At 71.0% G+C, this 57671-nt stretch carries 48 protein-coding genes, 2 tRNA genes and 1 pseudogene (1 of these 51 running past the window's edge); 22 read left to right on the forward strand and 29 right to left on the reverse strand.

From position 1 onward, the window contains the following. Window positions 1–610: 610 nt before the first annotated feature. Window positions 611–868 carry a sigma 54-interacting transcriptional regulator gene (locus IPJ78_16835; GenBank protein MBK7908211.1) on the reverse strand — a complete coding sequence of 86 codons (258 nt, stop codon included), beginning with the start codon at window positions 866–868 and terminating at the stop codon, window positions 611–613. Window positions 869–968: 100 nt separating this feature from the next. Continuing rightward, a pseudogene (locus IPJ78_16840) lies at window positions 969–1190 on the reverse strand (sigma 54-interacting transcriptional regulator). An 825-nt stretch (window positions 1191–2015) separates the two neighbouring features. On the opposite strand from IPJ78_16840, the gene IPJ78_16845 reads away from it, so the two are divergent. The 5 genes from IPJ78_16845 (at window position 2016) to IPJ78_16865 (ending at window position 7660) form a co-directional block, all read left to right on the forward strand. Continuing rightward, the gene (locus IPJ78_16845) at window positions 2016–2693 is read left to right on the forward strand and encodes a hypothetical protein (protein ID MBK7908212.1); all 678 of its coding nucleotides are present in this window, start codon (window positions 2016–2018) and stop codon (window positions 2691–2693) included. A gap of 234 nt (window positions 2694–2927) precedes the next feature. Beyond that, complete coding sequence (locus IPJ78_16850) at window positions 2928–3749, forward strand: hypothetical protein (GenBank protein MBK7908213.1); 822 nt, start codon at window positions 2928–2930, stop codon at window positions 3747–3749. Window positions 3750–5112: 1363 nt separating this feature from the next. After that, complete coding sequence (locus IPJ78_16855) at window positions 5113–5520, forward strand: RHS repeat protein (GenBank protein MBK7908214.1); 408 nt, start codon at window positions 5113–5115, stop codon at window positions 5518–5520. A gap of 689 nt (window positions 5521–6209) precedes the next feature. Next, entirely contained in the window at window positions 6210–7142 is a 933-nt protein-coding gene (locus IPJ78_16860; GenBank protein MBK7908215.1) for an RHS repeat-associated core domain-containing protein, read from the forward strand. Between the two features lie 53 nt (window positions 7143–7195). Then, window positions 7196–7660, forward strand: coding sequence for a hypothetical protein (locus tag IPJ78_16865; GenBank protein MBK7908216.1), 465 nt, complete (start codon window positions 7196–7198; stop codon window positions 7658–7660). A 621-nt stretch (window positions 7661–8281) separates the two neighbouring features. Here the strand turns inward: IPJ78_16865 and IPJ78_16870 are convergent. Further along, window positions 8282–8482 carry a hypothetical protein gene (locus IPJ78_16870; GenBank protein ID MBK7908217.1) on the reverse strand — a complete coding sequence of 67 codons (201 nt, stop codon included), beginning with the start codon at window positions 8480–8482 and terminating at the stop codon, window positions 8282–8284. A 420-nt stretch (window positions 8483–8902) separates the two neighbouring features. On the opposite strand from IPJ78_16870, the gene IPJ78_16875 reads away from it, so the two are divergent. Continuing rightward, on the forward strand, window positions 8903–9445 hold the full coding sequence (locus tag IPJ78_16875) for a hypothetical protein (protein MBK7908218.1): 543 nt from the start codon (window positions 8903–8905) through the stop codon (window positions 9443–9445). 211 nt (window positions 9446–9656) lie between these two features. Beyond that, a tRNA-Lys gene (locus IPJ78_16880) sits at window positions 9657–9729 on the forward strand. A 23-nt stretch (window positions 9730–9752) separates the two neighbouring features. Here IPJ78_16880 and IPJ78_16885 read toward each other — a convergent pair. Beyond that, entirely contained in the window at window positions 9753–9896 is a 144-nt protein-coding gene (locus IPJ78_16885; GenBank protein ID MBK7908219.1) for a hypothetical protein, read from the reverse strand. A 161-nt stretch (window positions 9897–10057) separates the two neighbouring features. On the opposite strand from IPJ78_16885, the gene IPJ78_16890 reads away from it, so the two are divergent. The 5 genes from IPJ78_16890 (at window position 10058) to IPJ78_16910 (ending at window position 15225) form a co-directional block, all read left to right on the forward strand. Further along, entirely contained in the window at window positions 10058–10426 is a 369-nt protein-coding gene (locus IPJ78_16890) for a hypothetical protein (GenBank protein MBK7908220.1), read from the forward strand. Between the two features lie 121 nt (window positions 10427–10547). Then, window positions 10548–11414 carry a hypothetical protein gene (locus IPJ78_16895; GenBank protein MBK7908221.1) on the forward strand — a complete coding sequence of 289 codons (867 nt, stop codon included), beginning with the start codon at window positions 10548–10550 and terminating at the stop codon, window positions 11412–11414. Next, window positions 11414–12511 carry a hypothetical protein gene (locus IPJ78_16900; GenBank protein ID MBK7908222.1) on the forward strand — a complete coding sequence of 366 codons (1098 nt, stop codon included), beginning with the start codon at window positions 11414–11416 and terminating at the stop codon, window positions 12509–12511. The genes IPJ78_16895 and IPJ78_16900 overlap by 1 nt, the downstream gene beginning before the upstream one ends. A gap of 125 nt (window positions 12512–12636) precedes the next feature. After that, window positions 12637–13296 (forward strand): response regulator transcription factor, encoded by a 660-nt coding sequence (locus tag IPJ78_16905; protein ID MBK7908223.1) that lies wholly within the window; start codon window positions 12637–12639, stop codon window positions 13294–13296. An 87-nt stretch (window positions 13297–13383) separates the two neighbouring features. Continuing rightward, entirely contained in the window at window positions 13384–15225 is a 1842-nt protein-coding gene (locus IPJ78_16910) for a PAS domain S-box protein (protein MBK7908224.1), read from the forward strand. Here the strand turns inward: IPJ78_16910 and IPJ78_16915 are convergent. Continuing rightward, complete coding sequence (locus tag IPJ78_16915) at window positions 15203–15952, reverse strand: glycosyltransferase (GenBank protein ID MBK7908225.1); 750 nt, start codon at window positions 15950–15952, stop codon at window positions 15203–15205. The two genes, IPJ78_16910 and IPJ78_16915, sit on opposite strands and share 23 nt — an antisense overlap. Between IPJ78_16915 and IPJ78_16920 the strand changes: the two genes are divergently transcribed. Continuing rightward, window positions 15888–16949: a hypothetical protein gene (locus tag IPJ78_16920; protein MBK7908226.1), complete on the forward strand. Its 1062-nt coding sequence runs from the start codon at window positions 15888–15890 to the stop codon at window positions 16947–16949. The two genes, IPJ78_16915 and IPJ78_16920, sit on opposite strands and share 65 nt — an antisense overlap. Here IPJ78_16920 and IPJ78_16925 read toward each other — a convergent pair. Further along, a complete protein-coding gene (locus IPJ78_16925) occupies window positions 16936–17853 on the reverse strand; it encodes a serine hydrolase (protein MBK7908227.1) in 918 nt (305 codons plus the stop codon). The two genes, IPJ78_16920 and IPJ78_16925, sit on opposite strands and share 14 nt — an antisense overlap. Before the next feature lie 176 nt (window positions 17854–18029). On the opposite strand from IPJ78_16925, the gene IPJ78_16930 reads away from it, so the two are divergent. Then, the gene (locus IPJ78_16930) at window positions 18030–19385 is read left to right on the forward strand and encodes a transglycosylase SLT domain-containing protein (GenBank protein ID MBK7908228.1); all 1356 of its coding nucleotides are present in this window, start codon (window positions 18030–18032) and stop codon (window positions 19383–19385) included. Here the strand turns inward: IPJ78_16930 and moaC are convergent. Next, window positions 19378–19878 (reverse strand): cyclic pyranopterin monophosphate synthase MoaC, encoded by a 501-nt coding sequence (gene moaC, locus IPJ78_16935; protein MBK7908229.1) that lies wholly within the window; start codon window positions 19876–19878, stop codon window positions 19378–19380. The two genes, IPJ78_16930 and moaC, sit on opposite strands and share 8 nt — an antisense overlap. Further along, window positions 19875–20930, reverse strand: a complete 1056-nt coding sequence (locus IPJ78_16940; protein ID MBK7908230.1) for a hypothetical protein — start codon at window positions 20928–20930, stop codon at window positions 19875–19877. The genes moaC and IPJ78_16940 overlap by 4 nt, the downstream gene beginning before the upstream one ends. Window positions 20931–21002: 72 nt before the next feature. Between IPJ78_16940 and IPJ78_16945 the strand changes: the two genes are divergently transcribed. Then, window positions 21003–22130 (forward strand): P1 family peptidase, encoded by a 1128-nt coding sequence (locus IPJ78_16945; protein MBK7908231.1) that lies wholly within the window; start codon window positions 21003–21005, stop codon window positions 22128–22130. Window positions 22131–22133: 3 nt separating this feature from the next. Here the strand turns inward: IPJ78_16945 and IPJ78_16950 are convergent, their stop codons facing one another. The 8 genes from IPJ78_16950 to IPJ78_16985 form a co-directional block, all read right to left on the reverse strand. Beyond that, window positions 22134–22583, reverse strand: coding sequence for a pyridoxamine 5'-phosphate oxidase family protein (locus IPJ78_16950; protein MBK7908232.1), 450 nt, complete (start codon window positions 22581–22583; stop codon window positions 22134–22136). An 11-nt stretch (window positions 22584–22594) separates the two neighbouring features. Further along, complete coding sequence (purK, locus tag IPJ78_16955) at window positions 22595–23731, reverse strand: 5-(carboxyamino)imidazole ribonucleotide synthase (protein ID MBK7908233.1); 1137 nt, start codon at window positions 23729–23731, stop codon at window positions 22595–22597. Then, window positions 23728–24222, reverse strand: coding sequence for a 5-(carboxyamino)imidazole ribonucleotide mutase (gene purE / locus IPJ78_16960; GenBank protein ID MBK7908234.1), 495 nt, complete (start codon window positions 24220–24222; stop codon window positions 23728–23730). The genes purK and purE overlap by 4 nt, the downstream gene beginning before the upstream one ends. A gap of 9 nt (window positions 24223–24231) precedes the next feature. Then, window positions 24232–24747, reverse strand: coding sequence for a DUF1697 domain-containing protein (locus tag IPJ78_16965; GenBank protein ID MBK7908235.1), 516 nt, complete (start codon window positions 24745–24747; stop codon window positions 24232–24234). Between the two features lie 26 nt (window positions 24748–24773). Then, window positions 24774–25526 (reverse strand): SDR family oxidoreductase, encoded by a 753-nt coding sequence (locus IPJ78_16970; protein MBK7908236.1) that lies wholly within the window; start codon window positions 25524–25526, stop codon window positions 24774–24776. A 57-nt stretch (window positions 25527–25583) separates the two neighbouring features. Continuing rightward, a complete protein-coding gene (locus IPJ78_16975) occupies window positions 25584–26282 on the reverse strand; it encodes a c-type cytochrome (protein MBK7908237.1) in 699 nt (232 codons plus the stop codon). 76 nt (window positions 26283–26358) lie between these two features. Next, window positions 26359–28032: a beta-lactamase family protein gene (locus tag IPJ78_16980; GenBank protein ID MBK7908238.1), complete on the reverse strand. Its 1674-nt coding sequence runs from the start codon at window positions 28030–28032 to the stop codon at window positions 26359–26361. 124 nt (window positions 28033–28156) lie between these two features. Further along, a tRNA-Asn gene (locus IPJ78_16985) sits at window positions 28157–28229 on the reverse strand. A 133-nt stretch (window positions 28230–28362) separates the two neighbouring features. Between IPJ78_16985 and IPJ78_16990 the strand changes: the two genes are divergently transcribed. Continuing rightward, the gene (locus IPJ78_16990; protein MBK7908239.1) at window positions 28363–29595 is read left to right on the forward strand and encodes an ABC transporter permease; all 1233 of its coding nucleotides are present in this window, start codon (window positions 28363–28365) and stop codon (window positions 29593–29595) included. Between the two features lie 193 nt (window positions 29596–29788). Here IPJ78_16990 and IPJ78_16995 read toward each other — a convergent pair whose 3' ends face one another. From IPJ78_16995 to IPJ78_17005, 3 genes are read right to left on the reverse strand one after another with little or no spacing between them, the layout of a single operon-like run. Continuing rightward, window positions 29789–30223, reverse strand: coding sequence for a histone (locus IPJ78_16995; protein MBK7908240.1), 435 nt, complete (start codon window positions 30221–30223; stop codon window positions 29789–29791). A gap of 42 nt (window positions 30224–30265) precedes the next feature. Next, complete coding sequence (gene uvrA / locus IPJ78_17000; GenBank protein ID MBK7908241.1) at window positions 30266–33088, reverse strand: excinuclease ABC subunit UvrA; 2823 nt, start codon at window positions 33086–33088, stop codon at window positions 30266–30268. Between the two features lie 9 nt (window positions 33089–33097). Then, on the reverse strand, window positions 33098–34966 hold the full coding sequence (locus IPJ78_17005; GenBank protein MBK7908242.1) for a serine/threonine protein kinase: 1869 nt from the start codon (window positions 34964–34966) through the stop codon (window positions 33098–33100). Between the two features lie 62 nt (window positions 34967–35028). Between IPJ78_17005 and IPJ78_17010 the strand changes: the two genes are divergently transcribed. The 4 genes from IPJ78_17010 to IPJ78_17025 are packed head-to-tail and all read left to right on the forward strand — an operon-like array spanning window position 35029 to window position 39315. Continuing rightward, the gene (locus tag IPJ78_17010) at window positions 35029–36873 is read left to right on the forward strand and encodes an ABC transporter ATP-binding protein (protein MBK7908243.1); all 1845 of its coding nucleotides are present in this window, start codon (window positions 35029–35031) and stop codon (window positions 36871–36873) included. 43 nt (window positions 36874–36916) lie between these two features. Continuing rightward, complete coding sequence (locus tag IPJ78_17015; GenBank protein MBK7908244.1) at window positions 36917–38362, forward strand: FHA domain-containing protein; 1446 nt, start codon at window positions 36917–36919, stop codon at window positions 38360–38362. Window positions 38363–38366: 4 nt separating this feature from the next. Continuing rightward, window positions 38367–39122, forward strand: coding sequence for a Stp1/IreP family PP2C-type Ser/Thr phosphatase (locus IPJ78_17020; protein MBK7908245.1), 756 nt, complete (start codon window positions 38367–38369; stop codon window positions 39120–39122). Beyond that, on the forward strand, window positions 39115–39315 hold the full coding sequence (locus tag IPJ78_17025) for a hypothetical protein (GenBank protein ID MBK7908246.1): 201 nt from the start codon (window positions 39115–39117) through the stop codon (window positions 39313–39315). Before IPJ78_17020 ends, IPJ78_17025 begins: the two co-directional genes overlap by 8 nt. Before the next feature lie 316 nt (window positions 39316–39631). Here IPJ78_17025 and IPJ78_17030 read toward each other — a convergent pair whose 3' ends face one another. From IPJ78_17030 to IPJ78_17040, 3 genes are all read right to left on the reverse strand, one after another. Continuing rightward, window positions 39632–40873, reverse strand: coding sequence for an HD domain-containing protein (locus IPJ78_17030; GenBank protein MBK7908247.1), 1242 nt, complete (start codon window positions 40871–40873; stop codon window positions 39632–39634). A gap of 151 nt (window positions 40874–41024) precedes the next feature. After that, window positions 41025–42635, reverse strand: a complete 1611-nt coding sequence (gene pckA, locus IPJ78_17035; protein MBK7908248.1) for a phosphoenolpyruvate carboxykinase (ATP) — start codon at window positions 42633–42635, stop codon at window positions 41025–41027. Window positions 42636–42681: 46 nt separating this feature from the next. Continuing rightward, the gene (locus IPJ78_17040) at window positions 42682–44952 is read right to left on the reverse strand and encodes an NADP-dependent malic enzyme (protein MBK7908249.1); all 2271 of its coding nucleotides are present in this window, start codon (window positions 44950–44952) and stop codon (window positions 42682–42684) included. A gap of 121 nt (window positions 44953–45073) precedes the next feature. On the opposite strand from IPJ78_17040, the gene IPJ78_17045 reads away from it, so the two are divergent. Further along, a complete protein-coding gene (locus IPJ78_17045; protein MBK7908250.1) occupies window positions 45074–45466 on the forward strand; it encodes a hypothetical protein in 393 nt (130 codons plus the stop codon). Window positions 45467–45585: 119 nt separating this feature from the next. Then, the gene (locus tag IPJ78_17050) at window positions 45586–47862 is read left to right on the forward strand and encodes a TonB-dependent receptor (GenBank protein ID MBK7908251.1); all 2277 of its coding nucleotides are present in this window, start codon (window positions 45586–45588) and stop codon (window positions 47860–47862) included. On the opposite strand, the gene IPJ78_17055 is transcribed toward IPJ78_17050, so the two are convergent. The 7 genes from IPJ78_17055 to IPJ78_17085 all read right to left on the reverse strand — a co-directional run. Continuing rightward, window positions 47847–49484, reverse strand: coding sequence for a Mur ligase (locus IPJ78_17055; protein ID MBK7908252.1), 1638 nt, complete (start codon window positions 49482–49484; stop codon window positions 47847–47849). The two genes, IPJ78_17050 and IPJ78_17055, sit on opposite strands and share 16 nt — an antisense overlap. 29 nt (window positions 49485–49513) lie before the next feature. Continuing rightward, the gene (gene cphA, locus IPJ78_17060; GenBank protein ID MBK7908253.1) at window positions 49514–52300 is read right to left on the reverse strand and encodes a cyanophycin synthetase; all 2787 of its coding nucleotides are present in this window, start codon (window positions 52298–52300) and stop codon (window positions 49514–49516) included. A gap of 16 nt (window positions 52301–52316) precedes the next feature. Then, on the reverse strand, window positions 52317–53159 hold the full coding sequence (locus IPJ78_17065; protein MBK7908254.1) for a cyanophycinase: 843 nt from the start codon (window positions 53157–53159) through the stop codon (window positions 52317–52319). After that, entirely contained in the window at window positions 53156–54340 is a 1185-nt protein-coding gene (locus tag IPJ78_17070) for a beta-aspartyl-peptidase (protein MBK7908255.1), read from the reverse strand. Before IPJ78_17070 ends, IPJ78_17065 begins: the two co-directional genes overlap by 4 nt. Window positions 54341–54790: 450 nt before the next feature. After that, window positions 54791–55969, reverse strand: a complete 1179-nt coding sequence (locus IPJ78_17075; GenBank protein ID MBK7908256.1) for a deoxyribonuclease IV — start codon at window positions 55967–55969, stop codon at window positions 54791–54793. 46 nt (window positions 55970–56015) lie between these two features. Further along, entirely contained in the window at window positions 56016–57242 is a 1227-nt protein-coding gene (locus IPJ78_17080; GenBank protein MBK7908257.1) for a peptidoglycan DD-metalloendopeptidase family protein, read from the reverse strand. Between the two features lie 4 nt (window positions 57243–57246). After that, window positions 57247–57671, reverse strand: the 3' portion of a protein-coding gene (locus tag IPJ78_17085; protein MBK7908258.1) for an ABC transporter permease. It continues 424 nt past the right edge of the window; 425 of the gene's 849 nt are visible here — the last part of the coding sequence; its start codon lies off the right edge, out of view; its stop codon occupies window positions 57247–57249.

Consider the following 57671-nt stretch of genomic DNA (forward strand, 5'->3'; position numbering starts at 1 on the left):
AGAGTTCCGCGACCTCGGCGACGGCCACCGCGACGCGTTCTCTCCCCACGGCGACCACGAGCCCCTCGCCGTCCTCAGCGAGAGGGCAGATCCGGTGGCGCAACAGGAAGGAGCGCGAGATGCCGCTCGCGAAAGGAGAGGTACCGCGCTCGAGTGCATCAGACTGGCATTGGGCACACCTCGCTACAGGGCAACTGGCGTGCCAACTCGCGCCGACACGTGGTGGCATCGGGCGCACCATTAGAGCGGAGCCGAGCGCGATCGGATGCTGCCGTGCGGAGGCGAGGAGTTGAGACTCTCGTTCCGTGATGCGACCGGCGCTGGATCCGCGGTCCGACGGTAGCTTATGCTCCATGACCTGCCGGCGGCCCTGACGTGACGGGAAGACGGTTGCACACGGACATGCGCGAGTGCGACGGTCTTCCCCACGCTTCCACCGACGAGCGGATCCGGAACGACCTCACTCGGCGGGACACGGCGCCGCTTTACCCTTGAGCCGACGGGCCGAGGCGAGGTATGAGCTGACATGTGACGAGGAGCACCGGTGACGTACCTGCCTCGGTCACGATGATCGAAGGTCACGACGAGCTCGCGCAGGCTGGCCGGCCAATCACCGGAGCACCGCCGCCAGCAGTTCGTCCGAGATGCTGGGCGCGTGGCGCGCCCATACGCCGACAGGATCCGCTGATGGCATCGGCGAGCAGGGTCGGAAGGTCATCCCGGCGCGCGAAGCGGGAAGCGTGCGACCGGCTTCGATCCGCGCAAGCAGGTCGGGCAGGAAGAGCCCTTTCGCGGCTTGCTCGCTGGGGTTGACGTTCGTCGCCGCTACCACACGGACATCGACGGTGAACCAGCGCTCGCAACCCATCGGTCTGAATGGCCATACTCGCTCGCGCCGAGCAGCTGTTGCTGGACATCGAGATCGCACTTCCCGATCTCGTCGAGTGCGGTCGAGCCGCGATTCGCGCGCGGAAGTCCCCGATGCGTTCGTTCGTCGCCCCGGTGAATGCGCCGGGCATGCGGCCGAAGAGCCCGAGGCAGCGAAGTCCCGGCGCGTGGTCGAGGTCGACTCGGCGGAACGGGCCGCCCCGGCGTGTCGACAGGTCATGGATGGCGCGCGCGGCGAGCGTCTTGCCGGTGCCCGTCTCGCCCTCCAGGAGCACCGGGAGGTTGGGATTCCGCGCCAACATCTCGAGCTCCTTGAGAAGCTTCCGTCGCTGCTGTTCGACGGGAACGCCGAGAGTTGACGGACCGAGTCGGCCACCGGTGTCGGGATGCCGAGCGGGTAACGGGCGATCTCCGTCCGGAAGTGGACCGCAGGAACCGTTCGAGTTTCGTGGTGGTCATGGTGTTGGGGTTAGTGGGGCCGCGATTCTGTGCTCCGGACCGGAGTCTCCAGTCTCAGGGGAGGCTCTGACAACCACCGTGAGACTCGTCCCAGCCAGCGGCCCCGGCCCTAAGTCGTTGCCGGGCAACGATTCGCGTGCGCAGGTCAGGCTCTGGTCCCGGTTCTTGCATGGAGTCGCCGCGTTCACACGAGGCCCTGAACCCTCCTTACCGACTCCGTGAGGTCGTCCGAGATGCGAGCGATCGGAACTCTCCTGCACCGCGCACTGCCAGGTGTCGTCCTCATGCTGTTGGCGACTCGATTAGCAGCGCAGGGACCCGCGATCACGCTCATACCAGAACGGAGACGTCGTGCCGAACTGGACATCGTTCCGCGACTCCGATCAGCAGTCCTTCGTCGTTCGGGTCTGGCCAGGATCGCTCACGTCACTCACCGGGAGCATCACGAACGCGAACGGCGGCTCGAGCCTCAGTCTCGGAGACGGCGCGTCCGTGACCTGTCCGGACGGTGGAACGGGATACTTCGCGGAGCTCTCGCTGGCTCCCGACCTCAACACGATCACGTCTCGGCGACGAACTCCTATTCGAACTCGACTTCCAGAGCTTCTTCGTCACCTACGTGCCCGCGTTCCGCGCCGCGTGGTCGCGCCAGGCGACGGGGATTGGGGGTGCCGCCCTCCACCACCGTCGTCCTCCCGTTCACCGTCACCAACTCCGGTACGAGTGCGACGACGTTCGGGGTCACGGTCTCGTGCAGCGGGCCCTGTCCCGAGTGCAAGCGTGTGGCGGGGAACCTGACGAGCTTCGACCCGGCACCCTCGCTGCTGGCGCGTCCGGTGCACGACATCACGGTGACCGGTGGAGCGATGGCCGGGTCCGGCACGCTGAGTCTCGTCGCAGTGCCCACGGGACAGAGCGCCTATTCAGGACCGGCTCGACGCCGATCGCGGTCACGGCGGCCCGCCGCCGGCGCCAGTCGTGAGCCGGGGGCGGGAGCAGCGTCCGTCGCCCCCTCGACCAGCAGGACCGCGCACTTCACCCTGCGCAATCCGGATGAGTTCGCATCGCGCACGATCACGTTGACGGGCACCTGCGGCACCCTCACGAACTGCGCGGTGTCGCCGTCCACGGTCACCCTCGGCCCGACGCGCGACACTCTCGTCTCCGTCTCGTTCAGCGTGCCGGCGAGTCCGTCGACGCAGACCACGAAGGTGCTCCTGCGGGCCGCGGCATCGAGTCCCGCCGATTCCGCAGGACAGTTCGACCGTCGTGGTGGGGACCGTCCCGAGCGCCGTCGTCACCGTCAGCGTCGCCGACCAGAATCCGGGCACCTCCATCTCGCGTGACCAGTGCCTCTCCGTCGCGGCGGGCGCCGCCGCGGGCGTGGAGATGCGGTGCGCTTCGCGTGGCCCACGGGATTCCCGGCGTGCGCACGATGGGTGTGGATCGCGCCCGACGTTTGCTCTACCTGAGCGACCATGGCTATCCCTTCACGCGAGTAGCGGCGCGCGTCTCGGTGCGGAACCCCACGACGACTCCTGACAGCCTCTCGCGCCACGCTCACCGTCTCGAGCGCCGGAGTGACGAAGAACATCGCGTGGCCGTGGGCGGCCGAGTGCGCGACCGCCGCCGGGTGTCGCGTGACCATCCCGCTGACCACGTGGGCGTACGGGTCGCTTCCCACCAGGGCGTACGACTACACGCTTGAAGATCCGCGTCGGGAGCGGGTCGCCGCCGACAGGGACCGCCACGGGATCGTTCGCGGTCGTCGACAACCGTGCCTCCCGCGTTCGGGCAAGGCTGGTATCGAAGGGCACGAGCGCCTGGTCGCGATCGGCGACACCACGAAGATGCTGTGGATCCGGGGTGACGGAAGCACGCGAGTCTTCGTGAAGCAGTCCGCGACGCTCTGGACGGTCGTGGCGCAGGTCGCACGCCCGGAGCGGCTGGAGCGCTCCGGTGGATTCTGGTACCGGCGACTGCGGAACGGCGGGTCGGTCAAGTTCGACGCGCTCCTTCGGCACGTCGCGACGCGGAACCGTCAAGGCGATTCCACCCGTTTCGTCTACAACGCGACCTACGCGACGCAACTCGACTCGATCGTGCTGCCGCGGCCGGCGGGCGCGCGCCCATCCGAGCGTTCACCATTGCCTACAGCGGGACGCCTGCGCCTAGCCCGCAAGATCGTCGGCCCGAGTCAGGTAACGGGCGGCGCCGCGCGCGTCGATTCGCTGGAGTATGATGCGGACAGCCACCTGACGCGCATCATCGATCCGGACCTCACCAGCGTACGCTTCCTCTACTACGCTACTCGACGACGGGTCTCCTCGTCGGTCGTGTCAACCGGCTCAGCGACACGACGCTCTATACGTTCGACGGGTGGGCAGGCGTCGCGCAGGTGACCGTCAAGATGCGCACGGCCCCGGCCATCGTCTCGACCGTTTGTGCCGCGGAGTCGCGTTCGCTCGCGACCTGCTCCGGCGACGGAGGGGCGTACGGCCGGTTCCGATCGCTCGCGCCGTGACTCGCCTCGACGGGCCCCGTTCGGACGTGTCGGATGTCACGCGGTTCCATGTCGGGCGATTCGGTGCTCCCGACACCCTCGTTGATGCGCTCAGGGCGCGCGTGCGACTGCGGCGCGACACGACGAGCTTCCCGGCCCTGGTGACGCAGGTGACCGACGGCGCGGGCCTCGTGACCCGGACGGCTTCCACAACTCGCGCGGGCTACCGACGACGACACGGAGTCATGGCGCCGTACGGCGCGGCCGACTCCGCGATGACGACCTACATGGCACAGCACGTGGGACCTGACGACCAGACCCAGTCGCCGACCGGTGAGGTCGACTACGTGGGCATCGACTCCGCCACCGGCAACCGGCTCTGGCAGCGACGCGGCGCGCACGACTCGACGAAGGTAGAGCTTTGCCTACGACGCCAACGGGCGGCTCGACGGTCACGAGCACCGCGGCGGCACGGTCGCGACGCTGACCTACGAATCCACGCTCGGGAACCTCTGGAAGAGCACCAGCGCGCTCAGGTTCGTGACGGAGATGAAGCAGAACTCGATCGGGGCGGATACGTCGGTCTGGACGCCGATCGATACGGTACTGACCGGCGGGCTGCGAGTGCGTGAGCGAGTGGTCCACGACCTGATGGGCCGTGTCGTGCGCGCCGAGACGATCGCGCCGGCCGTCGGCTGGTCGCTACTGCCAGTGGCCAGTCTCAGTGGCACTGCCTCGCGCGCGCGTCCGTCGTCAGACCGAGTACGATGCTGAAGGGCCGTGCGCTCTCGGTCGCGCGCTTCACCATGCCGGACTCGTCCTCCGGTGCGACCGCAAAGACGTGGGTCGTCTACGACGCCGCCGGCCGGGTGACCGGGAAGCACGAATGGCACGTCGGGCGTCGACACGCTCACCTACGACCCGGCGGGAACGTCGTGAGCACGACGAGCCGCCGCAATCACCCGTGCGGACGGCGCATGACGCCCTGAACCGCGTGATCGCGCGCACCACGCCCGCGGTGACCTACGCGCGGACCTGGTGCAGCGAGTGCAAAATATGCCGGCGCTCAACTTCCCGGCGGAGTGGCCCTGGCAGAACGACACCGTCTACGATGCCGGATCACGGCACGCGGATCGCGCCTTACCTGAACCCGCCGGACCTCATCATTCCCGCCGAGGTCACGGTCTTCGGGTCCGACGCCGCTGGTCGGCTGGTACAGGCAGACAATCCCGACGTGCGGATCCGGCGTGGCTACTTCCCCAATGGCGCGCTCGGGCGGACACGACCTGGATCGCAACTATGACATCGGTGCGACGACGCCGTTCGAGGCGACCCGGCGGAGTGTCCTGTCCTACGCGTACGACCTCTCGGGACGCCGCACCTCGCGCACCGACCACCTGTCCGGCACGCAGCGTTACGCCTACGACGCGCTCGGCCAGCTCGCATCGACCACGGACCGGGCGGTGAGCGGGGCGACTCCGTCGTCGTCACGTTCTCGTTCGACGCACTCGGCCGCCTGCGGACCCAGAGCGTGCCCTCGGCGAGCGTCACGGCCTCGTGGACCTACGACATCGAGGGACGGCCGACCATCCGGGCCGAGGAAGGGTTCAGCGACACCATCCAGTATGATCCACGCGGCAAACGCATCAGCGTGCGTGGTCGCACCGTGATGCTCGACGCCGGCCAGGCCGGCATGCGCCTCGCGTATGACGCGCTGGGGCAGGTCGTCGCCAGTGCGAACGATGACTCGGAGCGTCCGCTGGTGACCGACGAGATCCGCATGGACGCGCAGGGGAACCAGCTGGTGCGCCACGCCAACCGGAACTCGATCACCTCGAACACGGAGTCGCGCGACTCTTCGGCCTACATCGGCCACCGGCTCGTCCGCCGAGTCGGGGAGTTCATGCCCGATGGGCGCGTCATGCCGGAGATCCTCGCGCCGGCGATCCCGGTGACGGACTCACTCGGCATCGAGTACGACAACTCCGGGAACGTCGTGTACCAGATCCTGATCCGCCGCGCGGGGATGCTCGACGAGTATCCGCTCCCCGGCGGCGGTTCGGACACGGCGCTGATCACCGGCCGCGCACTCACGGGGCACTCCGGGACCTACAACTTCTTCGACGCGACGGAGCGCCTGCGTTACGCGCAGCGCACGACGATGCCGGTGAACGCGGAGAACCGCACGATCCTCGACGAGTACTGGTACGACGCCCTCGGCCGCCGCGTGGTGGTGCGGACGCGCGTCGACTCCCTCGAGCACTGTTGGGAGACGGAGACGTTCGATACGCCGGTGCACTGCCAGCAGCAGTACCTCCGGACCACCTGGGACGGAGATCAGATCCTCTTCGAGGACCGGATGGTCGGTGGCTGGCAGCAGACTGACGGCAACGTCGGCGAGTCGATCCCAACGAGTGAGTGGTACGGGACGGTCCGTTACACGCAGACCGGGGCGATCGATGCTCCGGTGCTGCTCTGGCGGAAGGCGGGGAGCGAGAACTTCCGGGCCCGGGTGCTGCACCGGAACTGGCGCGGGAACATCGCGGGTGCCACTTTTGGGCCAGGGGCCGGTGCGGGGACGGCGGATGCCTCGACGGTCTGGCCCGCGGCGGTGACGGATGTGTGGCTGGCACCCGATTCGCGCCAGTCTCCGCCGGCCGCGAACAAGTGGCTCGGCTCGCTGGTGACGGACGGGAAGGACGCGACCGGAACGTTGTATCGCCGGAATCGGTATTATGATCCGGTCAGTGGGCGATTCACGCAGGAAGACCCGATCGGGGTCGCGGGCGGGATGAACCTGTATGGTTACGCCGCCGGCGATCCAATCAATGGCGCAGATCCATTCGGACTTGCAACGGACTCAACGAAGAAAGGAACCGCCGTTACTGACCCCAACCAAGCTGAGTCGACGCCTGCTTCGACGGTCGTGTCGATCGCGAGGCTTGGCAATGTGCCGGGTGGCACGAGCGGGTACTTCAACAACATGAAGGTGGAAGCGCTTGACGCGGGTGTTGATCTGTTCCTCGCAGCGAACGCCGCAGGCGACGTGATTGTGTCGGGAAGAGGGCGAGTGCGCATTCACATGAATGGTGTCCCGGATCCCATACTCACGCGCGCCGCTGCCAATCTGACAACGGGCGACTTCGAGCTGTCCGGACGCCTCAACTTCTTCCTGCCGCTGTCCGTCAACGTGAAAGGCAACTTCAAGCAACCACCCGCGCCGGTGCCAGCGCCGCCACCGGCGCAGGCGGGGCCGCCTAAGTGCATGCGGGCGATTGGCTGCCGCTACTAGCCATGCGTCGACATTCGCACGGTCGTGGAACGCGCATCTTCAGGGTCACTGGAATGGTCGGCGCAGCGTTCCTCACGCTGCTGGTCGTGTACGTGCAATGGGCCCGGGCGAGAGTGGAGCAGGCCTTGGGAGCACTTGGCCAGGGTACCCCGCACATTGACGGACGCGCGCTTCCGGCGTCCGCCGGCTCCATCGTGATCTACCAGCGCGACACGATCGCGTCGATTCGCCAGATTGCGGGGGTCAGATCCGAGGGGCCCGCACCGGATTCGATGATGCTGTTCTTCGCGACATTCCACAGTCTCCATGGCCGCGAGATCCTGCGGGCGGAGTCCACGCTCGTGGCGACCGCGTACCATGACGCCTTCTGGGCGGGGCGGACCGTCTTGCGGCTTCATCGCGACTCGACTGTGGCCGGTCGGGACGTTCCGGGGCGCTTGTTCATCGACAGTCCGAGGGTTGTCATTCCAGTCGTTGCAATACGGATGCTCGAATCGAAGCAACAGGCGCCTGAGTGACCCTCGAAGAGACCTTTCGTCGGAGCCGATCGTTGTGGGAGGACGGAGCGACGGAGACGGTGATGTCCCGCCTTTGGCAGCACGAGCCACCGACGGGAGACGTGAGGCGCGAACGCCCCCTCCGGTCGGTTCGCATGCCATGCTCGAGGCCCAGTCGGAGGGAAGCCGCGGTGTCGGCGGACTCGCGGTCGGGCAACGCCTCGACGCCCCGCTCGGTCAACAGGCTGAAGGCGAGCAGGTCGGGCACATCAATCACCCGCACTTGACCCCTCGCACGCGCGGACGGCCCCCGGACCACCCCGGGTTCATGATGATCCGACTCATCAACTCGACGGTGCCCCCCATCGGGCCCTGGGAGCACAGGAACTCGACTCGCAAAGGTCCGGTCGCGCGCCGCTTGCAGCATTGTACCAGCCGCCGCGTCTTCCGCGCGCCCGGATAGCAAAGGTCAGTCGGCCACTCGCCGACGAGGTCCGTGAGGACCACGCCCTCGCGCACCGGCGGAGGCAGTCTCCAAGCCCCACCGAGCACGGATGGTCGACAGTGTGGTGATGGCGCATCTCGCCCCTCCCAAGCTCTGAGTCGGTCGGCAGGCGACTGGCGGGGAGCGGTCCGAGGGCGTCAATTCTCACGCAGGAAGACCCGATCGGGATCGCGGGAGGACTCAATCTCTACGGATATGCCCTCGGAGATCCCGTCAACGACAGCGATCCGTTTGGCCTCACCGTCTGCTTCAAAGGCGCTGGGGCGGGTCGAAATCTGCGCCATCTGGAGCAAGCGATCGATGCCGATATCGATGCCGGTGAGGGCTGTGTAACTCAAAGGTCGCAGGTGCGCCCGCGTGGGCGCGATATCTCGCCCCTCGCGAGGATGTTCCTCTCTCTGGTGGAATCGGGCGAGGAGTACGCGGTGCAGGACGGCCGGACCCCCTTCCGGTGCTCGGCGAGCCCGTCGGCACGCAGCGGTCCGGGGTCGGGGTACTGCGAGCAGACGGTCTATGTGGACGCGAGCGACTTCGCGCGTGTGTGGAGAGCCGATGGCTTCGGGTGCAACTACTGGGGACGACGCATACGGATGAACCGCCAGCACGTGATCGTGCATGAACTCCTGGGGCACGGTCTTGGCGGCAGCGGCGTCGCGGCACTGTCAGTCGAGAACACGTTCAGGAAGTCGCAGGGCGGAGCACCTCGCTGCGCCGACGGCGCTCATCGGTAACCCCCCCCCCACGTGCTCAGTGAGCCAATGCGAAGAGTCCTCGCGAGTCTATCATCGCAAGTCGTCATCGGCACGCTTGCCTTCGGTGATCCTCGGTCCTGGACCGTTCCCGTACTCCTGATCTCGCTCGTGGTTGCCAGCCTCGCGAGCGCGCTCACTGCGCGCTGGGCGCTGAACGCTCCGCGGCGGTGGTGCGCGTTCGGGCTTGCGTCGTGGCTGGCCCTGTCGCTGAGCGCGTGGTACGACATCGCGATCGGCGTCGGCGCCACGACCCTCGTCATCGAGGGCTACCGCGCCGGACTGTGGGCATGGCTGTTCGGAGGCGCGATCCCGACGATGTTGATCACACGGGGACCGCACCGCGTGCCGGTGGCGGCGGCGCTGGCGCTCGCGACGCTGCTGGCGCTGATCGCTGGATCGGTGGTCGGTTTCTCGGGCTATCGTGCAGACCTCACGGTTCTCGTCGCGCGCGCGTCCTCCGCGGCTCCCGCGGCGTTCGTGCTGATACCGCTTGGAGCATCGGTCCTGCTTCTCAGCGGCCATCAGAAGCGCAGTCGCGCGACAGAGTGATCCGCGCCGGAACCACCGGAGACGCGATCGCGCTGCGCCGCTCCGCAGATGGCCCCACCTCTCTCGGCGTACCGGGGACGCCCAGAGCGGTCGGCCCGCGACCCCCTCGCCGCGATCAGGCGCATCACGCCCGGCCCAGGTCGCTCCCCCCACGCACCGCTCCCCGGCTACATTCCGGGTCGAGCCGGACCTCCCCTCGGTCCGCCTCATTGACCCGGTAGCTCAGTTGGTAGAGCAACGGACTTTTAATCCGTAGGTCCCGGGTTCGAGACCCGGCCGGGTCATTCTCCCGCGGCGTGCGCCCGCCTCAGCGCACGACCTCAGACTCCAGCGGCGCCGGGTTGTCCGGGCGGGGCGCCGCGTGGGCGAGCCAGAGGAGGAGGGCGGCGCCAACGACGATGACGACGCCCACGACCGCGAGCACTCGGACCAACAGCGGGACCTGCGGCATCAGGCGGGGCTCCACGAAGAAGGAGTCGGAGACGGGGCGCGCGAGTTGGCCGCACGCGAGGCACTGCCTCCGGAAGGTCGCGGGGTGCTCTGACAACCTCCCGACGACCGCCGTCGCGGACGCCCTTGCCCGTGGATGACCGGGCCGCCTATCCTCCTCTCGTGCCCCTCGTTCCCTCGCTCCGCCGCAGCGTCGCCGCCCTGCTCGCCGTCGTCGCGCTCCTCAGCGCCACGGCGCGGCCGGTGCTCGCATGCGAGATGGGGCGGGCCGAGCATGCGACGGCGCATCCGGCCGAGCACGCGACCGATCACACGGCCGAGCACCCGGCGGAGCACGCGCCGACGCATGCGCCCGACGCACCGCAGCCCGTCGGCTGCGACCACCTCGTCGGCTGCACGGCAATGGTCGTCGCCGCCGCACCGACGATCGTGATCACCGCCGTGGGCACGCCCGACACCACCCCTCGCACCGTCGCCGCGGCGATCGACTCGCCGGTCCGCGCCCTCGAGCCGCCTCCTCCGCGAGGCTGATGGTCCACGCGCGCCCATGCGCGCGCCCGCGCGGGACCCTCCCGCGCGCGACCCACACGACCGATCGCCACGTGCGTCCCGCCCCCGCGGATGCGCGCGCTGTCGATCGATGGACCATCCCATGACCACCCGACTCCCGCACGGCCGTCGTGCGCTCGTGCGGCTCGCGATCCCCATCGCGATCCCTCTCGCGCTCGCGATCCCGACCGTCGCCGCCCCCGCCGGGGCGCAGACCGACTTCTACAACACCGACCGCGGCCGGCCGCTGCGCACCGAGGACGCGCTCGTCATCGAGCGGCGCGCGTTCGAGCTGCAGGCGGCGCCGCTCACCTTCACGCGCGTCGCGCGCGGCGTGTCGCAGTGGGGGATCGCGCCGGAGCTCGCGTGGGGCTTCGCGCCGCGCACGCAGCTCGAGGTCGCGCTCCCCATCGCCGTGCAGGACGACGGGACGCGCCCGCGTGCGCTCACCGCGCTCGCCGGCGTCGAAGTGGAACTGCTCCACCAGCTCAACGCCGAGACGACGACGCTGCCCGCCTTCGCGCTCGGCGCGGGGGTGCACCTGCCGGTCGGGCCACTCGCGCCGGCGCGCGAGCTGGTGTCGTTGCGGGCGCTGGCCACGCGCACGCTCGCCTGGGGGCGGGTGCACCTGAACGGCGCGTACACCGTCGGGGACGACCTCGCACCGGGGGATCGCGGTGCGGACGACGCCTCGCGATGGGCGGCCGGAATCGCCGTCGATCACACCTTCCCGCTGCGTTCGCTGCTCGTCGGCGCGGAGGCCCACGCCATCGCGCCGCTCCTCGCCGATGCGGCGACGGAGTGGCGCGTGGGGGCCGGCGTCCGGCAGCAGCTCTCGCCGCGCGTCGCGCTCGACGCGGGGATCGGGCGACGGATCTCGGAGGGCGGGGCCGGGTGGACGCTCACCTTCGGCGCCGCGTATGCGTTCGCGCCACCGGGGATGCCAGGATTCGGCGGGAGGGTCCGCTGATGCCGCGCCTGAATACCCAGAGGCGACTGATCGCGGCGGTCGCGTTCGCCGCGGCGTTCACGGGCGCCGCGCGCGACGCGCGCGCGCAGTGGAGCACCGTCTACGAGCAGTTCTATCTCCCCGCCGACCACAACTTCGCGTTCCGGCGCTACTACCCCGGCGCCGACCGGCTCTTCAACGCCTTCGACTACGGGCACGCGATCCTCTACGAGAAGCTCTGGACGCGTCCCGCCGACGCGGCGCGGATCCTCGAAGGGGAGACGTACACCTTCCTCACCACCGAGCTGCTGAACCGCCCGCCGCGACTCCCGCTGGTGGAGGACGCGATCGAGCCCCGCTATGCGCGACTCGCGCCCGAGGCGAAGGCGATGTTCGAGTGGGCGCATGTGCTGCACCGGCAGGCATACGACATCCTCGCCGACGAGCGGCTCGACGCGGCGGCGAAGGACCGCGCCATGGCGCGCGTGCTCGCGTACTACCGCTCGCGTCCCGACCTCGCGTTCAGCGTCCGGCCGAAGAACATGTCGCTCATGCAGGAGCAGCCCTACTCGCTCGCGTTCCGGCAGGGCTTCCCGAAGTTCAACGGCCTCATCTGGGCGTACCACTGGCTCCAGGTGGGGCTCTACGAGCCGCTGATGGTGGGGCGCACGGTGGAGGAGCGGCAAGCCGGCGTCGCCGCGACGGTCGCCCGCTTCCGGCAGATGCTCCCCGGCGCCCCAGAGGGCTATCCGGTGCTGATGCCGATGACCGGGGCCATCGCGCCCACGTTCGCGGCGCGGTATCCGGAGATCGCCATCATCTTCGACAACCTCCACTCGATGCACGACGTGATCTCGGACATCCTCGCCAACGCGTCGGTGCCGCGCGGGAAGAAGCGCGAGCTCATCCTCGTGGCGGCGCGCGCGTATCGCGACGACACCACCGACGTCATGACGGTGGCGGGGTGGAAGCGGATGACCGAACTCATGGGGGTGGAGAACCAGGGCGGCCCGTCGGTGGGGTTCCTCCCCGCGCTCCCCAAGCCGACCATGCCGCGAGGGGCGGTGATGCGGCACGACAAGGACGGGAACCCGATCGGGGGGCACGACCACCACTGAAGGATGACTCGGGAGGCGGGCGGTCCCCCGGCCGCCCGCCCCCGCGGCGGAGTAGGGGATTCCCCTAGGAAATCTGGGAATGCTCCTTATAGTTGCGCGTTTTCCGCACCCCTAGCCTTCAGCCCATGAGCGACGACCTCATTCGCGTGATTCTCGCCGACGACCATGCCGTCGTCCGCGCCGGGCTGAAGGCCGTGCTCGGCTCGGCGAAGGACATGCTCGTGGTCGGCGAGGCTTCCAACGGCCCCGAGGCGGTGGCCCTGGCAGAACGCCTGACGCCTGATGTGGTGATCATGGACCTCTCGATCGGCGAAGTCGATGGTGGCCAGGCCACCAAGATGCTGATCGAGAAGGGCATCCCCTCCCGCGTGCTCATCCTGACGATGCATCCGGAGGAGGACTACCTCGTCCCGATGCTCGAGGCCGGCGCCTCGGGGTTCCTCCCCAAGACAGCGGCGGACAAGGACCTGATCGACGCGGTGCGCACGGTGGCCCGCGGCGACGTGTTCGTGCGCGCCGAGGCGGCGCGGATCCTCGCGAAGGGCTACCAGCGCAAGGACCCGATGCACGAGGACCGGGCGCGGTACGAGCGCCTGACCGAGCGCGAGCGCGACGTGCTGCGCCTCACCGCGCAGGGCTACTCGGCGCCCGAGATCGGCGAGCGGCTGTTCATCTCGCCCAAGACGGTGGACACGTACAAGCAGCGGATCCAGGACAAACTGGGGTTGTCGCATCGGCATGAGTATGTGCAGTTCGCGCTGCGGCTCGGATTGCTGCACGCGTAGACAGGATGAAGGTGGAAGGATGAAAGTGGAAAGTGCGGCGATGCGGTGGCTCCCCCGGGCCGAGCGTCGCCGCGCTATTTTGCGTCCATGCTGACCACCACCTCGAAACTCCGGCTCACGGTCGGTGCCGGTGTCCTCGCGCTCCTGCTCGTCGGCGTCGTGGCGCTCGAGGCGACGCAGCGGGCGGCGGTGGCGGTCGGTGACACGAGCGAGTTGCGGGTGGTGCAAGGGCTGCTCGCCGTGCTCCTCCTCGTCGGGCTGGTGCTCGCCTGGTTCGCGTACGCGTCGCTGCAGGACGATCTCGTGCAGCGCGCGGAGGCGGAGCAGGCGCTGCGGTCGTCCGAGGCCAAGTTCGCGGGGATCCTCGAGATCGCGGCCGACGCGATCATCTCGATCGACGAACTGCAGCGCATCCTGCACTTCAACCGCGGGGCGGAGCTCGCGTTCGGGTACTCGGCGAACGAGGTGCTCGGGCAGCCGCTCTCCACGCTCATGCCCGACCGGTTCCGGCACGGGCACGACACGCATGTCCGCTCGTTCGGGCAGGCGCAGGAGACGTCGCGGCAGATGGGGGAGCGGCGCGAGATCTACGGGCTGCGGCGCGACGGGACCGAGTTCGCGGCCGAGGCGTCGATCTCGAAGCTGACGCGCGTGGGCGGGAACCGGATCTTCACGGTCCTCCTGCGCGACGTCTCGGAACGGAAGAAGCGGGAGGAGGGGCAGCGGCAACTCGCGACGGCAGTGGCGAAGCTCGGCGAGACGCTCGAGGTGGAGGTCACCGAGCGCTCGATCGCGCAGCTCGCGCTCCCCTGGCTCGGCTGCGGCGCGATCCTCGACGTGCTCACCGGGACGCACCAGCTGCGTCGCGTGGTGCCGGTGACCGGGGACGCCGCGCTCGACGCGGCGCTGGCGGCGGTGGCCGAGCATCCGATCGATTTCGATTCACCGTCCCGGGTGGTGGACGTGCTGCGGCGCGCGCGCACCGACGTCGCCGAGGCGACGGACGAGTGGATCGAGGCGCACAGTGGCGACCTCGCGGAGTTCGACCGGATGCGCGCGCTGGGGATGGGGCCGGTGATCCTGCTTCCCCTGATCGCGCGTGAACACGTGCTCGGCGTGCTCAAGGTGTTCCGGCGTCAGGGGCGGCCGTCGTTCACCGAAGCGGAGGTCCACATCGCCGAGGAGCTGGCGGTGCGGGCGGCGTTCGCGCTCGACAACGCGCGGCTCTACGCGACGGCGCGGCAGGCGACGCACGAGCGCGACCATGCGCTCGGGGTCGTCTCGCACGACCTGCGCAATCCCATCTCGGCGATCGGGATGAGCGCGCGCGCACTGCTCGCGGCGCTCCCGCCGGACGACGCGGCGAAGCGCGAGCTGGTCGGCAACATCATGGCGAGCCAGGACCTCACGCAGCGGATGATCCGCGACCTGCTCGACGTGGCGAGCATCCAGATGGGCCGGCTCTCGGTGGAGCGGCGGACCGAGGCGCCGCTGCCGATCCTGGAGCGTGCGATGGCGCTCTTCCAGCGAGAGGCGGAGGACAAGTCGATCGCGTTCACGCTCGAGGCGGACGCGAGTCTCCCCACGGTGAGCGGCGACCCGGAGCGGCTGCTGCAGGTGCTGGCGAACCTCGTCGCCAATGCGCTGCGGTTCACCGAGCGGGGCGGGCGGATCACGGTGCGCGCGCGTCGCGCCGGCGACGAGGTGGAGATGAGCGTGACCGACACCGGCGCGGGGATCCCGGCGGCGAACATGCCGAGGATCTTCGAGCGCTACTGGACGGTGCGGGGGAACGCGCCGAAGGGCGGGACGGGACTCGGGCTCGCGATCGCGCGGAGCATCGTCGAGGCGCACGGCGGGCGCATCTGGGCCGAGTCGGTGCTCGGCGAGGGGAGCACGTTCCGGTTCACCGTGAAGGTCGCGAACTGAGCACTTCGCGATAGGCGGCGTCGAGCCGGTCGAGCTCGACCTCCCAGGAACGCGCCTCGGCGTGCGCGCGCGCGGGGAACGCGAGACCGTTCACCTCATCGCGGAGATTGTCGGCGACGCCGCCGGCCGGCGTGGCGATCACCGGCGTTCCAGAGGCCATCGCCTCGAGGATCACGAGCCCCAACGTCTCGGTGGTGGAGGAGAAGAGGAAGGCGTCGGCGCTGGCGTTGGCGCCGGCAGCGTCGCCGCCGACCGACGGGTTCTTCACCGGTGCCGCGTTCGTCGGGGCCGTGCCCGAGGCCGATGTGCCGGCCCGCATCCCCTGGTTCTCCGGGTGGACGGATCCCGCCCCGACTCCGGCGCCGATCCCGCGCGGGATCATCGCGGGCGCCGTGCGCTCGCCGTTCCGCGGGCTCCTGCCGAACGTCGTGGTGCGCGAGGTGGAGTCCGCCGCGAGCACGACGACGGCGGCGAACGCGACGTTCTCCTTGAGCGCCGACGTCGGGACCGCGCTCGTCGAGCTCGACGGCCTCCCCGCCGAGTGCACCGCGCCGGCCGCACGCGCGGTCACGGTGCCGGCGAACGCGACGGTGACGGTGGAGCTGCTCGTCGACTGCTGGCCGTTCGCCGGCGCGACGACGCTCGCGCCCGGTGCCGACTTCATGTGTGCGGTCGCGAAGCATGGGCCGCACTGCTGGGGCGCGAACGCGCGCGGGCAACTGGGCATCGGGAGCACGAGCGACTCGCTGCTGCCGTCGCTCGTGTCCGGCGGCTACACGAGCGTCACCGCCGGAGTCGCGCACGCCTGCGGGCGCACCTCGGCGGCCGACGTCCGCTGTTGGGGCGCCGGCGACGCCGGCCAGCTCGGGAACGGGGCGCTCACCGATCGCCTCACGCCGACACCGGTCGCCGGCGGACACGCGTTCCTCGCCGTCTCCGCGGGTGACGCACACACCTGCGCCGTGAAGGGCGACGGCAGCGTCTGGTGCTGGGGAACGAACGCGAGCGGACAACTGGGGACGGGCAGCACGTCGTCCTCCGCGTCCCCGGTCCTCGTCGCGTCGAGCGTGTCGTTCGCGACGGTCGCGGCCGGTGCGCAGCACACCTGCGCGCTCGACCGCGGCGGCGCGGCGTGGTGCTGGGGTGCCGGGACGGCCGGCGAACTCGGTGACGGCGCGAGCACCACGCGGCTCGAGCCGGTCGCCGTCGCGACCGCGGAACGGTTCGCCGCCCTCACGCTGCGCGGCGCGCACGCGTGCGGCACCACCGCGGCGGGCGCCGTCCTCTGCTGGGGCGAGAACCTCGACGGCGCGCTCGGCGACGGGACGAACGCGCCGCGCACCTCGCCCACGACCGTCCTGCACAACGGGAAGCTCTCGACCGTCGCCGCAGGCGCGCGGCACACCTGTGCCGTCTCCACGGGCGCGATCGCGCTCTGTTGGGGCGCCAACGCCGCCGGACAACTCGGCATCGGTACCACCGCCCCCAGGAACACGCCGACCGCCGCGCCCTCCGCGACGAATCTCTCGCAGCTGTCGGCGGGTCCCGACTACACCTGCGGCGTCACGAGCGGTGCGGTCACCGGCACGGACGGCAACATCGTCGTGATCTCCACGCGCTCGCTGCTCTGCTGGGGCAGCAACGCGGGCGGGCAGTTCGGTCGCGGCGATCGCACGTCGAGCCTGCTGCCGGCCGGCGCCGCGTTCGGCCTCACCTTCCGGTAGCGCCGCTCCTCGCCGCGTACTCCTCCCACACGATCCGCGTGAGGTCCACCATGAGCCGCGTCGCGTCGGCGCGCTCGGGGATCGCGCGCGTGAGGATCACGAGCACGAACGGACGCCCGCCCGCGGGATAGACGATCGCCGCATCGTGCGTCGTCGCGGTGATCCAGCCCGTCTTGTGCGCGACGCGCGTGCCCGCGGGGAGGCCGGCGGGAATCTCGTCATTGAACTCCTGTCGCATCAACGTCTCACGCATCGCCTGCGTGGCCCAGACGCTCGCGACCTGCCCGCGTTCGAGGGCGGCGAGGAGTTTCCCCAGTCCGCGCGCGGTCGTCACGTTGTTGAGGCCGGCCCGGAAGGCGGGGCCGTCCTCGACGCCGCGCCGCACGAGGACGCCCGCACCACCGAGCCGGTCGGTGAAGGCGGTCACGCGCGTCGCGTCGAGCCGGTCGATGAGGACGTTCGTCGCGAGGTTGCTCGAGCGCACGATCATGCGCTCGTTGAGTTCGCGGTACGAGATGGGCGCGCCCACGCGGTCGTAGAGCGCGTCGTCGGAGTCGTCGCTCGCGCTGAGGGCATAGGGCGAGCCGTCGACGATGGAGCGAAAGGCGTTCGCGAGCGGGATGCGCGCGTCGAGGTCGAGGGTGCCCTCGTCGGCTCGGCGGAAGAGCTCGAACATCACGGGCACCTTCATGGTGCTCGCGGCGTGGAAGCTCACGGTGTCGCCGACGCCGAGGGTGGCGCCGGTGGCGAGGTCTTCAATGAAGAGGCCGACCTCGGCGCCGCGGGTGGCGGCGATGCGCTGCACGAGGCGTTCGCGGAGGGCCGTGGCGCCCTGGAGGAACCCTTGAGCCGGGAGCCGGGTCGAAAGGGAGGCCGTGCAGAGGACGGCCGCGGAGAGTAGGATTCTTGGGTGCACGGGCCGAATATAGCCCGAGCCCGGTGTTCGAGGCGCGGTCGCCGCGCCAGACAGTCCATCGTCCTGGGGGATGCGTGGCGGGATCGCGTGTGGCAGCACTGCTGGGGATGTTGGCGCTCGCGGCCTGCGCGCGCCCGTTGACCGCGCCGAGGCCCGCGGGTCCGATGCCGCCGCCGCCACCGAGCGCGCCGCCGTCGGCGGCCCCGCAGGACAACAAGATCGCCATCGTCGACGAACCGGTGCCGGAGTTGCAGCAGGTGGACCAGCAGGGAAGCGCCGAGAGCGCGCCGCCGCTCCCGATGCCGATCCCCGACATGGCCCCGCCGCCGCCGGCCTGGGACATCGAGGTCGCCCCGTACGAGACCCACGAACGGGTGGAGTACTTCGTGAGTCGCTTCAGCGGCGCCATGAAGCCCACCTTCGAGGTCGCGCTCGCGCGCCAGTCGCGCTACGCGCCGATGATCAAGGAGAAGCTCCGCGGGGCGGGACTGCCCGAGGACATGATCTTCCTGCCGCTCATCGAGAGCTGGTACGACCCGCACGCCTACTCGCGGGCCGCCGCGGTGGGGATGTGGCAGTTCATGACCGCGACCGCGAAGGGCGTCGGGATGCGGGTGGACTGGTGGGTGGACGAGCGGCGCGATCCGGTGCGCGCGACCGACGGCGCGGTGGCGTACCTCGGTGAACTGCGCGAGACCTTCGGCTCGGTCTATCTCGCGGCCGCGGCGTACAACGGCGGGTCGGGGCGCATCTCGCGCGGGCTCGCGCAGCACGCGTCCGCGCTGGAGGGCAGCGAAGGGGATGACCTCTTCTTCGCGCTCTCGTCGCAGCGGAACGCGTTGCGCACCGAGACGAGCGACTACGTACCGAAGCTCATCGCGGCCGCGCTCGTCGGCAAGGATCCGGCGCGCTACGACCTCCATGTCGCGACGGTCGAGCCCTTCCGCTGGGATTCGGTGACCGTGCCGCCGGCGACGCCGCTCGTCGCGGTCGCGCGGGCGCTCGAGGTCCCGCTCGACACCGTGCTCGACTACAACCCGCATATCCTCCGCGGGATGACCCCGCCGACCGGTGGCGCGGTCTGGCTTCGGGTCCCGCACGGCACGACCGAGGGCTTCCTCGCGCGCTTCACGGCGATCCCCGAGGCCGAGCGCGCCGGCGTGAAGCGCGTCGTCACCAAGGACGGCGACTTCATCACGCGGATCGCGCGCGCGAACGGGCTCACGGCGAAGCAGCTCAACTGGTACAACCCGCAGGCGACGCGGCTCCGCAACGGGAACCTGCATCCGGGGCAGCGGATCCTCGTCCCGCGGCTCGACGTGGTGCGCGCGGCGCGCGACGTCCCCGACCCGAAGATCGAGCGCTACGGCACCTCGGCCTCCGGGACCTACGTGGTGAAGCGCGGCGATTCGCTCGGGCTCATCGCGCGGCGGAACGGCACCACGGTGGCGGCGCTCAAGCGGATGAACATGCTGCGGTCGGACAACATCCGCATCGGGCAGAAGCTGCGCGTCAGGTAGTCGCGCGCCACGCCCCGGACTTGCCGCCGTCCTTCTCGAGCAGGCGCACGTCGCCGATCCGCATCCCCTTGTCGGCGCTCTTCGCCATGTCATAGATGGTGAGGAGCGCGACCGACACCGCGGTCAGCGCCTCCATCTCCACGCCGGTCGGCCCCGCGGTGCGCACCTCGGCCTCGCAGCGGATGGCGCGCGCGCGCGGCTCGAAGTGGAAGCGCACCTGCACGTCGCTCAACGCGAGCGGATGACAGAGCGGGATGAGCTCCGCGGTGCGCTTGGCGGCGAGGATGCCGGCGATCCGCGCCGTGCCGAGGACATCGCCCTTCACCAGCTGGGCATCGCGCACGGCGGCGAAGGCCGCGGCGCGCATGGTGATGCGGCCCTCGGCGAGGGCCCGTCGCACGGTGGTCGCCTTGGCGCTCACGTCCACCATAGACGCCTCGCCGCGACGGTCCACGTGCGACAGCCGTGCCTTCGAACGCTTCTTCGCCGTCATCGGGCCGCCTGGACGAGTTGGTCGAGCAGCCGCGCCGCGACGAGCTGCGGATTGACATTGCCGGCGGCCGAGGCCTTCGCCTCCTCGACCGCGGGGACTGCCTTGGTGGCCGCGCGCGCGGTGCGCTCGTCGCCGCGCTGCACCGCGTCGCGCGCGCGCTCGTGGAGCAGCACGGTGAGCGCGTCGAGCACGTCGGTGAAGGCGCCGCGCGCCTTCCCCGCACCGACCGTGAACGCGGCGCGCAGCAGCTGCTCGCGTCCCGAGTCGGCCGCCGAGAGCAACGCGCGCGCCTTGGTCATCGCCGCGGTGCGGTCCGCGCCGCCCAGCAGGGTGCCGGGCGCGCCGTTGGCGAGGCGGAGGAGCTCGTCGGGGAGGAGATTGGGCAGGACGGCCTGCGCGTACGAGTCGGCGAGGAAGCGGCGCATGGCCGCCTCGGGCAACGGCGCGACGCGGATGGAGACGACGCGCGAGCGGATGGTGGGGAGCAGCGCCCCCGGCTCGCTCGACGTGAGGATGAACGTCGTGTCGGCGGGCGGCTCCTCGAGCAGCTTGAGCAACGCGTTGGCGGCCTCGGGGTTCGCCGCCTGCGGCACCATCCGCTCGGCGTCGCCGATCACGAAGACCTTCCGCCGCGCCATCGCCGGCGACTTGCTCGCGAGCTGCACGAGCAGGCGCGTGACGTACCGATAGATGCCCATCGACCCGTCGGGCCGCTCGTAGAGGCCGTTGGCGTCGACGCGCTCCTTGATGTCGGTGTCGAACGCCTCCTTCGCCGCGTCGGGCTCGGTGTCGGAGCCGAGGTTCTTGTGCGGGAAGAACCAGCGCAGGTCGGGATGCTGGAGCTGCAGCGCGTAGCGGCAGTGCTGGCAGAGGCCGCAGGGGCGCCCGTCGGCCTCGCAGAGCAGGACCTGGCCGAGCCAGAGCGCGAGGCGCTGCTTGCCGACACCGGCCGTGCCCTGGAGGAGCAGACTGGCGGGCAGCGTCCCCGCCTGCGCCTGTGCGGCGAGGCGTTCGCGGATCGCGTCGTGACCATAGAGCGGGATGAGCGGCACGGTCGTAAGATAAGGCCCATGCGTACCCTTCGCCTTCTCCTCGTCCCGGCGACCCTCGGCCTCACCGCCGTCATGCCGTCACTCGCGCCGGCGCAGGGGCGCGCCCGCGCGCGCGACCTCGGCGTCGCGCCCGGCATCTTCACGCCGGGACGCCACAATGCCATCACCGACGTCGCCGGGGTGCGCGTGGGGCAGGTGACGCTGCACGAGGGCGATCGCGTGCGGACCGGTATCACCGCCATCCTGCCGCATGGCGGCAACGCCTACCTCTCCCGCGTCCCGGCCGCGCTGCACGTCGGCAACGGCTTCGGGAAGTTCGCGGGCGGCACGCAGCTCGCCGAGCTCGGGGAGATCGAGACGCCGATCCTCCTCACCTGCACGCTCTGCACCTGGAAGGCCGCCGACGCGATGGCCGAATGGATGCTCGAGCGGCCGGGGATGCAGAACATCCGCTCGATCAATCCGATCGTCGGCGAGACGAACGACGGCGGGCTGAACGACATCCGCGCGCGGCCGATCACCGCGGCCGCGGTGCGCGCCGCGCTCGAGGGCGCGACCGACGGCCCCGTCGCCGAAGGGAGCGTCGGTGCGGGGACGGGCACGGTCGCCTTCGGGTGGAAGGGCGGGATCGGCACGGCGTCGCGCACGCTCCCCGCCTCGCTCGGCGGCCACACCGTCGGCGTGCTCGTGCAGTCGAACTTCGGGGGCATCCTCACCGTGATGGGCGCCCCGGTGGGACGCGAGCTCGGGCAGTACGCGTTCCAGCGCGACGTCACGGCCGCGCCTCCCGGGGCCGGCCGCGGGGCCGCCGACGACACCGGCGACGGGTCGGTGATCATCATCATCGCCACCGATGCCCCGCTCTCGGACCGCAACCTCGGCCGTGTGGCCGCGCGCGCGATGATGGGACTCGGCCGCACCGGCAGCTCGGCCTCCAACGGGAGCGGCGACTACGCGCTCGCGTTCTCCACGGCGGAGAGCGTGCGGCGGGCGTGGGACGCGCGTCGCCACACGACGACCGAACTCGCCAACGAGGAGATGAGCGCCGTCTTCCAGGCGACCGTCGAGGCCGTGGAGGAGGCGATCTACGACTCGCTCTTCATGGCGACGACCACGACCGGGAACGGGCGCACCGTCGAGGCGATCGACCTCGCGCGGGTGCGCGAGGTGCTGCGGAAGTACGGGATCGCGCCGCGCTAGCGCTCAGGCGGTGCTCGCCGCCCGTCCGCTCATCTCGTCGATGTGGATGCGGAAGACGATCGCGCGCTCGGGCAGCGGGTCGGCGTCGGTGAGCGTCTCGGGGACGAGGCGCCGCAGGATCTCGACGCTCTGGCGGTAGGTCTCCTGCTCCTGGGCGCTCCCTTCGGCGCGCAGCAGGTAGAAGCCGCCCTTCACCACGATCGAGCGCCAGTCGAAGAGCGCCTCGACCTCGTCCACCTCGAAGGCCACCCAGCGATTGTGCGTGAGCGCCTCGAGCTTGGTGCCGGGCTGCGTGCGCCCGTAGAGCCACCCGTCCTCGAGCACGTAGTGGATGGGCTCGATGTCCACGCCATCCTTGCGCGCGAAGGCCATCCGTCCGACGAAGTGTCGCTGCAGGATCGCGAGGCACTCGGCGTGGTCGAGGTCGCGGAAGCGGGGCGTCGGGGTGGGCATCGCGGGATCTCCTATGGGGTGATGGCCCGATATGCGGCGAGCACGCGGTCGAGCGCCTGCTCGGGCGTGTCGCCGTCCGCCGAGAGGTGCCCCATCTTGCGACCGGGGCGTGCCTCCTTCTTGCCGTACAGGTGCACGCGAACGCCGGGGATCGCGAGGGCGCGCGTGAAGTCGGGCGCGCCGTGCGTCCAGATGTCGCCGAGCAGGTTGTGGATCGCCGCCGGCCGCACGACCTCCACCGATCCGAGCGGGAGATGGCAGATGGCGCGCACGAGCTGCTCGAACTGGCTCGTGGGATGCGCGCGCTCGCTGTGATGGAAGGTGTTGTGCGGCCGCGGCGCGAGCTCGTTCACGAGCAGCGTGCCGTCGGTGAGCACGAACATCTCCGTCGCGAGGAGCCCCACCACATCGAGCTTGTCGGCGATGCCGAGCGCGAGCGCCTGTGCGCGCTGCTCGAGCTCCTCGTCGGCGCCGCTCGGCGTGACGGCCCAGGTGAGCACACCGTCGGTGTGCACGTTGCGCGAGGTGGGATACGCGACGGCCTGGCCGTCGGCGCGGCGGGCGACGAGCACGCTGAGTTCGGTCTGGATGTCGAGGAAGGCCTCGACGACGCAGACGGGCGCGCCGAGCGACTCGAAGGCGGCGCGACCTTCGTCGGGGGTGCGCACGCGCACCTGGCCGCGTCCGTCGTAGCCACCCATCGCGCTCTTCACGATGCTCGGGCCGAGCGCGGCGACGGCGTCGGCGGTGGTGGTCGAATGGCGCACCGTGCGGAACGCGCCGAGCGGGAATCCGTTCGCGGCGAGCCACTCCTTCTGGCGCGCGCGCTCCTGGACGATGTACACCGCGTCGATGGGCGGGCAGAGCGGCGCCTGCGCGGCGGCGGCCTCGAGCGACGGGCGCGGGATCTGCTCGATCTCGAGCGTCACCGCGGCGCAGCCGGTCGCGAGCTCGCGCGCCGCGTCGGCGTCGGCCCACTTGGCGGTGATGGTGTGGTTGGCGACGTGACGCGCGGGGCAGTCGTGCTCGGGGTCGAGCACGCGCACGTCGTAGCCGAGCGTGCGGGCGGCCATGGCGGTCATGCGTCCGAGCTGGCCACCGCCGAGGAAGCCGATCGTCGCGCCCGGTGGGACGGGCGTGCGGGTCATGGGAGGGTCTGCGACCGGACGTCGGCGGCGCGGCTCGCGCGCCAGGCGCGGAGCTTCTCGCGCACCTCGGGGCGGTGCGAGCCGACGATCTCGGCGGCGAGGATCGCGGCGTTGGTGGCGCCCGGCTTGCCGATGGCGAGCGTGCCGACGGGGACGCCAGCGGGCATCTGCACGATGGAGAGGAGCGCGTCGAGGCCATTGAGCGCCGTGGCGTTCACCGGCACGCCGAGCACCGGCACGAGCGTCTTCGCGGCGACCATGCCAGGCAGGTGCGCCGCGCCACCGGCGGCGGCGATGATCACGAGCAGGCCGCGGGACTCGGCCTCGCTCGCGTACTCGAACATGTAGTCGGGCGTGCGGTGCGCCGAGACGACCTTCGCCTCGTAGGGGACGCCGAGGTGCTGCAGGATCTCGATCGCGGGGGCCAGGTGCTCGTAGTCGGACTTCGAGCCCATGATCACGCCGACGAGCGGGGAGGCGGAGGCGGTCATGGACGAAAGCTATTCGCGGTCGCGAGCGAGTGCGAGCAGGGCGCGCACGGTGTTGAGGTTCCGTCCCGTGCCGATGTCGGCGAAGGGGACCTTGAGCTTGGTGTCGGCCTGTCCGTCAGGGAAATGCAGATGGAGCTCGCGGCCGACGAGCGCCATCTGCTCCTTGCCGGGGATCGGCCAGCCCTTGATCGCGTCCTTCGGCGGCGCGGTGTCGAGGAACGTGATGATCGTCCGGCTGGGGTTCGCGTCGGGCCAGGGATTGGCCGCGAACGCCGCCTCGAGCTCGTCAGCGGTCCGGATGAAGACCAGGCAGGGTTTCCCCATCGGCCTGAGGAGTGCGGACTCGAGCTTCGCCTTCACCTGCGCCGCGGGCACCGTGGCGTCGAGGACGACGTTCCCGCTCGCGATGTAGGTCTTCACGTTGGTGAAGCCGCACCGCTCGCCGAGCTTGCGGAGGTCGGCCATCGGAAGCTTGCCGGTGCCGCCGACGTTGATCGAACGGAGGAGGGCGACGAAGGTGGCCATTCGGCCAATCTAGGCGCCGGCGCGGCCTACCGTCGGAGCGCGCTCATCCCGCCGTCCACGCCGATCACCTGTCCGGTGACCCAATCGCTCGCCGGATCGAGCAGCCACCGCGCGGGGGCGACGATGTCCGCCGGCGTCCCGATCCGTCCCATCGGATGCATCGCCGTGGAGACCTCGAGCGACTTGGCGTTCCCGGTGATGCGCGCCGAGAGCGGCGTGTCCACGAGCCCCGGCGCGATCGCGTTGATGCGGAGTCGGCGCGGCGCGTAGGTGGCGGCCGCGCTGCGCACGAGCGCGCTCACCGCCCCCTTGGCGGCGGCGATCGCCTCGTGGTTGGGGAGTCCGGTCTCCGCGGCCGAGCTCGAGAAGAGGAGGACGCTGCCGCCGTCGGTCATCACGCGCGCGGCGGCGCGGACGGCCGCGAAGGCGGTACGCAGGTTGAGTCGCAACGTCTCGTCGAGCTCGGCCTCGCTCGTGAGGTGTGCCGGCTTGAGGAGGATCGAGCCGACCGCGTTCACCACGCCGGCGACGCGCCCATGGCGTCCGCGCGCCTCGGTGAGCAGCGCCTCCACCTCGGCGAAGCTCGTCGCGTCGCATTCGTGCGCGGTCGCGCCGAGCGCGTCGGCGACGGGATAGAGCCGGTCGAGCGCGCGTCCGGCGAGCAGGAGGCGCGCCCCGTCCGCCGCGAGCGCCTCGGCGATGGAACGGCCGAGACCGCCGGCTCCTCCGATGATGACGAAGGCGCCGGCGGTCTCGAGGGACTGCTTGGAGGTGGTCATTCGGTCCGAACGTCAACGGATCGATGCCGGTTCCCTCCGGCGACGTTCAGCGGCAGATCAGCGCCGCCGCCCCAAGGACCAGACGTACGCGGCGACGTCGTAGACCTCGGCGTCGGTGAGCGAGCCGCCGCCGCGCGCGGGCATCTCCACCGAGACGCGCGAGCGGGCCGACGGCACGCCGCTCACGACGGTGCCCACGATCGCGAGGTAGCTCCCGCGCACATGGATCCACTGGTCGTCCATGAGGTTCGGCCCGATGTTGCCGCGCGCATCGGCGCCGTGGCAGGTGGAGCAGCGACCCGCGCCGACGAAGAGCTTCTGGCCGAGTTCCACCATCTCGCGCGTGAGCGGGGCGGGGAGCGAGTCGCGCGGATGGCTGATGCGCCACACGTACGCGGCGACCGACTGGACCTCGTGGTCGTTGATGCTCGACCCGCCGCGCCGCGGCATGGCCACGCCTCGCCGCGACTGGCTGAGCGGCACGCCCGAGTTGATGCGCTCGAGGATCGCCAGGTAGCTCCCCTCGGCGTGCCACCACTCGGCGTCCGTGAGATTGGGGCCGAGGAGTCCACGCGCCTCGGGGCCATGGCAGGTGTAGCAGTTGCCCTTGCCGCGGAAGATGTCCCGGCCGCGGGTGACCATCGCGGCGGTGACGCCCGGTGGCAGCGAGTCCGGGGTGTGGAGCGGCTGGGCCTGGGCGATGCTGCCGACCGCGACGAGCAGCGCCGCGGGCAGGAGTCTCAGGGGGGTGATCACGGTCCTCTCATCTCCGAAAGCGGGGGAGCGGGCGAGCGGCTCCCGCAATTGTCGGAGCGGACAGTTCACTTGTCAATCAACGGGCGGATCGGCCCCCTGCCGCCTCGCGCTCGAACCGCAGATGCCGCACTCGCCCCGCCCACGCGACGAACCCGGTGATGCGCCCGCGCGCATCGCGGGTGAACCGGATGATCTCGCCGCCCGGCATGGTGAAGCCGTCGCGATAGAGCGCGCCGAGCCGCTCGGTGCCGCGCCACCCCTGATCGCGCATGAGCGCGCCATCGCGCACCACGAGCGTGAAGGTCGCCCCGAGCTCGGGGCTGCGATACGTGCCCGCGTAGGCGGCGAGCGCGGCGGCCGAGACGTCGGGGGCGTCGACGCGCGCGAACTCGTTCGCGCGTGCCGCCGGGGCGGTGCTGCGCAGGCTCATGCGCGCGCCGTCCCGCGTCACCTGCAGCTCCATCTGACCGCCCCGCGCGCGGAAGCGGTCCCCACCGCGCGGAAGGAATACGACGCCGGTGAGGCTGTCCACGAGCTGGCCGTTCCGGACCTCGAGCACGACGACCTCCTCGGTGCGGGCCGAGTGATAGCGGCCGACGATCGCGGCGAGCGCTTCGGGCGTGATCGCGATCGCCGGCGTGGCCTCCGCGACGACGGGCGCGAGCGCCTCGCCGAGCACGATGGTGGCGACGCTGGTCGCGAGCGCGCCGGGGTTGGCCGCGCCGATGTTGCAGAGGAGCGCGACCGAGGTCGCCTGGTCGGGGAAGCGATAGAGCGCGGCGCGGTAGCCGCCGGTGGAGCCGGTGTGCGAGACGCGCGTCACGCCGCGCCAGGTGTCGGTGATGACGCCGAGCCCGTAGGTGATGGCGGTGCCGTCGTTCAGCTTGACGACGGCGCTGAGCGAGTCGCGGACCTGCCCCCAGCGTCCCTCGCCGCGCTGCATCGCGCCAGACCACTTCAGGAAGTCGTCGATGGTGAGGAGGAGGCCGCCGCTGCCGAACACGCGCGTGAAGGGATGATCATTGCGATAGCCGGTGAGCGGCGTGCCGCTGTAGGCGGGGGCGCGTCCGCTGACCACGACGCGATGATCCTCGCGCCAGCGCGTGGCGGTCATGCCGAGCGGGCCGAAGATGCGCTCCTGCGAGAACCGCTGGAGCGACTGTCCGCTCGCGCGCTCGAGCACGGCGACGGCGACGACGTAGCCGGTATTGCTGTAGAGGTAGTCCTCGCCGGGGTCGAAGTTGAGGTCGCGCAGCTTCGCGACGATCGCCATCACCTCGGCGTTGGGATGATCGACCTCGCCGGCGGGGCGCCCTTCGACGTCGTGGAGCGCGTAGCGGTCGGGGAGCCCGCTGGTGTGGCTGAGCAGCTGGCGGATGGTGATGCGCTTGCCGATGCCGCGCACCTCGGGGATCCACTTCACGACGTCGTCGTCGAGGGAGAGGACGCCGTCGAGGGCGAGCATGACGAGGGCGGCGGCGACGAACTGCTTGGCGGTGGAGCCGCTCTCGGAGATGGTGCCCGTGGTGAAGGGCGTCCCGGCCTCGAGGTTCGCCATGCCGTAGGCGCGGCGGACGAGCGGGGCATTGGCGCGGTCGACGCCGACGGCGCAGCCGGGGGTGTTGGTGCGGCTGAAGGCGGCGAAGACGGAGTCGATGCGGCGGTCGAGCGGGGTCGGCGCGGCCTGCGCCGACAGCGCGACAGGGGCGAGGAGCGCGAAGGCGAGGGCGAGACGGCGGAGCAGAGGCATCGGCGGGTCGGCGGGGGTCGGCGGCGCGTGCGGACCAGCGGAACATGGATGCTCCGTGCCGGGGTCGCCACTCGGCGGCCGGAACGCAAAAGGGCCAGCCGATGGCTGACCCTTTTGACCTGAGCGACCGCGACAGGACTCGAACCTGTGACCCGGTGATTAACAGTCACCTGCTCTACCAGCTGAGCTACGCGGCCTAGACCGGGAAAAGTAGCCGGGCACCCGGGGGCATTCAACCCTGCCACCCCCACGAAACGGGGGCCGTCGGCCCGCCGTACGCTCCCCCGCACCCCGGGCGCCGCCCGGAGGACGTCCCGCCACCCCCCGCGCATGCCGATCTCCACCCGGAACTCCCTCGCCGTGGGCTTCGAAGCCCTCCGCGCCAACCTCCTCCGGACCCTCCTCTCGACCCTCGGCGTCGTCATGGGCGTCGGGGCGATGGTCTCGGTCCTGTCGATGGGGGACGGGATGGAGGCGTTCGCGCGGAAGGAGATCGAGGACAAGACCGACATCATGGGCGTCGCGGTCGCGCCGCGGCTCAACGCCAACATCGACGGCCAGTTCGTCCGGCGGACGGACATCATCACGTTCACGCGGGCCGACGCGACCGCGCTCGCCGAGGCGGTGGAAGGGGAGGCGCGCGTGTCGATGGCGACGATGGGCGCGGCGATGGTCACACTGGCGCCGGACGCGCCACCGCGCGGCTTCGGCGTGCTGGGGATGCTCGCGAGCGACTGGGCCGACACGGCGACCAAGGTCGTCGCCGGGCGTGTCTTCGCCGACACCGACACGGCGGTGGTGGTGCTCAACCCTCGCGCGGCCGGCGTCGTCGCCGGCGATTCACTCGCGCCAGCGAAGGCGGTCGGTCGCGCGGTGCTGCTCAACGGCAACCCGCACACGGTGATCGGCGTGGTGAGCGGTGGCCGCGCGGAGGCGGCGCCGCTCGCGGCCTTCGTGCCGGTGGACGACGCGGGACGCGCGATCGTCGGGACGCGCGCGCCCTCGATCACCCTCGTCGCCGCACGCCTCGAGGACGTGGACAGCATCAAGGTCGGCGCCGAGCGCTGGATGGCCGAGCGCTTCGGCGCGAAGTGGAAGGACCGCGCGACGGTGGAGACGAATCAGCGCTGGCTCGACGAGATCACGCAGGGGATGCTGCTCTTCAAGATGCTGATGGGGGCGATCACCGGCGTGTCGCTGCTGGTGGGCGGCATCGGGATCATGAACGTGCTCCTCGCGGCGGTGGCGGAGCGCACGCGCGAGATCGGCATCCGGAAGGCGACGGGGGCGCGCGACCGCGACATCCTGCGGCAGTTCCTCGCGGAGTCGGTGGCGATCACGAGCGCCGGCGCGGCGGTGGGCGTGGCGCTCGGCCTCGGCATCGCGTTCGGGGTAGCCTGGTTCATGCGACTGCAGACGAAAGCGCCGATCCAGGCGGCGGTGACGCCGTCGACGATCCTCGTCGCGGCGGGGCTGTCGGTGGCGATCGGGCTGGTGTTCGGGCTCTATCCGGCGCTGCGGGCGAGCAGGCTATCGCCGATCGACGCCATCAGGCACGAGTAAGAAGGAGCGAGGAGCGAGGGGAAAGAGCGAGGAGCGAAGGGGAAGGGGGAGGGGCCAAGATCGAGGAGGAAGGGGGAAGCTCTCTCACCTTCTCTCTCTCCGCCCAACTGCCAAGAGGCGGGATGTCCGCTCGGTCCTCGCTCTTGGGGCCTCGTTCCTTGCCCTCCGCGCCTCGCTCCTCCTCCGTCGCGCCTCAGAACTGCATCGGATGCGGGGCGGGCTCCACCGCTGCCACGGGTTCCGGGAGCTGCACCGGCTCGACGGGGGCGACGACCGGGGCGACCATCACGGCGGGCGCGGCGGCGACCTTCGGCGGGGCGGGGCGCTTGGTGGCCTTCGTCTGCACGGCCTTCGTCTTCGTCGCGACGCGCTTCACGGCCTTCACGGCCTGCTTCGCCTTCGCGCGGACCTTCGACGCGCTCTTCTTCGCGGCCTTCTTCACCTTCGCGCGGACGGACTTCGCGGCCCTCTTCGCGCGCGCGATGACCTGCTTCCCCTTCTTCGCGGCGTTGCGCGACGCGGACTTCGCCTTCTTCGCGACCTTCTTCGCTGTCTTCTTCGCCGTCTTCTTCACGGTCTTCTTCGCCGCCTTCTTGGCCTTCTTCACCTGCTTCTTCTTGGTCGCCATGGTGTCCTCTGGGAAGTGGTCCCGCGTCCAGCTGTCTGTAAGCTACCGCTTCAGCAGCGGCGCGATGTAGCGACCGGTGTGCGAGCCGGCGACCTTGGCCACCTGCTCGGGGGTGCCCTCGGCGATCACCTGACCCCCGCCGTCCCCGCCCTCCGGGCCGAGGTCCACGATCCAGTCGGCCCGCTTGATCACGTCGAGGTTGTGCTCGATGAGCACCACCGTGTGCCCGTTCTCCACCAGCCGGTCGAGGACCCCGCAGAGGACCTCGATGTCCCGCGGGTGGAGGCCGGTGGTCGGCTCATCCATCACATAGAGCTTCCGGCCCCCCTTCTTGGCCGCGAACGCCAGTTCCCGGGCGATCTTGAGGCGCTGTGCCTCGCCCCCCGAGAGGGTCGTCGCGGCCTGCCCCAGCCGGAGGTAGCCCAGACCCACCTGCTGGATCTGCCAGAGGGCCTGGCCGAGCTTCTCCTCCCGCGGGAAGAACCGGATCGCCTCGTCCACGGTCATCTCGAGGACGTCGGTGATCCGCTTCCCGAAGTAGGTCACGTCGAGGACCTCGGGCTTGTAGCGGGTCCCGCCGCAGGTCTCGCAGGGGAGGAAGACGTCGGCCATGAAGACCATCTCGACCTCGATCGCCCCGGCCCCTTCGCACGTCTCGCAGCGGCCGCCCTTCACATTGAAGGAGAAGGTGCCCGCCGTGTAGCGGCGCTGCCGCGCGAGCGGGACCTCGGAGAAGATCCGGCGGATCTCGTCGAACGCCTTCACGTACGTCACCGGATTGGAGCGCGGGGACCGGCCGATCGGCTCCTGGTCCACGAGCACGACCTCGTCGATCGCCTCCCAACCGGTGATCGCGTCGTACGCGCCGACCTTCTCGCCGAGGTGCTGCTTGGCGGTGTGCTCGCCGGTGAGCTTCTGCTCGAGCGCGCGATAGAGCACGTCGTGCACGAGCGTGCTCTTCCCCGAGCCGCTCACGCCGGTGAAGACGGTGAGGGTGCCGAGGGGGATGCGCGCGTTCACGTGCCGCAGGTTGTGCTCGCGCGCGCCGGTGATGGTGAGCCACTGCGGGCCGGCGCGCCGGCGCTTCTCCGGCAACGGGATGACCTTCGCGCCGGTGAGGTACTGGCCGGTGAGCGGGCTCTCGGTCGCCGTCGAGGTGGGCCCGCTGAAGACGAGCTGGCCGCCCTTCTCGCCCGCGCCGGGGCCGAGTTCGAGCATCCAGTCGCTCATGCGCATGGCCTCGAGGTCGTGCTCCACCATGAGGACGGTGTTGCCGCCGTCGCGCAGGCGCTCGAGCAGCCCGAGCAGCCGGCCGAGGTCGCGCGAATGCAGCCCGATGCTCGGTTCGTCGAGCACGTAGAGCGTGTCCACGAGTCGCGCGCCGAGGGAGTTGGAGAGGCCGATGCGCTGCGCCTCGCCACCCGAGAGCGTGCGCGTGGCGCGGTCGAGGCTGAGGTAGGTCAGCCCCACGTCGCAGAGGAAGGCGATCCGGTCGCGCGCCTCGCGGAGGATGTGCGCGGCGATCTCGGTCTCCTGCGGCGAGAGCGCGAGCGCATCGGCCCACGGCTTGAGCAGTCCCACCGGCATCGCCGCGACCTCGGCGATGGTGCGGCCGCCGATGCGCACGTTGAGCGCATCCTGCTGCAGCTTGGTCCCGCCGCAGGTCGCGCAGACCTGCGCCGTCTGGTACTTCCGCAGGAAGACGCGGATGTACTGCTTGTACTTCTTGGGCTCCAGCGCCTCGAGGAAGGGGAAGATCCCGACGTACCCCTTGGCCTTGCCGCGCAGCATCCGCTCGCGTTGCGCGCTCGTGAGGTCTCGCCAGGGCGTGTCGAGCGGGATCCCCTCCTTCTTGGCGAACTCGGCCGTCGCGCGGCGCTTGTTGTCGTAGCGCGGCGCGGTCCAGGGATCGAGCGCGCCGTCGCGGAGCGATCGGTCGGGGTAGGGGACGATGAGCGCTTCGTCGTACTCGAGCGTCGCGCCGAAACCGTTGCAGGTGCCGCAGGCGCCGCGCGGGTTGTTGAACGAGAAGAGCTGCGGCGACGGTGCCGGCGCGACGTGACCGTCGTTGGGGCAGCGGAAGGTCGTCGTGTAGCGGAGCACGCGCGGGAGCGGGCGCTCGCCCGGCGCGGCGGCCGGCCCGTCCTCGAGCATCACCACCGCGTCGCCGTCCCCCTGCGCGAAGGCGGTCTCCAGCGCGTCGGCGAGGCGTGTCCGCATCTCCTCGTGCACGACGAGCCGGTCGGTGACGACGAGCAGCTCCTTCACCTTCGCGAGGTTCGGCTTCGCCGTGTCGAGGTCGTCGAGGTGCTTGATCTCGCCGTCGGCGATGACGCGCACGAACCCCTTGGCGCGCAGGTGCTCCACGATGCGCGTGTGCACGAGCTTGCTCGATCGCGCGAACGGGAACGCGACATGCACGCGCGTCCCCGCGGGTTCGACCATGATCGCCTCGGCGGCGCGGTCGGCGGAGTCGGGCTTGAGCTCGCGGCCGCAGGTGGGGCAGACCGTCCGCCCGACGCGCGCCCAGAGGAGGCGGAAGTAGTCGTAGATCTCCGTCGCCGTGCCGACGGTGGAGCGCGAGGTGCGCGTCGGGTTCTTCTGCTCGATCGCGACCGCCGGCGACAGCCCGTCGATCGAGTCGACGTCGGGCTTGGGCATCCGCTCGAGGAACTGCCGCGCGTAGGCGGAGAGGGACTCGACGTAGCGCCGCTGGCCCTCGGCGTAGATGGTATCGAACGCGAGCGACGACTTGCCGGAGCCCGAGGGGCCGGTGATGACGGTGATCGCCCGGCGGGGGAACTCGAGGTCGAGGTCCTTCAGGTTGTGCAGGCGCGCGCCGCGGACGACGATGCGGTCTTTCACCCGGCGGACCTAGAGGCCGACGATGTCCCCGCCGCCCGAACGCGGCGGGGGCGGGAGGACCGGCGGATCCTCGTCGAAGATCGAGCGCGAGCGGAGCGTGGCGTCGATGGCGCGGAGGAGGTTCTCCAACTCGGTCGTCGCCCAGCGGCCCTCGGCGCGATAGAAGGCTCGGGAGCCGGAGATCGCGAGTGCACCGGTGGCGACGGCGATCGTCGAGATGGGCAAGGCGACCATGATGCCGGTGAGCGCCATCAGCTTCGCGGCGAGGATGCCGAAGCCGAAGCTCGTGCCGGCCGTCGCGCCGAACGACATCCCGGCGTACCCCCACACGTTCGCACCGAGGCCCGGGCGACAGTCGGCAACGAGGGTCACCTCGGTGGAACCGCGGTCGTTGTCGAGGGGGCGCAGCGTCGCGCGGATCTCGGTGACGCCCAGCCCGTACCGCAACCAGGTGAACGGGTAGCTGATCTGCCCGGACATGTCCATGTCCGAGACCTTGAAGACGAGCACGCCCCCGTCGAGGGGATGCGCCCCGATCTGGTCGTGCAGCGTCATGCGGTACGGCACACCCTGGAAGGTGCGGCCGATCGACTTCAGGACCTCGCGCGCGGGGGACCGGATGATGCGCGACACCGAGATCGAGCGCTGCAGGCGGCCGAGCATCGCGCGCCCGACGCGTTCGCGCGCCGTGTCCTCCTCCACCGCGGCGGAGAGGGCGTCGGCGTCCTTGGGCAGCTCCGAGAGCGCGAGCGCGACGAAGCGCTGCGAGATGCCGGCCTCGACGGCGGCCGACTCGACATCCTGCAGGCGATACGTCGAGGTGGCCGGCGCGCCCTGGTCGGTGGCCGTGGCATCGGTGCCGGACACGACGACCGCGTGCGCGCGCGTGGCGCGCGCCTCGCGCTCGAGGCGCGCCGCCGCCTCGGCCTGCAACTGCGCGGCACGGCGCCAGACGAGCGACGCCTCGTCCTCCGACAGCACGCGATGGCCGCCGCTGCTCACCACCACCGGCTCGCGCGCCGCGACCGCGCCCTCGATCGCGCGGCGCAGTTCCTCGGCGAGCTCCTCGCCCGACGCGAAGCGCTGGGCCGGGTCCTTCGCGAGGCAGCGGTCGATGACCGCGGCGAGGGCGCGCGGCACGTTCGGCGCCACGCCGACGAGCGGCGGCGCCGGCCGCGTGACGTGCGCGACGAGGACCGCCGAGGAGGCGTCGCCCTCGAACGGCACGCGTCCGCTGAGCAGGAAGTACCCCACGCAGCCGAGCGCGTAGAGATCCGAGCGGCCGTCGAGCGCGCCGCCCTGCACCTGCTCGGGGCTCATGTAGTGGGCGGTCCCCACCACGTGCCCTTCGGAGGTGAGGCTCGCCGAGCGCTCGGTGCGCGCGATCCCGAAGTCGGTGACGAGCGCGCGGTTGGTGCCGCGCTCGATCATGATGTTCTCGGGCTTCACGTCGCGGTGGATCACGCCGCGCGCATGGGCGTAGGCGAGCGCCCACGCGACCTCGCGGAGGTGGCGCACCGCCTCGGCGGGCGGGAGCGGGCCGCGATCGCGCACGCGCTGCGCGAGGTTCTCGCCGTCCACGAGCCCCATCACGAAGAAGGCGAAGGGCCCCCGCTCGTCGGCGCGATGGATATGGACGATGTGCGGGTGCGAGAGCTGGCCGGCGGTGCGGGCCTCGCGCAGGAAGCGGCCGCGGACCTCGGCGTCGGCGGCGATGTCCGGCGGGAGGACCTTGAGCGCGACCTGGCGGTCGAGCCGGACGTCGCGCGCGCGGTAGACGACGCCCATGCCGCCGCGCCCGAGCTCGGTCTCGAGCTCGAACTCGCCGGCGAGGGCGTCGGGAAGGCCTGTGAGGCGCGGGTCGGGAGCGATGGCCATGGGCGACGGGGAATCTAACGTCCGGGGTGGCCTCCGCTGTGCCCGCGCGGCGACATTGCGGGGTGACCGCACCCGCCTCCCCGCACGACGAGGACGCCCTCGGCAAGGCGTTCGACGCCCGGCTCGCCCGACGGCTCTTCACGTATGTCCGGCCCTACGGCCGGATCGTCCTGGCCGCGGTCGTGGTGCTGATGGTGGAGGGCGCGCTGCAGCTCGCCCCGCCATTGCTCACCCGTCGCGTGATCGACGTGGCGATCCCCGCCGGGGACGGAGCGCTCGTGCGGACGACGGCGCTCCTGCTGGTGCTGGCGCTCGTCACGCAGATCGCCGCGGCCTACGCCGAGACGCTGCTGACGGGGATCCTCGGGCAGCGCATCATGCACGACCTCCGGCGCCAGCTCTTCGCGCACCTGCAGCGGCTCCCGGTGCCGTTCTTCGACCGGAACCCGGTGGGCCGGCTCGTCACGCGCGTCACGAGCGACGTCGAGTCGCTCAACGAGCTCTTCACCTCCGGCGTGGTCGCCGGGCTCGGCGACCTCTTCACGCTGCTCGCGATCACCGTGCTGATGGTGATGGTGGATTGGCGCATGGCGATCGCGGCGTACCTCGTGGTGCCGGGCATCCTGTACACGTCGCGGTGGTTCCGGCTGCGGGTGCGCACCGAGTATCGCGACATCCGCGCGCGGATCGCGCGGATCAACGCGTTCCTGCAGGAGCGGATCGCCGGGATGCGGGTGGTGCAGCTCTTCAGTCGCGAGTCGGACGAGGCGGCGCGCTTCGCGGCGCTGGACCGGGCGCACCTCGATGCGCACCTGCGCTCGGTGACGGTCTACGCGCTGTACTTCCCGATCATCGAGATCCTCACGAGCGTCGCGCTCGCGAGCCTGATCGTCGCCGCGGCGCCGCGCGTGGAGGCGGGGACGCTCACCGTGGGAACGGTGGCGGCGTTCATCCAGCTCGCGCGGCGGTTCTACCAGCCGCTGCAGGACCTGAGCGACAAGTACAACACGCTCCAGCAGGCGATGGCGAGCTCGGAGCGGATCTTCACGTTGCTCGACACGCCGGTGGCCGACGGGACGGCGACGGTGACGGCGGTGGCGCCGCGGCGGGCGGCGAACGACGGGGTCACCGTCGAGTTCGAGGATATCTGGTTCAGCTACGATGAAGGGGGAAGGAAGAAGGATGAACGTGGGTCCGATCCGGAGTGGGTCCTGCGCGGGGTCTCCTTCGTGGTGCGGCCGGGGGAGACGCTGGCGCTGGTGGGGCATACGGGAGCGGGGAAGACCACGATCATCTCGCTGCTGCTGCGCTTCTATGAACCGCAACGCGGGCGGATCCTGCTCGATGGGCGGGACATCCGCTCGATGCCGGTGGAGGAGCTGCGCCGCGTGGTCGGGTACGTGCAGCAGGACATCTTCCTCTTCGCCGGGGACGTCGCGGGGAACATCCGACTCGGGGCGCCGCTCACGGACGACGAGGTGCGGCAGGCGGCGGCGCGGGTGGGGGCGGATCGGGTCATCCAGCGGCTCCCGGCCGGGTACGGCCACGTCCTCGGCGAGCGCGGGGCGAGCGTGAGCGTCGGCGAGCGGCAGCTCCTCTCCTTCGCGCGGGCGATCGCGGCCGATCCGGCCCTCCTCCTGCTCGACGAGGCGACGAGCGCGGTCGACTCCGAGGTGGAGGCCGAGATCCAGCGCGGCCTGTCGATACTGATGCAGGGCCGGACGACGATCGCGGTCGCCCACCGGTTGAGCACGATCACCGGGGCGACCGAGATCCTGGTCCTCCACCACGGGGAAGTCCGGGAGCGCGGGACACATCGCGCCCTGTTGGCCCGTAGTGGCCTGTACGCACGGCTCTTCCGGCTCCAGGCCGGGGAGCTCGAATCCACCGCAACGGCAGGGGTTTGACGCTTGCCGAGCCCCCCACGCCGGGCGTAGTTTCCAGCCTCCGATGCCCTACCTGAAGCTCCAGGATACCCAGCACCCGCTCGCGGCGGGTGAGACCGTGATCGGCGCCTTCGATGGCGCCCAGATCCGGCTGCCGAGTGGCGACCCGTCGACCAGTGCGGTCGTTCTGGTCGGCCAGCAGGGTGTCTCCATCCGCCGCGGGACGGCCGGGTCGGTGGTCACGGTGAACGGCGTCCAGCTTGGCGTCGAACCGAGCCCCCTCCTCCATGGTGATCGCGTGGAGATCGCTGGACACGAGCTGCGGCTGGGCGAGGACCAGAAGGGCGGGAGCACGCAGTTCGTGAGCGCCGCGGAGATCGCGAAGCTCGCGGCGGCCTCCAAGCCCTCCTCGGCCCCCAAGAAGCCCACGACCGCGACGGGCGGCCGGCTGGTCTCGCTCGTGGACGGCCGCGAGTACGCCGTCGCCGACGCCGGGATGTCCTTCGGCCGCGAGGTCGGCAACGATGTCGTGATCGCGAGCACCGAGATCTCGCGCAAGCACGCGAGCATCGCCCCGGCGTCGAACGGGTACATGCTCACCGACCACAGCACGAACGGCGTCTGGGTGAACGGCGCGCGCGTGCAGGGCGAGCAGCTCCTCGGCCGCGGCGACGTGATCAAGATGGGAGCGGAGGAGTTCCGGTTCTACGCGGACGTGGCGAAGGCGGCCCCGCAGCCGGCGCCGTCCGCGGCGCAGCTCGAGGTGACGATGATGGGCGGGCCGGGGTTCGCGCCGCCGAAGGCGCCCGCCCCGGCGCCCGTCCCCGAGCCGGCCCCGGCGCCCGCGCCGAAGCCTGTCCCTCAGCTCGACATCACGATGATGGGGCACCCGGGCATGGTGCCGCCGCCCAAGGCGGCGCCGGCGCCCGCCCCGGCGCCCGCCCCGGCCCCTGCCGCGGCTCCCGCCGCCGGCCGGCAGCCCCTCGCCTCGCTCGAGATCGTGGCGGAAGGGCCGCTCAAGGGCACCAAGTTCGAGCTCCATTCCGCGCTGACGAACATCGGCCGCGGCGACCATAACGACATCGCGATCAAGGACGAGTCGATCTCCGACTCGCATGCGAAGATCCAGAAGCGCGCCGACGGGTGGTACGTGGTGGACCAGGAGTCCACCAACGGGACCTACGTGGGCGGACGCCGGGTGCAGGGTGAGGTGCGGGTGGAAGGGGCGCCCGACCTGCGATTCGGCGGCATCAAGATGACCTTCCGGCCCGTGGCCACCACGCAGGATGCCGGCGGTGGCACGCGCGCGATCGCGGCGGTGAACGTCGACGCGATCAAGAAGCAGGCGGCGAGTGCCAAGTCGCAGGCCGCTTCCCAGGCGGCGGCGAAGGCGATGGCGCAGGCCCCGGAAGAGAAGAAGAAGGGTTGTGCCGCGGTGATCCTCCTCCTCGTGTCCCTCGCGGGCACGGGTGTCGGGCTCCTTTCGCTTCTCCTGCTCGCGGGGCGCTGAGCGGATGCAGATCAAGGTGGGTGCACGGACGGACGTCGGCATGGTCCGCTCCGGCAATGAGGACAACTTCTTCGCCGAGGCGGACGGCCAGCGCGGCGTCTTCGTCGTGGCCGATGGCATGGGTGGCCATGCGGCGGGCGAGGTGGCGAGCGAGATGGCGGTGCAGATCGTCGCGCGCACGCTGCTCCCGCTCCAGTCCGTGAAGTCGGACCACGCGGCCAACCTCGTCGCGCAGGCGCTGAAGGACGCGAACCGCGCGATCTACGAGCGGATGCTCGCCGAGGTCGACAAGCAGGGCATGGGGACCACGGCGTCGGTGCTCGTGATGTCCAATGAGGGCTACCTCATCGGACAGATCGGCGACTCGCGGATCTACCTGCTGCGCGACGGCGCGCTGACGCAGGTGACCAAGGACCACTCCTACGTGCAGGAGCAGGTCGACGCGGGCCTCCTCACGCCGGAGCAGGCGCGCTATCACCCGTACAGCAACGTGATCACGCGCTGCGTCGGGGCGAGCGACGAGGTCGAGGCGGACATCTACGCCGGCGCGATGAAGCCGGGCGACGTCTTCCTTGTCGCGTCGGACGGGCTCACCGGCATGGTCGACGACCGCCGCCTGCAGCAGCTGCTGCTCGCGCGCTCGGGCCCCGGCCGCATCGTCGACGCGCTCATCGCCGAAGCCAACAACCGCGGCGGCCTCGACAACATCACGGCCATCGTGGTGCAGGTGGATTCGCTCGACGACGTCCCGAATGTCTGAGCAGCAGCCACAGCCGGAGACGGTCGGCGGGATCGCGGAGCTCTACCTCGGCAACATCCTCTACGCGCTCGAGCGGTGCGCGCTGGCGATGGCCGAGGACGGCAAGGGCGCCGATGCGAAGTTCTACCGCGGAATCGGACGGATGCTCGCCGATGCGCACGGGAAGGCGAAGAAGGCTGCTGCTGCCGAGTGAACCGCAACTGCGGTCACCACAGAGGGCACAGAGGGCACAGAGAAGGGCGGAGGGCGCTTGGCGCTCTCCGCCCTTCTTTCGTTGCGCGCTCGGGGATCCTCAACGGCTTCACCACAGGGGCACAGGGGACACAGGGGGGGATCGCGTTCAACCGGGCATCCGTGCGCAGTTGCAGTTCCACAAAGAAAAGGACTTGAAGGGACTACCGCGCCCGACGGATCCGCCGCGCCCCCTGTGCCCCCTGTGGTGAAACGCAGTGGCACCTCTCCGCAGTTCTCTGTGCCCTCTGTGCCCTCTGTGGTGAAGCCGTCAGCGGTCAAGCCGACGCCAACACCCGGAGCACATCGTCGAGCGAAATCTCGAGCCGCCGCACCGTGAACACCCGCAGCCATCGCGCCGACTGGTAGAGCTGCTCGGCGAGGATCGGCAGGTTGATCGCCCCCGCGAGCCCCGAGTCGGTGATGCGACGGACCGTGCCGTCGCGCGCGAGGAGCGGCAGGTCGAGCCCCAGCATCCGCTCCTTCCGCGGGTAGTCGAGGAGAAGCTCCCCCTCGGCGAGCCCGTGCGCCGCCGCGAGGACGCGCTCGGCGGCCCGGGTGCGGGTACGGTCCTCGGCGATCCACTCGAGGTCGAGCTGCGTGAGCGCCGCGGCCGGCGCTTCCATCGCGCGCTTGTAGAGCCGGCGTTCGGTGAGCGCGCCGAGGAGCGCGGGGGCCGCGCGTCCCGCACGTGAGGCCGCCTGGTCGATCTCGTGCAGCAACCCCTCGTCGGTGTAGCCGACGAGCGCCTCCACGCGCAGCAGGCCGTCCGCGAGCGCATCCTCGACGAGCCGCTTGTACATCGCCGTCGCGCTGCGCACCGCGTGCTGCCAGTAGACGTTGCGGTACATCTGGTACTTCGCGAACAGCAGCGACTCGAGCGCCGAGAGCCCCTTCTCGCGGAGGCCGACCGTCGGGCGCCCCGTCGAGGGGTCGGCGACGAGGGTGAGCGCGTGCCGCAGGCGATCGACATCGATCTCGCCGTAGGCGACGCCGCACATCATCGCGTCGCGCTTGAGGTAGTCGGTCTTGTCGAGGTCGATCGACCCCGAGATGAGCCCCTGCAGCGGCGACTCGCTCGTCCCGCGCACGAGCGCGAGGACTCGCTCGGGGGCGTCGGCCGAGAACTCGCGGCGGAGGATCGTGCCGACCGGCCCTTGGGCGATGAGCGGCCCGGCGACCTGCTCATGGTGCGGGACGCCGATCTCCTCGAGCGCGTGCGAGAACGGGTAGTGCCCGATGTCGTGCAGCAGCGCCGCGGCGACGACGAGCCGCCGGTCGAGCTCCGGCACCTGCGCGAGTTCCCCGGCGTCGTCGAGGACGCGCAGGGTCAGGCGCGCGAGATGGTAGGCGCCGAGCACATGCTCGAACCGCGAATGCGTCGCGCCCGGATAGACCAGGTGCGCGAGCCCCAGCTGCCGCACGTAGCGGAGGCGCTGGAACGGGGCCGAGTCGACGAGGGCCAGGTAGGGCCCGTCGACGCGGATATTGTTCCACAGGGGATCGCGGAGGGTGGGCATGTCTGGGAGGAAGGCCGAAGGAGGAAGGACGAAAGCTACCGCCATGCAAGTTCCGGGAAGGGCCGATGCACTGCGCGCCGATCGCGAATGAAGAAGGCGAGGCCGCACGGCCTCGCCCCCTTCATCCTTCAGCCTTCACCGGCCGTCCGGTTCACCCCTTCGGCCCCGCCGCCAGGATCCCCTCCGACACCGCCGCGCCGAACTTCTTGATGTTCTCCTGGAACATCCCCGCGAGCTTCTTCGCCTGCTGGTCGTACGCGGCGCCGTCCTTCCAGGTGTTCCGCGGCTGGAGGATCTCGGTCGGCACGCCGTCGATCACCGACGGGATGGGGAGGCCGAAGATCGGGTCGGGCGTCACCTGCGCCTTGTCGAGCTTGCCGGCGAGCGCCGCGCGCACCATCGCGCGGGTGTAGGCGAGCTTCATGCGCGAGCCGACGCCGTAGGCGCCGCCGCTCCAGCCGGTGTTCACGAGCCAGACCTGCGCGCCGTGCTTGTCGAGCAGTTCGCCGAGCATCTCGGCGTACTTGGTCGGGTGCCAGACGAGGAAGACGGCGCCGAAGCAGGCCGAGAAGGTCGCCTGTGGCTCGGTGACGCCGCGCTCGGTGCCGGCGAGCTTCGCCGTGTAGCCGGAGAGGAAGTAGTACATCGCCTGCTCCTTGGTGAGCTTGGCGATGGGGGGCAGCACGCCGAAGGCGTCGGCGGTGAGGAACACCACATGCTTCGGGTGTCCGCCGCGGCCCGACGGGACGTGGTTGCGGATGTAGTGGAGCGGGTAGGACGCGCGCGTGTTCTCGGTGATCGACTGGTCCTCGAACCGCACCTTCTTGCTCCCCGGCTCGAGGACGACGTTCTCGAGGATGGTGCCGAACATCTCGGTGGTGGCGAAGATGTCGGGCTCCTGCTCACGGGAGAGGTTGATCACCTTCGCGTAGCAGCCGCCCTCGAAGTTGAAGGTGCCGCTCTCGCTCCAGCCGTGCTCGTCGTCGCCGATGAGGCCGCGCTCGGGGTCGGCGGAGAGCGTGGTCTTGCCGGTGCCGGAGAGGCCGAAGAAGAGCGCGGTGTCGCCGGCGGAGCCGATGTTCGCCGAGCAGTGCATCGAGAGGACGCCCTGCTTGGGGAGCATGTAGTTCATCACCGTGAACATCGCCTTCTTGAGCTCGCCGGCGTAGCGGGTGCCGCCGATGAGGATGGTGCGCTTGGCGAGGTTGAGCACGATGAAGGTGCTCGTGCGGGTGCCGTGGCGCGCCGGATCCGCCTGGTACTCGGGGGCGTGGAGGATCGAGAAGTTCGGCACGAAGGCCGCGAGCGCCGCGAGCTCGGGCCGGATGAACATGTTGCGGACGAAGTTCGCGTGCCACGCGTTGGGCGTGACGTAGCGGCACGAGAGGCGATAGGCGGGATCGGCGCCGCAGTAGAGGTCCTCGACGAAGAGCTCGTCGAGGCCGTTCAGGTACGCCTGCACGTCGGCGAGGAGGGTCGCGTAGTGCGCCTCGCTGATCGGCTGGTTGACCTTGCCCCAGTCGACGTCGGCCTCGGTGCTCGGCTCCTTCACGACGAACTTGTCGTTGGGCGAGCGGCCGGTGTGCGGCTTGGTGACGGCGACGAAGGGGCCCATGTGCGCGAGCTCGCCCTCGCCCTTGCGGGCGGCGGCGAGGATGAGCTCGGGAGCCTCGAGGTTCCAGCGCACGGTGCCCGTGGGGGCGAGCCCCTGGGCGGAGAGTCCAGTGGTGCTCTCGCGGCTGGGGACGGTCGAAGAGGTCATGTTCGGGTCGAAGTGGGAATGGTCGTGTGGGACCGCGCGGGCCGGATCAGCCGCGCGCGGGGGCGGTGCCGCGACCGCGCTGCTGCGCGTCGATGACGGCCACCGCTGCCATGTTGACGATCTCCTGCACGTCGGCGCCCTGCTCGAGGACGTGGACGGGGTGCTGCATGCCGACGAGGATCGGGCCGATGGCCGTCGCCCCGCCCAACTGCGTGAGCAGCTTGTACGCGATGTTGCCGGCGCTGAGGTTGGGGAAGATCAGCACGTTGGCCGCTTCCTTGAGCGCGCTGAACGGGTAGCGTCCCGCCAGCACCTCCTCGTTGAACGCCGTGTCCGCCTGCATCTCGCCGTCCACGACGAGCGACGGGTCGCGACGGCGGATGAGGCGCACGGCCTCGGCCATCTTCGCCGCCTCGGGGTGCTTCACCGAGCCGAAGTTGGAGAACGAGAGCATCGCGATGCGCGGCGCGATGCCGAAGGTCTTCGCGAGCCCGGCCGCCGAGTGCGCGATGAGCGCGAGCTGCTCGGCGGTGGGGTCGATGTTGACCGTGGTGTCACCGAAGAAGACGACATGCTGCTCGAAGACGAGCATGTAGAGACCCGACGCGAGGCCGACATCGGGATGGGCGCCGATCACCTCGAGGGCGGGGCGCACGGTCTCGGGGTAGTGCTTGCCGATGCCGCCGAGGAGCGCATCGGCGTCGCCGGCGGCGACCATGACCGAGCCGAAGATCGTCGCGCGGGTGATGCGCTGGTTGGCCTCGACGAGCGAGAGGCCCTTGCGCTGCCGCTTGTTCCAGAGGAACTGCGCGTACCGGTCGCGGCGCTTGGACGCGCCGGGCTCCTCGATGGTGATGCCGTCGAGCGGGATGTTCATCTCGTCGGCGAGGGCACGGACGCGGTCGAGGCGCCCGAGGAGGATGGGCTGCGCGATCTGCTCGTCGACGAGGATCTGCGCAGCGCGGAGGATCTTGGGATCCTCGCCCTCGGGGAAGACGATGCGCCGGGGGTCCTGCTGGGCGCGGGAGATGAGGCCGCGCATGATGCCCCGCGCGCGGCCCTGCCGGGCCTCGAGCTTGTCGCGGTACTCGTCGAGGTCGATGAACTCCTTCGCGACCCCGCTCGCCACCGCGGCCCAGGCCACGGCCGGCGCCACGCGCAACAGCGCGCGCGGGTCGAACGGGAAGGGGATCAGGTACTCGGGGCCGAACTTCACGTTCGTGAGCCCGTAGAGGGCGGCGACGGAGTCCGGCACCTCCTCCTTGGCGAGCTGCGCGAGGGCGCGCGTGGCCGCCATCTTCATCTCCTCGTTCACCTCGGTCGCGCGGGCGTCGAGCGCGCCGCGGAAGATGAACGGGAAGCCGAGGACGTTGTTGACCTGGTTGGGATAGTCGGAGCGGCCGGTGGCGATGATCGCGTCGTCGCGGACCGCCTTCACCTCGTGCGGGAGGATCTCCGGCACGGGGTTGGCGAGGGCGAAGATGATCGGGTCCTTGGCCATCTTCGCGACCATCGGGCCGGTCACGGCGCCCGCGACCGAGAGCCCCACGAAGACATCGGCGCCGACGAGCGCCGCGGCGAGGTCGCGCGCCGGCGTGTCGTTCTGCAGCCGCGCCTTGTACTTGTCCATGTCGTCCGGGCGGCCCTTCCAGATGACGCCCTTGCGGTCGCAGAGGATGACATGCTCGCGCTTCACGCCCAGCCGGATGTAGTGCTCGGCGGTGGAGATGGCCGCGGCGCCGGCGCCGGAGAACACGACCCGCACCTGACCGATGTCCTTGCCGACGACCTCGAGCGCGTTGAGCAGGGCGGCGCCGGAGATGATGGCCGTCCCGTGCTGGTCGTCGTGGAAGACCGGGATCTTCATGGTCGCCCGGAGCGTTTCCTCGATGTGGAAGCACTCGGGGGCCTTGATGTCCTCGAGGTTGATGCCACCGACGGTGGGCTCGAGGAGCTGGCAGAACTTGATGACGTCCTCGGGATCCTCGGAACCGACCTCGATGTCGAAGACGTCGATGTCGGCGAACTGCTTGAAGAGGTTCCCCTTGCCTTCCATCACCGGCTTGCCGGCGAGGGCGCCGATGTTGCCGAGGCCGAGGACCGCGGTGCCGTTGGTGACCACGGCGACCAGATTGCCCTTGGCGGTGTACTTGTAGGCGTCGTCCGGGTTGGCCTTGATCTCCAGGCAGGGTTCGGCGACCCCCGGGGAGTAGGCCAGCGCGAGGTCACGCTGGTTGGTCAGCGGCTTGGTGGGGACGACCGCGATCTTGCCCGGTCGGCCGCGGGAATGGTAGTCGAGCGCGTCCTCGCGTTTCATGGCGTAAATCTAGTGGCGCCAGTGGGATAGGGGAAAGCGTCAACTGGCGCTTCCGGTGTCAGGCGGACCCTGAGTCCTCCCTTGTCGAACCCCGGCCGATGGCTGTACTCATTCCTCACCGATGACCCTCACCCGCATCCTCCTCGCTCTGCGCCGCCCACTCCGCGCCCCGTCCCGGACGGGACTCGCGCGAGCCGTGGTCGGCGCCTGGCTGGCCGTGCACGGGTTCGTGGTGGCGGCCGCGCCGGTGGCGGACGCGCTCGCGGGCCACACCGAATCGGTGGTCGCACATTGGGAGGACGCGCAGGACCAGTCTTGCCCGCCGCTCCACGATCCCGCGACCTGCCAGCTGTGCCAGCAGGTCACGTCGACGTTGTCCGACGGGCCGATGGACCGGGTCGCGCCGGCAGCCGTCGTCCGACGGGCGGCGGTGCGGCCGCAGGAGCCGGGGCTCGGCGCCGCGGCCGCGGTACTGCCCGGCAGTGCCTCTCCGCGAGGTCCGCCGAGGGGTTGAGTCCCGCGCCTTCGGGCGCGGGGGATCGCGCCGCGCGTTGCGCGCGTGCGCCTGACGTGCAGTGGCTCGCCCCGGGGACTCCCGGGCCGCGTGCCCTGTGCACCACTCGACTCCTCCTCATGACATCCCGTTCGATCCTCGCCTCGACGCTGCGCGCCCTCGCTGGCGCGCTCCTGCTCGTCCTGCTCCCCGCGGTCTCGCGCGCCGAGATCGCTCCTCGCTTCACCCCTGCCGTGCTCGGCAGCGTCGTCGACAGTGCCGGCACGCCGCTCGCGAACGCGACGATCATCGTTGCCGAGGTCGGTCGCTCCACGACGACCAATGCGGAGGGCGCGTTCGTGCTCCGCGGCCTGCCGTCGGGTGAGTACCATCTCAGTGTCACCCTCATCGGTTACGCACCGGGGCATGTCGTCGTGACGGTCCCCCCCGCCGGCCCCGACGTGCGCGTGCGCGTCGAACTGCGCGCGACGCCGCTCCGGCTCTCGTCCGTGGTCGTCAGTGCCTCACCCACCGGCACCGAGAGTGAACGCCTCACGCAGACCGCGGCCGAGCTCTCCGGCAAGTCGCTCGCGCGGGCCATGAGTTCCTCGGTCGCGGCGACGCTCGCGTCGGAGCCCGGCGTGAGCCAGCGCTACAGCGGTCCGGCCGCGACCATGCCCGTCATCCGCGGCCTGTCAGGCGACCGGATCCTCGTGCTCCAGGACGGGGAGCGCTCCGGCGACCTCGCGTCCGCCGCGGCCGATCACGGCGTGTCGGTGGACCCGCTGGCGGCGCAGCGCATCGAGGTCGTGCGCGGTCCGGCCTCGCTGCTCTACGGCAACAACGCGCTCGGCGGCGTGGTGAACGTCATCTCGAACGACATCCCGACCTCGGTCCCGACGCACGTCGAAGGGTCGGTCGGCTCCCAGGGCGAGTCGGTGACGCCCGGGGCGGCGGTGAACGCCGGTTTCACGGCGCCACTGGGCGGCCGCAGCGCGCTGTCGGTGCGCGGCGGGTATCGCGACATGGGGCCGCTCCGCACGGGTGGCGCGACGACGCTCGACGGCACCGACTCGCGCGCGTCCAACGGCGCGATCGGCTACGGGTACATCGGCGAGCGCGGCAACTTCGGGCTCGGGGTGCGGCTGTACGACTTCAACTACGGCATCCCCGCGGAAGCGGGCGATCCCGAGGCGGGGATCCGGCTCGACGGTCGACGCACCGGCCTGAGCGCGCGGACGGGCCTGCAACTGGCCTCGACGGCCGTACCCTATCTGCGCATCGAAGGGACCGCGCAGGACTACGCGCATGACGAGATCGAGCCCGATGGCGCGATCGGGACGCACTTCGAGCTCCGGACGCAGACCCTGAACGCGCAAGCCTCGACGGCGTTCGGGCGGTTCAAGGGCGCGATCGGACTGCAGGGCCTCTTCAAGCAGTACGCGGCGACCGGTGAGGAGGCGCTCACGCCCGCGGCCGACTCGCGCGGCCTCGGGGCGTTCCTCTTCCAGGAGATCGTGGTCCGCGAGACCGGGTCGGCGCATCCCGGGCACAAGGGAGACGTGAACCTGCAGTTCGGCGCCCGCTGGGACGACTACGAGATCGCGTCGAAGACCGGCGATCCGAAGTTCGGTCCGGGACGTACGGTGAACTTCCGCAACGGCTCCGGCTCGCTCGGCCTCAGCTGGTCCGTCACGGAGATCGTGTCTCTCAGCGGGTCGGTCGCGCGCGCGTTCCGCGCGCCGACGGTCGAGGAGCTGTACTCCAATGCGAACCACGCCGCCGCCGGCACGTACGATCAAGGCAACGCGGCCCTGCGCTCCGAGACGAGCACCGGCGGCGAGGCGATCATCCGGGTACGCGCGGCGCGGACGAGCGCGCAGTTCTCCGCCTACGTGAATCGCATCGATGATTACGTGACGCCGAACATCGTCGGCGACACGCTCGTGGACGGCGAGCTCGTGCCGCTCAACCGCTTCGCGCAGGCGGATGCGGAGCTGCGCGGCGTGGAAGGCTCGGTGGAGACGCGACTCGGCGATGCGTTCGTCGCGAGCGTGATGGGTGACGTCGTGCGCGGCGAGTTCCGTGGCGGCGGCGCGCTGCCGTTCATGCCGCCGGCCCGCGTGGGCGCCGGACTCCGCTGGGAGCAGGGACGCTTCTCGGTCTCCAGCGACGTGCGGCACGGCTTCGCGCAGGATCGCGTGACCGGCGGGGACGTGGACATCGCCACCGACGCGTACACGGTGGTGAATCTCAGCGCCGGGACGCAGTGGCTGGTGGGGAACATCCTCCATCAGCTCACCCTGCGCGCCGACAACGTCGGCGATACGCGCTACTTCGATGCGGCGAGCCGGATCAAGCGGTTCGCGGCGAATCCCGGCCGCAACATCTCGCTCGTGTATCAGGTCCAGTTCTGAACGAGCTGGATCGCCCGTTCACGCGCCTCGAGCGCGTGAACGGGCAGCACGAGCAGGTCCCCCGGCCGCGCCCACGCGAGCAGCCGCCGCACCCCGTCGGTCTCGTCGGTCGCGAGATCGATCTGCTCGGCGCGCGCACCGGACTCCAACAACTCCGCGCGCAGCAGCGCCGGCACGTCCCCGCGCTCCCGGCCGCGCAGGTAGCCGTCGAGGTCCTTCAGCACGATCCGGTCGGGCGCCGCGTCCCACGCGGTGCGCGCGAGCGCGCGGATCGCATCGTCGTCGCGGTCGCCGGCCTGCCCGAGTAGAAGTCCGAGCCGGCCCGTGCCGCGTGACGCCGCGGCCGCGGCGAGCAGCGCGCCGAGTCCGTGCGGGTTGTGCGCATAGTCGATCCAGATGCGCACGCCGCCGCGCTCGAAACGCTCGAGCCGGCCGGGGTTGTCGTCGTTCTCAGTGCCGAACGACGACGCGACGGCGCGGATCGCATGCGCGGGCGCGCCGAGCAGCGTCGCGAGCACGGCGGCGCCGGCGAGGTTCGACACGTTGTGGCGCGCGGCGCCGCCGAGTGTGAGCGGCATCTCGGCCGGCGGTGGCAGCACCGCGGGAGGCTCGTCGGCCTTGAACCAGGCGACCGGTCCGTGATGATGATGCGGCGTGGTGCGGAGAAGGAGGTCGTCCGCGTTGAGCACGAGCGTCCCGGCGTCGCGGAGCGCATGGGCGACGACGAGCTTCACGTCGGCGAGGTCGCCGAGCGACTCGATGCCGTACCCGCCGAGATGGTCCTCGGCGATGTTCGTGATGAGCGCCGCGTCGGCGCGCGGACAGGCGAGGCCCCGACGCAGGATCCCGCCGCGCGCGGTCTCGAGGACGGCGGCGGTCACCCGCGGGTCGCGCAGCACGCGTCGCGCCCCGGCGGGGCCGCTCCAGTCCCCCCGCTCCACACGCCGCCCGTCGATGAACACGCCGTCGCTGCAGCAGAACCCGACGACGTGGCCCGCGCGCGCGAGCATCGCGGCGACGAGCCGGACCGTGGTCGTCTTGCCGTTGCTCCCGGTGACGAGCGCGACCGGGACGCGGCCGAGGGTGTGCCACGGCACCTCGGTCGGCGCGGGGAGTGCGCCGATGGGCCAGGTCCGCCCGCGTGTGCCGTAGCCGAGCGAGACCTCGGTCTCGTCGAAGAGGAGCGGCGTGCCGGCGCGGCGCGCCGCGGTCTCGAGGGCGCGCAACGGCGCGTTCTCCTCCGCCGCGAGGTACGCCCGGAGCGCCATGCGTGCCGCCGTCTCGTCCCACGGGAGCCGCGGCTCGTCGGGATCGCCGGTCTGCGCGGCGCGGGCCTCGCCATCGCTGGCGGCGCGCATCCAGGCCCATTCGTTGACGAGCGTGGCGCCGAGGAGCGCGTCGATCGGCGCGGTGAGCGCGAGCGCCGCGCGCGATCCGTCGGCCGTGCGCCGCACCGCGAGGTCCGGCTCCCAGCCGACGTGCATCGCGAGGCGGAGGGCGTGGGTGCGCCACGCCTCGATCTCGAGCTCGGCCTGACGCGGCTCGAGCGCGGCGTCGAGCACCGCCCCCGGCGCATGGAGCCAGAGACTCGCGCCGAAGAGCCGGCGCGAGTCCTCCCACAACGGGGCCTTCGGAGCGGGCGCCGGAGCGTTCAGTCGTCGCTCTCGCGCGCGAGCCGCACGCCGCGCTCGTCGCGGACGAGCGAGCCCATCTCGCGCTGCACGAGCTCCGCCGCCGGCGCGCTCGCCGCGACCGCGCGCGGGACCGGGAACTCCGCGGTCACCGGGCGCAGCGCCCCGTCGGGCGTGAAGTGGATGATCTGCTTCCAGCAGCGCGTGATCTCGTCGCCGAAGACGAGGAGCAGGTCGCCGGCGCGGGCCATGCGGAGCGCGGCCTCCACGGCCTCCTGCTCCTCGGGGATGATCGTGATCCGCTTCGCGTCCACGCCCGACGCCTTGAGCGTGGCGGCGATCATGCCGGGGACCTCATCGCCATCGCGTCCGCGCAGCGAGTCGTCGCGGCGGCAGATGTAGTGGTCGAAGCGGCCCGCCACCGCGCGCGCGATGTCGCGGATGTCCTCGTCGCGGCGGTCGCCCGGGCCGGCGACGACGACGATCCGGCGCCCCGTGACATCGAGCCGCGTCGCGAGATCGGCCATCGCCTCGACGGCGTGCGCGTTGTGCCCGTAGTCGAGGATGACCTTGAACGGGTGCTCGTTGTAGACGTTCGTGCGCCCCGGCGCCTGGAAGAACGTCGTGTCGAACGTCCGCAGGCCCTGCCGGATGGTCTCGAGCTTGAGGCCCATCGAGAACGCCATCGCCGCGGCGAACATCGCGTTGGAGACGTTGTGCATCGCGCGTCCTTCCATCGTCGCCGGGATCAGGTGCGTCCACAGCAGCGGGATGTGCGCGCCCTTGTCGTAGATGGTGATCATCTGGCCGTTCACGCCGGTCTCGAGCGAGACGGCGCGGCCCCCGGCGCGGATGTGCTCGCGCACGAGCGCGTGCGCCGGATCCATCGTCACGTAGCAGAGATGCTTCGCCTCGGTGTAGGCGGCCATCTTGAGGCAGAGCGGATCGTCGGCATTGAGCACCGCGGCGTCGCGCGCCACCTCGACGACGGTGCGCTTCACCTCGGCGAGGTCCTCGAGCGTGTCGATGCCCTTCATGCCGAGGTGGTCGGAGCGGACGTTGAGCACCGCGCCGACGTTCACGTAGCGGGTCCCCATGCCGGCGCGGAGCAGGCCGCCGCGGGCGATCTCGAGCACGGCGACGTCGATCGACGGGTCGGAGAGCACGGTCCGCGTCGCGACCGGACCGGTCATGTCGCCCTCGACCGTGCGCTGGCCGTCGATGTAGACGCCGTCGGTGGTCGTGAAGCCCGGCGTCATGCCGCCCATCTTGCAGATGTGGGCGAGCATGCGGCTCGTCGTGGTCTTGCCGTTGGTGCCGGTCACCGCGGCGATCGGCACGACGGTCGGCGAGCCCGGCGGGAACAGCATGTCGATCACCGGCCCGGCGACGTCGCGCGGGCGCCCTTCGCTCGGCGCCGAGTGCATGCGGAAGCCCGGCGCGGCGTTCACCTCGCAGATCGCGCCGCCGTGCTTCTTGTACGACTGCGTGATGTCGGCCGAGAGGAAGTCCACGCCGCCGACGTCGAGGCCGATCGCCTGGATGGCGCGCTGCGCCATCTCGACGTTGTCGGGATGGATGACGTCGGTGACGTCCGTGGCCGTGCCGCCGGTGGAGAGGTTGGCGGTGGACCGGAGGTAGACCGCCTCGCCCTTGGCGGGCACCGTCGCGGCGGTGTAGCCCTTCTCGGTGAGGAGGCGCTCGGCCTGCGCGTCGAGCTCGAGACGCGTGAGGACCTTCTCGTGCCCGATGCCGCGGCGCGGGTCCTGGTTCACGATGTCGATGAGTTCGGCGATGGTGCGCGTGCCGTCGCCGACGACGTGGCCCGGCGTGCGCCGCGTCGCGGCGACGAGCGTGCCGTTCACGACGAGCAACCGATGGTCGTCGCCGGTGATGTAGCTCTCCACGAGGACCGAGCGCGAGACCTCCTGCGCGGCCGCGAAGGCGGCGCGGACGGCCTCCTCGGTCTTGAGGTGGATCGCGACCGCGCGCCCGTGGTTGCCGTTGTACGGCTTCACGACGACCGGGTACCCGATGCGACGCGCCGCGCGCGCGGCGGCGTCGGCGCTCTGTACGAGCTCCTGCTTGGGCACCGGAAGGCCGAGCGTGGCCAGGATCTTGTTGGTCTCCTCCTTGTCGCTCGCGAGCTCCACGGCGATGTGCGAGGTGCGGCCGGTGACCGTCGCCTGGATGCGCTGCTGGTACTTGCCGTAGCCGAGCTGGATGAGCGACTGGCTGTTGAGGCGGATCCACGGGATGCCGCGCGCCTCGGCGGCCTGCACGATCGACGCGGTGCTCGGCCCGAGCGCGCGGCGCTGCGAGAAGCGGATGAAACCATCGCGCTCGCGCGTCCAGTCGAAGGGCGCCTCGCCGGGGGCGCGCACCTCGTCGGGGAGGAGCGAGTTGATGAGCCGCATCGCGAGCTCCCCCGCCTCGAGGCCCTCGTCGCGCTGCTCGTACTCGTAGACGACATGGTAGACGCCCGGGCGCCCGGCGCCGCGCGTCTTGCCGAAGGTGACCTTGAGACCGGCGACGTTCTGCAGCTCGATCGCCACGTGCTCGAGCACATGGCCGAGCCAGGTGCCCTCGTCCTCGGTCATGCGGCGGATGAAGCCGCCGGGTTCGCCATAGGAGCAGCCATGCTCGGCGAGGCCGGGGAGGGCGGCGAGGAGGCCGTCGATGAACGCGCTGCCCAGGCGCGTGGTGGGCCACTCCTCGAGCGCCTCGAGGTCGAGCTCGAGGCGGATGACGGGGAAGTGGGCGTAGAGCGAGGGGCCGACGTAGACCGCGCGGTCGAGGACTCTCATGGCCCCAAAGGTGGCACTAGCCCTTCACGGCCGCGAGGGTGCCCGCCGAGGCCTTCCGGGTGTGCAGGTTGAAGGTCGCCCCGCGGATGAGCACGTGGAGCGTGATGCCGAGCATCGAGACGGGATCGTTGGGCCCCGCCTGGTCCATGCTCGAGAACTTCAGCTTCTCCGCATCGACGATGGTGAGCGTGCCGCTCCCCTCGACCTCGACCGTCTGGTCCGGCCCGATGAACGCCGCGGTGTCCTCGTCGAGGCCGAGGCCGATCAGGAAGGGATTGAAGGCGAGCGCGGTGATGAGCCGCCCGAGCCGGTTCCGCTGCGTGAAGTGCTGGTCGATCACGACGCGGTTGGTGAGCCCGAGGCCCGGGGCGAGCGTGACCGAGCCGGCGTGCGGCGCGGCGTTGTCCTCGCCGAAGGCGATCATGTGCTCGGAGAGGAAGCTCGCGCCCGCGCTCGTGCCGGCGATGTGCACGCCCGCGGCGTTGCGCTCGCGGAGGAGGCGCGCGACGTCGGTCCCGCCGATGAGCGTGGAGAGCCGCAGCTGGTTCCCGCCGGTGAGGAAGATGCCGTTGCAGTCGGCGATCGCGTCGAGGCGGTTGCGCTCGTAGGCGTCGCGACGCGTGTCGAAATCGACGACATGCACCTCGCCGGCGCCGAGGTCGGTGAAGACCTTGCGATACCGCTCGCCCGTGTCCTCCAGCTTGGAGGCGGTGGGGATGACCATGATCGCCGCATCGCGCCCGCCGCAGAGCTGGACGAAGCGGTCGAGGATGTGGCGGTCGTACTCCTTCTGCTCGCCACCGCCGATGGGGATGATCCAGCCGCGTTCCTTGCCGTCGGGGACCTTGGAGGGACTCATGCGTGCCTCGCGAAGCTGCCGGGGGATTCGAAGGTGCCGTGCGTGACGGTCGCGCCGTCGCGCAGGTGCCAGGTGCCGTTGGCCATGACGTCGGTGATGGTGCCCTGTTCGTCGAGCACGACCGCGTCGGCGTCGGCGCCGACGGTGAGCGCGCCCTTCCGCGCCAGCCGCAGGAGACGGGCAGGGTTGCTCGTGAACGCCGGGAGGACGCGCTCCAGCGGCGCGCCGGCCGCGAGGAGTGCCGCGAGCGTGCGCGCGAGGTCGCCCGGGTCGCCGACGCCCATGCGCACGACGCGTCCTTCGCCGTCGAACTCGGGGAGACAGCCGCCGCCGTCGGAGCTGATCGAGACGCGCTCGAGCGGCGCGCCCGAATCGAGGTAGCGTAGCAGCGCCGTCTCCGCCGCCCACGCATCCTCGCCCTCGCTCACGGGGAAGGCCGTGATGTCCACGTGCGAGCCCTCCTTGGCGAATGCCACCGCGTCGTCGAAGAGCGCGCGCTTGCGATTCACGTGCGTGGGGTGGAAGACGCGCCGTGGGAGCTCCGCGTGCGCGAGCGCATCGCGCAGCGGCTCCAGGCCGCGCGCGCCGTCGCCGAGGTGACAGTGCACGAGCCCGGCCTTCCCGGTCATGAGCCCGCCCACGTGCGCCTCGCTCGCGAGCCGCAGCAGCTCGTCGCGCGTGGGCTGCGACGAGCGATGGTCGCTCACCGCGGTCTTGGCGCCGATGATGCACTCGATGGCGGCGATGTCACCGCGCACGGTGCCGGTGATGGTGACCGGCGGGATGTGGTAGCCGGCGGTCCAGGCCCAGGCGCTCAGGCCTTCGTTGCGGAGCGCGTGCACGGCGGTGACGAGCTCGCGCGGATGGCGCGTGGCGTCGTCGGTGCCGAGGAGGGCGACGACGCTGGTGACGCCGCCGCGGGTGAAGCGGGAGAGCGGGAGCGGCGGGACCTTGGTCTCGGGGCCGGCCTCGCCGCCGCCGCCGGTGAGGTGGACGTGGAGGTCCACGAGGCCGGGGATGAGGCGGCGGCCGCCGAGGTCGGTCTCCTCGACGTGGAGGCTGGCGCCCAGCTGGGGCCGCTCGGTGCCGATCCACGCGATGCGACCGCCGGCCACGAGCAGGTGGCACGTGCCCCTGGGTTCGGGGGCGTAGAGTCGGGCGTTGGTCAGCAGCTTGAGCACGTCGGTAACCTAGCGGGGACTGGGCACGATTTGGACCCGCGGACGGTCGGCCGGTTGTGATCCGCGCGGGCTGGGATCCGCGCGGGCGTCGCGACCGCTGGAGGTCGCCCCGTCGATGCTCTCGGACTTCGCTTCGCTCGTCCTGCGGCCGCATCGCCGGTAGCGACCCCCATCGGCCGCGCCGCGGCTGGGATCGCAGCGGGGCGGGCTGTGCACGCCGGCTCGCGTGCCCGGCTCGTGCCGCCGTCCGCGTTCCGTCGCGCGCGTGCGCCAAGCCGCTGTACCCGCCGCGCGCGCGGAGCTCGGCCCTGCTCCCGCCGCCTGACAGAACGCCCCGCCGGAGGGAGCGACGCAGGCGCCGACTCGGACGACCCGGCCGCAGGGCGAGCGAAGCGAAGCCCGAGAGGGTCGGCCGATCGGTGTCTGCGGCGCGACCGACCCGCGGGGATCTCAGCCCGCGGCCGCGAACCCGCGAAGCTTCGTGAGCATGCGCCGATCGTTCGACACCATGTCGTCCCCCTTCGGCGTCTCGAGCATCTTCGGGACCAGCCGCAGCCGCTCGTCCGTCATGATGCGGCGGAACGCGCCGTCGCCGATCTCGCCCTCGCCGAGGAGCGCATGCCGGTCCTTGCGGCTACCGAGCGCGCCCATCGAGTCGTTGAGGTGCAGCACGCCGAGCCGCGCGAAGCCGATCACGTCGGCGAAGCGCGCCCAGACGCCGTCGTAGTCGTTCCGCAGGTCGTAGCCGGCGGCGTAGACGTGGCAGGTGTCGAGGCAGACGCCGAGGCGATGCTGCAGCGGCGACGGGATGCGCGCGAGCAGATCGGCCATCTCCTCGAAGGTCGAACCGATCACCGTGCCCTGGCCGGCCGTGAGTTCCATGCAGAGCCGCGTCGGGCCGGGGGCGGCCTCGAGGGCCTGCGTGATCGCGTCGGCGTTGCGCGCGATGCCGCTCGCGCGCTCGTCGAGGAAGTTGCCGGGATGACTGACGAGCGCGTCGAGGCCGAGCGCGTTGCAGCGGCGGAGCTCCATGATGAAGCTCTCGAGCGAGCGCGCGCGGAGCGTCGGGTCGGGCGAGGCGAGGTTGATCAGGTAGGAGTCATGCGACGTGGCCCATCGCTGGCCGCTCGCGGACATCGCGGCGCGATACGCGGCCACCTCGTCCGCGGTGACCTCCTTCTCCTTCCACTGGTTGGGGACCTTCGTGAAGACCTGGATCCCGCTCGCGCCGATGTCGTCGCCGCGCTGCGGCGCGAGAGCGACGCCACCCTGCGTGGAGACGTGCGCACCGAGCGGACCGAGCGGATCGGGGGAGGGAACGACGGGCTTGGGCACCGTCGAGAGGCGGACATCGGAGGCCTTGGGCCGGATGTCGCGACTGGACTTCTTCTTCGGCGCGACGGGGGCGACGGTCTTCGCGACTGGCTTCTTCGCAGCCGGCTTCTTGGGCAGCGGCTTCTTGGGCAGCGGCTTCTTGGGCAGCGGCTTCTTGGATGAGGGCTTCTTCGTCGCTGCCTTCTTGACGACCGCCTTCTTGGCCGCCGCCTTCTTCGCCGCTGCCTTCTTCGCGACCGTCTTCTTCACCGCCGGCCGCCGAGCCGCCGAGGCCTTCGCGCGCTTGCCCTTCATCCTTCCTCCTTGAGCCTTCGTCCTTCCCACTTGAGCCTTCCTCGTCTCACCTCTGCCTCCGCAACCACTCGAGCGGATCCACCGCCACCCCATCCTTCGGTCGCATCTCGAAGTGCAGTCGTGGCGGCAGCTCGGGATCGGACTGCCCCACCGTGCCGATCACGTCGCCCTTCGCCACCTTCTGGCCACGCCGCACGCTCGCCGTCTGGAGTGACGAGTAGATCGAGTACGCGCCGCCGCCGTGCTGGATGATCACCATCATCCCATACGTGCCCGACTGCTCCGCGAGCGCCACGTCGCCCGCCTGCACGGCCTTCACCGGCGTGCCGAGCGGCGCACCGATGCCCACGCCGTTCCAGCGGCCCGAGGTGGTGCTGCCCGGGTACATGAACCGTCCGAACCGATAGACGATCGTGCCCTGCACGGGCCAGTCGAGCTGCCCGATGTCGGCGGTCGTCAGCGTGCGCGGGGCCGGCGCGGCGTTCGGACGCGACTCGGCGCGCCGACGCGATTCCTCGAGGGCCGCGATCACCCCCGCCAGCCGCTGCTCGTCGCGCTGCACCTGCTTCAACCGGTCCTCGGCCTGCTTCGCCTGCTGCTGGATCTGCGCGAGCGTGCGGCCGCGCTGCAGCTCGAGACGCCGGAGGCGCGCCTCCTCCTCCGCCTTCTGCTTGCGGTTGGTCTCCATGTCCGAGCGGAGGCGCACGAGCAGGAAGCGCTGGGCGCTGATCTGGCCGCTCAACGCCTCCACGCGCTTCACGAGCGCGCGGTCGCGCTGCGCGACGAGGTGCAGGTACTTGTAGCGCGCGACGAGCGCGCCGAACGACTCGGCGGAGAGCAGCGCCTCGAAGGCGTAGAGCGGTCCGCGCTTGTAGATCTCCTGCACGCGTCGGCGGAGCGTGGCGCGCTTGATGAGCAGCTCGTCCTGCGTGCGCGCGAGGCTCACGTTGACGTTCTCCACCTCCTCCACCAGCGAGCCGAGCTGCTGGTCGAGGGACCGCACCACGCGTGACGTGGCCTGCGCCTGCCGCTCGATGTTCGCGCGCTCGGCCGAGACGTCGCGCGCGTTGGACTGGAGCCGGCGCATGCGCTGCTCCAGCTCGGTGCGCTCGGCGCGGAGGCGCTCGAGTTCGGCCTGCTCCTGGCGCAGGCGCTCGGCGGCCTGCGCCGCGGACGGCGGGAGTCCGCCGCCCTGTGCCTGCAGTGCGCGGCCGGGCGCGGCCGCGACGAGGAGCGCGACCGCGAGGAGGAGCGCGCGCACCCGCACCCGCATCACCTCAGACCCGCCGCAGGTGCCGGCCGACGCTCGCGGCGCTGCCGAGCAGCCCGATGAGCGCGCCGCCGATCACGCCGAGCACCGCGGCGCCGCCATTGAAGTAGGTCGCCTGCACCACGTACTGCCCGACGAACTGGAAGGTCACCCAGGTGAGCGCGAGCGCGAGCACGCCGCCCAAGAGTCCCTTGAGGAAGCCCTCGATGAGGAACGGCGCCCGGATGAAGCCGTTGGTCGCGCCGACGAGCCGCATGATGCGGATCTCGCGGCTGCGCGCGAGCACCGCCATGCGGATCGTCGAGCCGATGATGATGATCGCGACGAGCGCGAAGGTGAGGCCGAGCGAGACGCCGACGGCGGTGGCGATGGTGCGCAGGCGATGCAGCTTCTCGACCCACTCCTCGCCGTACCGGATGTCGTCGATGAAGT

It is taken from the genome of Gemmatimonadota bacterium (genome assembly GCA_016714015.1).
Classification (GTDB): Bacteria; Gemmatimonadota; Gemmatimonadetes; order Gemmatimonadales; family Gemmatimonadaceae; genus Pseudogemmatithrix.

What these genes read in the sequence shown, in the direction of transcription:
- pckA (MBK7908248.1), bottom strand. Translation starts at nt 42,635, where the DNA reads ATGACCTCTTCGACCGTCCCCAGCCGCGAGAGCACCACTGGACTCTCC.
- IPJ78_17050 (MBK7908251.1), top strand. Translation starts at nt 45,586, where the DNA reads ATGACATCCCGTTCGATCCTCGCCTCGACGCTGCGCGCCCTCGCTGGC.
- purE (MBK7908234.1), bottom strand. Translation starts at nt 24,222, where the DNA reads ATGACCGCCTCCGCCTCCCCGCTCGTCGGCGTGATCATGGGCTCGAAG.
- IPJ78_16920 (MBK7908226.1), top strand. Translation starts at nt 15,888, where the DNA reads ATGTGTGCGGTCGCGAAGCATGGGCCGCACTGCTGGGGCGCGAACGCG.
- IPJ78_17015 (MBK7908244.1), top strand. Translation starts at nt 36,917, where the DNA reads ATGCCCTACCTGAAGCTCCAGGATACCCAGCACCCGCTCGCGGCGGGT.
- IPJ78_16950 (MBK7908232.1), bottom strand. Translation starts at nt 22,583, where the DNA reads ATGCCCACCCCGACGCCCCGCTTCCGCGACCTCGACCACGCCGAGTGC.
- IPJ78_16895 (MBK7908221.1), top strand. Translation starts at nt 10,548, where the DNA reads ATGACCACCCGACTCCCGCACGGCCGTCGTGCGCTCGTGCGGCTCGCG.
- IPJ78_17040 (MBK7908249.1), bottom strand. Translation starts at nt 44,952, where the DNA reads ATGAAACGCGAGGACGCGCTCGACTACCATTCCCGCGGCCGACCGGGC.
- IPJ78_16860 (MBK7908215.1), top strand. Translation starts at nt 6,210, where the DNA reads ATGGTCGGTGGCTGGCAGCAGACTGACGGCAACGTCGGCGAGTCGATC.
- IPJ78_16910 (MBK7908224.1), top strand. Translation starts at nt 13,384, where the DNA reads ATGCTGACCACCACCTCGAAACTCCGGCTCACGGTCGGTGCCGGTGTC.
- IPJ78_16965 (MBK7908235.1), bottom strand. Translation starts at nt 24,747, where the DNA reads ATGGCCACCTTCGTCGCCCTCCTCCGTTCGATCAACGTCGGCGGCACC.
- IPJ78_16930 (MBK7908228.1), top strand. Translation starts at nt 18,030, where the DNA reads ATGCCGCCGCCGCCACCGAGCGCGCCGCCGTCGGCGGCCCCGCAGGAC.
- IPJ78_16995 (MBK7908240.1), bottom strand. Translation starts at nt 30,223, where the DNA reads ATGGCGACCAAGAAGAAGCAGGTGAAGAAGGCCAAGAAGGCGGCGAAG.
- cphA (MBK7908253.1), bottom strand. Translation starts at nt 52,300, where the DNA reads ATGAGAGTCCTCGACCGCGCGGTCTACGTCGGCCCCTCGCTCTACGCC.
- IPJ78_17080 (MBK7908257.1), bottom strand. Translation starts at nt 57,242, where the DNA reads ATGCGGGTGCGGGTGCGCGCGCTCCTCCTCGCGGTCGCGCTCCTCGTC.
- purK (MBK7908233.1), bottom strand. Translation starts at nt 23,731, where the DNA reads ATGACCCGCACGCCCGTCCCACCGGGCGCGACGATCGGCTTCCTCGGC.
- IPJ78_16945 (MBK7908231.1), top strand. Translation starts at nt 21,003, where the DNA reads ATGCCGTCACTCGCGCCGGCGCAGGGGCGCGCCCGCGCGCGCGACCTC.
- IPJ78_17030 (MBK7908247.1), bottom strand. Translation starts at nt 40,873, where the DNA reads ATGCCCACCCTCCGCGATCCCCTGTGGAACAATATCCGCGTCGACGGG.
- IPJ78_16865 (MBK7908216.1), top strand. Translation starts at nt 7,196, where the DNA reads ATGGTCGGCGCAGCGTTCCTCACGCTGCTGGTCGTGTACGTGCAATGG.
- IPJ78_16835 (MBK7908211.1), bottom strand. Translation starts at nt 868, where the DNA reads ATGGGTTGCGAGCGCTGGTTCACCGTCGATGTCCGTGTGGTAGCGGCG.
- IPJ78_16875 (MBK7908218.1), top strand. Translation starts at nt 8,903, where the DNA reads ATGCGAAGAGTCCTCGCGAGTCTATCATCGCAAGTCGTCATCGGCACG.
- IPJ78_16990 (MBK7908239.1), top strand. Translation starts at nt 28,363, where the DNA reads ATGCCGATCTCCACCCGGAACTCCCTCGCCGTGGGCTTCGAAGCCCTC.
- IPJ78_17045 (MBK7908250.1), top strand. Translation starts at nt 45,074, where the DNA reads ATGACCCTCACCCGCATCCTCCTCGCTCTGCGCCGCCCACTCCGCGCC.
- IPJ78_17025 (MBK7908246.1), top strand. Translation starts at nt 39,115, where the DNA reads ATGTCTGAGCAGCAGCCACAGCCGGAGACGGTCGGCGGGATCGCGGAG.
- IPJ78_17020 (MBK7908245.1), top strand. Translation starts at nt 38,367, where the DNA reads ATGCAGATCAAGGTGGGTGCACGGACGGACGTCGGCATGGTCCGCTCC.
- IPJ78_16970 (MBK7908236.1), bottom strand. Translation starts at nt 25,526, where the DNA reads ATGACCACCTCCAAGCAGTCCCTCGAGACCGCCGGCGCCTTCGTCATC.
- IPJ78_17075 (MBK7908256.1), bottom strand. Translation starts at nt 55,969, where the DNA reads ATGAAGGGCAAGCGCGCGAAGGCCTCGGCGGCTCGGCGGCCGGCGGTG.
- IPJ78_16905 (MBK7908223.1), top strand. Translation starts at nt 12,637, where the DNA reads ATGAGCGACGACCTCATTCGCGTGATTCTCGCCGACGACCATGCCGTC.
- IPJ78_16915 (MBK7908225.1), bottom strand. Translation starts at nt 15,952, where the DNA reads ATGCCCAGTTGCCCGCGCGCGTTCGCGCCCCAGCAGTGCGGCCCATGC.
- IPJ78_17065 (MBK7908254.1), bottom strand. Translation starts at nt 53,159, where the DNA reads ATGAGTCCCTCCAAGGTCCCCGACGGCAAGGAACGCGGCTGGATCATC.
- moaC (MBK7908229.1), bottom strand. Translation starts at nt 19,878, where the DNA reads ATGACGGCGAAGAAGCGTTCGAAGGCACGGCTGTCGCACGTGGACCGT.
- IPJ78_16855 (MBK7908214.1), top strand. Translation starts at nt 5,113, where the DNA reads ATGGCGCGCTCGGGCGGACACGACCTGGATCGCAACTATGACATCGGT.
- IPJ78_17005 (MBK7908242.1), bottom strand. Translation starts at nt 34,966, where the DNA reads ATGGCCATCGCTCCCGACCCGCGCCTCACAGGCCTTCCCGACGCCCTC.
- IPJ78_16885 (MBK7908219.1), bottom strand. Translation starts at nt 9,896, where the DNA reads ATGCCGCAGGTCCCGCTGTTGGTCCGAGTGCTCGCGGTCGTGGGCGTC.
- IPJ78_16900 (MBK7908222.1), top strand. Translation starts at nt 11,414, where the DNA reads ATGCCGCGCCTGAATACCCAGAGGCGACTGATCGCGGCGGTCGCGTTC.
- IPJ78_16980 (MBK7908238.1), bottom strand. Translation starts at nt 28,032, where the DNA reads ATGCCTCTGCTCCGCCGTCTCGCCCTCGCCTTCGCGCTCCTCGCCCCT.